The 57,671-nt window shown below is 49.6% G+C and carries 53 protein-coding genes and 1 tRNA gene (1 of these 54 running past the window's edge); 24 read left to right on the top strand and 30 right to left on the bottom strand.

Annotation, left to right across the window (positions count from 1 at the left end):
• The 16 genes from trpS to HY455_02650 form a co-directional block, all read left to right on the top strand.
• Positions 1–606: the 3' portion of a tryptophan--tRNA ligase gene (trpS, locus tag HY455_02725; protein ID MBI4118419.1), read on the top strand. The gene continues 339 nt to the left of window position 1, outside the view; the window shows 606 of its 945 coding nt (coding positions 340–945); the start codon falls outside the window, past its left edge; it ends in the stop codon at positions 604–606.
• Between the two features lie 8 nt (positions 607–614).
• Entirely contained in the window at positions 615–2,009 is a 1,395-nt protein-coding gene (gene aspS / locus HY455_02720; protein MBI4118418.1) for an aspartate--tRNA ligase, read from the top strand.
• An 8-nt stretch (positions 2,010–2,017) separates the two neighbouring features.
• Positions 2,018–2,758 (top strand): segregation/condensation protein A, encoded by a 741-nt coding sequence (locus tag HY455_02715; protein MBI4118417.1) that lies wholly within the window; start codon positions 2,018–2,020, stop codon positions 2,756–2,758.
• Positions 2,759–2,765: 7 nt separating this feature from the next.
• Entirely contained in the window at positions 2,766–3,341 is a 576-nt protein-coding gene (locus HY455_02710; protein MBI4118416.1) for an SMC-Scp complex subunit ScpB, read from the top strand.
• 5 nt (positions 3,342–3,346) lie between these two features.
• Complete coding sequence (locus tag HY455_02705) at positions 3,347–4,276, top strand: D-alanyl-D-alanine carboxypeptidase (GenBank protein MBI4118415.1); 930 nt, start codon at positions 3,347–3,349, stop codon at positions 4,274–4,276.
• A 94-nt stretch (positions 4,277–4,370) separates the two neighbouring features.
• The gene (locus HY455_02700) at positions 4,371–5,624 is read left to right on the top strand and encodes a hypothetical protein (protein MBI4118414.1); all 1,254 of its coding nucleotides are present in this window, start codon (positions 4,371–4,373) and stop codon (positions 5,622–5,624) included.
• A gap of 124 nt (positions 5,625–5,748) precedes the next feature.
• Positions 5,749–6,357, top strand: coding sequence for a hypothetical protein (locus HY455_02695; GenBank protein ID MBI4118413.1), 609 nt, complete (start codon positions 5,749–5,751; stop codon positions 6,355–6,357).
• A gap of 160 nt (positions 6,358–6,517) precedes the next feature.
• Complete coding sequence (locus HY455_02690) at positions 6,518–7,942, top strand: MBL fold metallo-hydrolase (GenBank protein MBI4118412.1); 1,425 nt, start codon at positions 6,518–6,520, stop codon at positions 7,940–7,942.
• Between the two features lie 277 nt (positions 7,943–8,219).
• Positions 8,220–9,896, top strand: a complete 1,677-nt coding sequence (locus HY455_02685; GenBank protein MBI4118411.1) for a hypothetical protein — start codon at positions 8,220–8,222, stop codon at positions 9,894–9,896.
• Positions 9,897–10,046: 150 nt separating this feature from the next.
• Entirely contained in the window at positions 10,047–11,108 is a 1,062-nt protein-coding gene (locus tag HY455_02680; GenBank protein ID MBI4118410.1) for a hypothetical protein, read from the top strand.
• A 25-nt stretch (positions 11,109–11,133) separates the two neighbouring features.
• The gene (locus HY455_02675; GenBank protein MBI4118409.1) at positions 11,134–12,225 is read left to right on the top strand and encodes a cell division protein FtsW; all 1,092 of its coding nucleotides are present in this window, start codon (positions 11,134–11,136) and stop codon (positions 12,223–12,225) included.
• A gap of 11 nt (positions 12,226–12,236) precedes the next feature.
• Positions 12,237–13,361, top strand: coding sequence for a UDP-N-acetylglucosamine--N-acetylmuramyl-(pentapeptide) pyrophosphoryl-undecaprenol N-acetylglucosamine transferase (locus HY455_02670; protein MBI4118408.1), 1,125 nt, complete (start codon positions 12,237–12,239; stop codon positions 13,359–13,361).
• Between the two features lie 35 nt (positions 13,362–13,396).
• A complete protein-coding gene (gene gltX / locus HY455_02665) occupies positions 13,397–14,728 on the top strand; it encodes a glutamate--tRNA ligase (protein ID MBI4118407.1) in 1,332 nt (443 codons plus the stop codon).
• Positions 14,728–16,041 (top strand): peptidoglycan DD-metalloendopeptidase family protein, encoded by a 1,314-nt coding sequence (locus HY455_02660; GenBank protein MBI4118406.1) that lies wholly within the window; start codon positions 14,728–14,730, stop codon positions 16,039–16,041. Before gltX ends, HY455_02660 begins: the two co-directional genes overlap by 1 nt.
• Before the next feature lie 34 nt (positions 16,042–16,075).
• Entirely contained in the window at positions 16,076–16,402 is a 327-nt protein-coding gene (locus HY455_02655; protein ID MBI4118405.1) for a hypothetical protein, read from the top strand.
• Between the two features lie 186 nt (positions 16,403–16,588).
• The gene (locus tag HY455_02650; GenBank protein ID MBI4118404.1) at positions 16,589–16,912 is read left to right on the top strand and encodes an antibiotic biosynthesis monooxygenase; all 324 of its coding nucleotides are present in this window, start codon (positions 16,589–16,591) and stop codon (positions 16,910–16,912) included.
• Positions 16,913–17,134: 222 nt separating this feature from the next.
• Here the strand turns inward: HY455_02650 and HY455_02645 are convergent, their stop codons facing one another.
• On the bottom strand, positions 17,135–17,917 hold the full coding sequence (locus tag HY455_02645) for a methyltransferase domain-containing protein (GenBank protein MBI4118403.1): 783 nt from the start codon (positions 17,915–17,917) through the stop codon (positions 17,135–17,137).
• 77 nt (positions 17,918–17,994) lie between these two features.
• Positions 17,995–18,666, bottom strand: coding sequence for an ATP:cob(I)alamin adenosyltransferase (locus HY455_02640; GenBank protein ID MBI4118402.1), 672 nt, complete (start codon positions 18,664–18,666; stop codon positions 17,995–17,997).
• 137 nt (positions 18,667–18,803) lie between these two features.
• On the opposite strand from HY455_02640, the gene HY455_02635 reads away from it, so the two are divergent.
• Positions 18,804–19,418: a cation transporter gene (locus tag HY455_02635; GenBank protein MBI4118401.1), complete on the top strand. Its 615-nt coding sequence runs from the start codon at positions 18,804–18,806 to the stop codon at positions 19,416–19,418.
• 34 nt (positions 19,419–19,452) lie between these two features.
• Here the strand turns inward: HY455_02635 and HY455_02630 are convergent, their stop codons facing one another.
• Genes HY455_02630 through HY455_02620 form a run of 3 tightly spaced genes read right to left on the bottom strand, consistent with a single transcriptional unit; the run spans position 19,453 to position 21,311 of the window.
• Positions 19,453–20,676: an MFS transporter gene (locus tag HY455_02630; protein MBI4118400.1), complete on the bottom strand. Its 1,224-nt coding sequence runs from the start codon at positions 20,674–20,676 to the stop codon at positions 19,453–19,455.
• Between the two features lie 12 nt (positions 20,677–20,688).
• Positions 20,689–20,925: a hypothetical protein gene (locus tag HY455_02625; GenBank protein ID MBI4118399.1), complete on the bottom strand. Its 237-nt coding sequence runs from the start codon at positions 20,923–20,925 to the stop codon at positions 20,689–20,691.
• An 8-nt stretch (positions 20,926–20,933) separates the two neighbouring features.
• Complete coding sequence (locus HY455_02620) at positions 20,934–21,311, bottom strand: hypothetical protein (GenBank protein ID MBI4118398.1); 378 nt, start codon at positions 21,309–21,311, stop codon at positions 20,934–20,936.
• 87 nt (positions 21,312–21,398) lie between these two features.
• Here HY455_02620 and rpmA point away from each other — a divergent pair, with 87 nt between their 5' ends.
• On the top strand, positions 21,399–21,671 hold the full coding sequence (gene rpmA / locus HY455_02615) for a 50S ribosomal protein L27 (GenBank protein MBI4118397.1): 273 nt from the start codon (positions 21,399–21,401) through the stop codon (positions 21,669–21,671).
• Between the two features lie 8 nt (positions 21,672–21,679).
• Here rpmA and rplI read toward each other — a convergent pair whose 3' ends face one another.
• Positions 21,680–22,126: a 50S ribosomal protein L9 gene (gene rplI / locus HY455_02610; protein MBI4118396.1), complete on the bottom strand. Its 447-nt coding sequence runs from the start codon at positions 22,124–22,126 to the stop codon at positions 21,680–21,682.
• A 14-nt stretch (positions 22,127–22,140) separates the two neighbouring features.
• Entirely contained in the window at positions 22,141–23,394 is a 1,254-nt protein-coding gene (locus tag HY455_02605; protein MBI4118395.1) for a S41 family peptidase, read from the bottom strand.
• Positions 23,395–23,478: 84 nt separating this feature from the next.
• Between HY455_02605 and HY455_02600 the strand changes: the two genes are divergently transcribed.
• The gene (locus HY455_02600; protein ID MBI4118394.1) at positions 23,479–24,843 is read left to right on the top strand and encodes a cysteine--tRNA ligase; all 1,365 of its coding nucleotides are present in this window, start codon (positions 23,479–23,481) and stop codon (positions 24,841–24,843) included.
• Positions 24,844–24,847: 4 nt separating this feature from the next.
• On the opposite strand, the gene HY455_02595 is transcribed toward HY455_02600, so the two are convergent.
• A complete protein-coding gene (locus HY455_02595; GenBank protein MBI4118393.1) occupies positions 24,848–29,857 on the bottom strand; it encodes a tail fiber domain-containing protein in 5,010 nt (1,669 codons plus the stop codon).
• Positions 29,858–30,483: 626 nt separating this feature from the next.
• Between HY455_02595 and dnaB the strand changes: the two genes are divergently transcribed.
• Both dnaB and recR read left to right on the top strand, forming a co-directional pair.
• Positions 30,484–31,890 carry a replicative DNA helicase gene (gene dnaB, locus HY455_02590; GenBank protein ID MBI4118392.1) on the top strand — a complete coding sequence of 469 codons (1,407 nt, stop codon included), beginning with the start codon at positions 30,484–30,486 and terminating at the stop codon, positions 31,888–31,890.
• 5 nt (positions 31,891–31,895) lie between these two features.
• Complete coding sequence (gene recR / locus HY455_02585) at positions 31,896–32,510, top strand: recombination protein RecR (GenBank protein ID MBI4118391.1); 615 nt, start codon at positions 31,896–31,898, stop codon at positions 32,508–32,510.
• A 7-nt stretch (positions 32,511–32,517) separates the two neighbouring features.
• Here the strand turns inward: recR and HY455_02580 are convergent, their stop codons facing one another.
• The 5 genes from HY455_02580 to HY455_02560 all read right to left on the bottom strand — a co-directional run bounded on the left by HY455_02580 (position 32,518) and on the right by HY455_02560 (position 37,388).
• Complete coding sequence (locus HY455_02580) at positions 32,518–34,746, bottom strand: AAA family ATPase (protein ID MBI4118390.1); 2,229 nt, start codon at positions 34,744–34,746, stop codon at positions 32,518–32,520.
• Between the two features lie 27 nt (positions 34,747–34,773).
• A complete protein-coding gene (gene rnc, locus HY455_02575; GenBank protein ID MBI4118389.1) occupies positions 34,774–35,472 on the bottom strand; it encodes a ribonuclease III in 699 nt (232 codons plus the stop codon).
• A gap of 77 nt (positions 35,473–35,549) precedes the next feature.
• The gene (gene nusB, locus HY455_02570) at positions 35,550–36,455 is read right to left on the bottom strand and encodes a transcription antitermination factor NusB (GenBank protein MBI4118388.1); all 906 of its coding nucleotides are present in this window, start codon (positions 36,453–36,455) and stop codon (positions 35,550–35,552) included.
• 64 nt (positions 36,456–36,519) lie between these two features.
• The gene (gene rpmF, locus HY455_02565; protein MBI4118387.1) at positions 36,520–36,747 is read right to left on the bottom strand and encodes a 50S ribosomal protein L32; all 228 of its coding nucleotides are present in this window, start codon (positions 36,745–36,747) and stop codon (positions 36,520–36,522) included.
• A gap of 38 nt (positions 36,748–36,785) precedes the next feature.
• Complete coding sequence (locus tag HY455_02560) at positions 36,786–37,388, bottom strand: ribonuclease HII (protein MBI4118386.1); 603 nt, start codon at positions 37,386–37,388, stop codon at positions 36,786–36,788.
• 71 nt (positions 37,389–37,459) lie between these two features.
• On the opposite strand from HY455_02560, the gene HY455_02555 reads away from it, so the two are divergent.
• The 3 genes from HY455_02555 (at position 37,460) to HY455_02545 (ending at position 42,712) form a co-directional block, all read left to right on the top strand.
• A complete protein-coding gene (locus tag HY455_02555; GenBank protein ID MBI4118385.1) occupies positions 37,460–40,645 on the top strand; it encodes a DNA polymerase III subunit alpha in 3,186 nt (1,061 codons plus the stop codon).
• 43 nt (positions 40,646–40,688) lie between these two features.
• Positions 40,689–41,939 (top strand): threonine--tRNA ligase, encoded by a 1,251-nt coding sequence (thrS, locus tag HY455_02550; protein ID MBI4118384.1) that lies wholly within the window; start codon positions 40,689–40,691, stop codon positions 41,937–41,939.
• Between the two features lie 71 nt (positions 41,940–42,010).
• The gene (locus HY455_02545) at positions 42,011–42,712 is read left to right on the top strand and encodes a hypothetical protein (GenBank protein MBI4118383.1); all 702 of its coding nucleotides are present in this window, start codon (positions 42,011–42,013) and stop codon (positions 42,710–42,712) included.
• An 86-nt stretch (positions 42,713–42,798) separates the two neighbouring features.
• Here HY455_02545 and HY455_02540 read toward each other — a convergent pair whose 3' ends face one another.
• The 17 genes from HY455_02540 to HY455_02460 all read right to left on the bottom strand — a co-directional run.
• The gene (locus HY455_02540; GenBank protein ID MBI4118382.1) at positions 42,799–44,886 is read right to left on the bottom strand and encodes a type IIA DNA topoisomerase subunit B; all 2,088 of its coding nucleotides are present in this window, start codon (positions 44,884–44,886) and stop codon (positions 42,799–42,801) included.
• Between the two features lie 107 nt (positions 44,887–44,993).
• Positions 44,994–46,790 carry a phenylalanine--tRNA ligase subunit beta gene (locus HY455_02535; GenBank protein ID MBI4118381.1) on the bottom strand — a complete coding sequence of 599 codons (1,797 nt, stop codon included), beginning with the start codon at positions 46,788–46,790 and terminating at the stop codon, positions 44,994–44,996.
• A 1-nt stretch (position 46,791) separates the two neighbouring features.
• Positions 46,792–47,214, bottom strand: a complete 423-nt coding sequence (locus HY455_02530) for a pyridoxamine 5'-phosphate oxidase family protein (GenBank protein ID MBI4118380.1) — start codon at positions 47,212–47,214, stop codon at positions 46,792–46,794.
• A gap of 2 nt (positions 47,215–47,216) precedes the next feature.
• Positions 47,217–47,513, bottom strand: coding sequence for a PQ-loop repeat-containing protein (locus HY455_02525; GenBank protein ID MBI4118379.1), 297 nt, complete (start codon positions 47,511–47,513; stop codon positions 47,217–47,219).
• Between the two features lie 3 nt (positions 47,514–47,516).
• Complete coding sequence (pheS, locus tag HY455_02520; GenBank protein MBI4118378.1) at positions 47,517–48,257, bottom strand: phenylalanine--tRNA ligase subunit alpha; 741 nt, start codon at positions 48,255–48,257, stop codon at positions 47,517–47,519.
• Positions 48,258–48,319: 62 nt separating this feature from the next.
• Positions 48,320–48,395 (bottom strand) — tRNA-Thr (locus tag HY455_02515).
• 208 nt (positions 48,396–48,603) lie between these two features.
• Positions 48,604–48,993 (bottom strand): hypothetical protein, encoded by a 390-nt coding sequence (locus tag HY455_02510; GenBank protein ID MBI4118377.1) that lies wholly within the window; start codon positions 48,991–48,993, stop codon positions 48,604–48,606.
• A 13-nt stretch (positions 48,994–49,006) separates the two neighbouring features.
• The gene (gene tsf / locus HY455_02505) at positions 49,007–49,600 is read right to left on the bottom strand and encodes an elongation factor Ts (protein ID MBI4118376.1); all 594 of its coding nucleotides are present in this window, start codon (positions 49,598–49,600) and stop codon (positions 49,007–49,009) included.
• 83 nt (positions 49,601–49,683) lie between these two features.
• Positions 49,684–50,433, bottom strand: a complete 750-nt coding sequence (rpsB, locus tag HY455_02500; protein MBI4118375.1) for a 30S ribosomal protein S2 — start codon at positions 50,431–50,433, stop codon at positions 49,684–49,686.
• Positions 50,434–50,493: 60 nt separating this feature from the next.
• Positions 50,494–52,305, bottom strand: a complete 1,812-nt coding sequence (locus tag HY455_02495) for an alanine--tRNA ligase (protein ID MBI4118374.1) — start codon at positions 52,303–52,305, stop codon at positions 50,494–50,496.
• A 252-nt stretch (positions 52,306–52,557) separates the two neighbouring features.
• Positions 52,558–52,902, bottom strand: a complete 345-nt coding sequence (locus HY455_02490) for a hypothetical protein (protein MBI4118373.1) — start codon at positions 52,900–52,902, stop codon at positions 52,558–52,560.
• 65 nt (positions 52,903–52,967) lie between these two features.
• Positions 52,968–53,963, bottom strand: a complete 996-nt coding sequence (locus HY455_02485) for a transketolase family protein (GenBank protein MBI4118372.1) — start codon at positions 53,961–53,963, stop codon at positions 52,968–52,970.
• Entirely contained in the window at positions 53,956–54,804 is an 849-nt protein-coding gene (locus tag HY455_02480; GenBank protein ID MBI4118371.1) for a transketolase, read from the bottom strand. The genes HY455_02485 and HY455_02480 overlap by 8 nt, the downstream gene beginning before the upstream one ends.
• A 9-nt stretch (positions 54,805–54,813) precedes the next feature.
• Positions 54,814–55,506: a hypothetical protein gene (locus tag HY455_02475; protein ID MBI4118370.1), complete on the bottom strand. Its 693-nt coding sequence runs from the start codon at positions 55,504–55,506 to the stop codon at positions 54,814–54,816.
• A gap of 6 nt (positions 55,507–55,512) precedes the next feature.
• On the bottom strand, positions 55,513–55,971 hold the full coding sequence (locus HY455_02470) for an RpiB/LacA/LacB family sugar-phosphate isomerase (GenBank protein MBI4118369.1): 459 nt from the start codon (positions 55,969–55,971) through the stop codon (positions 55,513–55,515).
• Between the two features lie 6 nt (positions 55,972–55,977).
• Positions 55,978–57,024, bottom strand: a complete 1,047-nt coding sequence (locus HY455_02465) for a type I glyceraldehyde-3-phosphate dehydrogenase (protein ID MBI4118368.1) — start codon at positions 57,022–57,024, stop codon at positions 55,978–55,980.
• A 30-nt stretch (positions 57,025–57,054) separates the two neighbouring features.
• The coding region (locus HY455_02460) for a DUF5011 domain-containing protein (GenBank protein MBI4118367.1) at positions 57,055–57,671 on the bottom strand (617 nt) is incomplete at its 5' end.

The raw sequence follows: 57,671 nt of genomic DNA, 5'->3' as shown, positions 1-57,671 counted from the left end.
GCAGAAGCTAAGGGTGAGGAGGTGTCTGTCGGTACTTTTGATTACCCAATGCTTATGGCGGCGGACATTTTGCTCTATGATACGGACGTTGTTCCTGTCGGGCAAGATCAAAAACAGCATGTCGAGTTTGCGCGAGATACGGCAGAGAAATTCAATCGACTTTTTGGTGAGACCTTCAAACTTCCAGAAGAGCGCATTATGAAGGAAGTTGCGACGGTGCCAGGGCTTGATGGGCGCAAGATGTCAAAGAGTTACAATAACTACATTCCACTTTTTGCATCACGCGAAGTCATCGTAGAAAAGGTCATGGCCATTGTCACGGATTCTAAAGGAGGCCGTCCAGAAAATGTATTTGCAATCCACCGACTCCTTCGAGATGCCCAAGTATTGGAGCCCTTGTACGACGCACATGTGGGGAATTACAAAGCGCTCAAGGAGGCGCTTGTCGAAGATTTGGATGCATTTATTGCGCCGATGCGAGAAAAGCGCGAGAAGCTCGAGAAAGAGTACGATGTTGACGCGCTTCTGCGAGAAGGAGGGGAGAGGGCGAGAGCGATTGCGTCTACCAAGATGCGCGATGTTCGTGCTAAAGTTGGCGTTCGATAAACAAACATATGGTATCTCGTACTTACATTAAGGATTTACACTCACACGTCGGCAAAGAGGTTACTGTTGCGGGGTGGATTTCAGGTCGCCGCGACCACGGGAAGCTCATCTTCCTCGATCTTCGTGATGAGACAGGACTGGTGCAAACCGTTGCGAAACCCACACACGAAACCGCGCACCACATAGCAGACACACTACGGCAGGAATGGGTCATCAAAGGAAAGGCGATGGTCAACAAACGCCCCGAAAAGATGGTGAACGCCGAGCAAGACAACGGCGACATAGAGCTCGAGTTCACAGCCCTCGAGGTATTGAACAGCGCCGAAACACCACTCTTTGACCTTGGAACTCCAGGGTATGAGGTGAGCGAAGAGACTCGTCTCAAATATCGTTATCTCGATTTGCGCCGAGCGCGTCTCCAGAAAAACATGCGCATGCGTGACAAGGTCATACAGTACATGCGCGCCTTTTTAGGGCAACGAGGTTTTGTGGAGATTGAGACTCCTATTTTGACGAAGTCGACCCCCGAAGGAGCGAGAGACTACATCGTGCCCTCGCGGTTGGACCAAGGTAAGTTCTACGCCTTGCCGCAATCACCCCAGCAATACAAACAACTTCTCATGGCCTCCGGCTTTGAGCGGTACTTTCAGGTTGCCCGCGTATTTCGCGATGAAGACATGCGTGGCGACAGGCAAGCCGAATTCACCCAGCTTGATATTGAGATGGCATTTCCAACACAGGAGGAGATTTTGAATCTAACAGAGGAGCTTTACACCTCAATTGTGCAGGAGCTCTACCCGAAGAAACGCATGCAGCAAACCCCGTGGCCGCGCATGAGCTATGAGGAGGCAATGAAGAAGTACGGAACCGACCGACCGGATATTCGCGAGAACAAAGAAGACCCCGATCTTCTGGCTTTTGTGTGGGTACTTGATTTTCCGCTTTTCGAGCCCACCCTTGAGAATGGTCACTTTGCGCCAAGCCATCACATGTTCACAGCCCCAAAGGAGGAAGACTTAGGAAAACTCGATACGGACCCGGGCTCTGTGCGCTCTTACCAACACGACATGGTTCTGAACGGCTACGAAGTCGGGGGTGGCAGTATCCGCATTCACAATTCCGATCTTCAGCAAAAGATCTTTAAGCTCATTGGCTTTGACGAACGACAACAAAAAGAGTTTGCGCACATGCTCGAGGCATTTCGGCGTGGAGTGCCGCCCCATGGTGGCATAGCCCCAGGTATCGATCGCTTTATTATGGTGCTCCAAAACGAACCCAACATTCGCGAAGTAATCGCATTCCCGAAGACAGGAGAGGGGAGGGATCTTATGATGAGCGCCCCTTCCGACGTTGCTCAAAAGCAGTTAGATGAGCTTGGTATCTCCATTAAAAAGAAGAAGTGATTGATTCCATGAGTAGTCAGGAAGGGCAAGGATACAAGGTAAAGACGCGTACATTTGAAGGCCCACTGGACCTTCTTTTGACACTTATCCAAGAGCGGAAACTCCACATAAGCGATGTGTCGCTTGCCGAGATTACCGACGACTATATCTCGTACATTGAATCACTTCCCGAATTTCCAACACGAGAAGCGGCCGATTTCATTCTTGTCGCCTCGACGCTGGTTCTCATCAAGTCGCGGGCACTGCTTCCGGCGCTTACTCTCACAGAAGAAGAGGAGGAGAACATCGAGAACCTTGAAGAACGCCTACGCCTTCTCAAGCGAATGCGTGACCTTGTCCCCATAGTGCGCGAACGATATGGTGCGGCAATCGTCTATTATCGTGAACCCTCGAAGGATATAATTCCGGTCTTTGCGCCAACGGGCGAACTTACGGCGCCGAACCTGTTGTCCACCGTAATGAATGTACTTAAGCGATTGCCAAAGATTAGTGATATTCCCCAAATCATGGTACGCAAGGTCATTTCGCTCGAGGAGATGATGGACGATTTGGCGGGGCGCATTCGAGGAGCGCTTGCTATCAGTTTCAAGGAGTTCGCGCGTGATAAAAAAGATACAATTGGTATCGTCGTGAGCTTTCTCGCAATGTTAGAGCTTGTGAAGCGTGGTATTATTACAGTGCGACAGGATAAGCATTTTGAAGATATAGCAATGGAAAGTGGAGATGTGGCAACTCCCAAATACCTCTGAAAGACTCATGTCATTAGACAAACAAATTGAATCCATACTTTTTCACAAAGCAGAGCCGCTTACCGGTAAAGAGCTCGGGCGACTTTTGGGTGCAAGCGAAAAGGAGGTCGAAGAGGCGCTCGTGACGCTCGGGGTAGCCCTCAAGGACCGGGGTGTTGCTCTTCTAAGGAAAGATGATGAGGTTATGCTCGGGACCGCCCCGGAGGTGAGCGCCTTAATCGAAAAAATTAACAAGGAAGAACTGTCAAAAGACCTGGGTAAGGCTTCACTCGAAACGCTCACTATTATTCTCTATCGCGGACCGCTTTCTCGGAGTAATATCGACTACATACGAGGCGTTAATTCGAGTTTTATCCTAAGAAATTTGCTAGTGAGGGGATTGATCGAGCGGGTTTCCAATCCCGAAGATACACGCAGTTTCCTGTATCGACCAACGTTTGATTTGCTTGCGCACCTCGGAGTTACCCACGTAAGCGAGCTTTCAGAGTACGCGACGGTGCGGGCAGAAATGGAGGCGTTTGAAAAAGTACAAGGAACACAGGCGGGCTCGAGAGAGGGGGAAGTAGCAGAAAAAGAATCCTAACTAGTATGGAAGCTCGATACACAATTCACAACCTAGTATGGGTAGCAGCGGCTCTGCTATTCGTCTTTCTCGTGTCTGCGTTGTTTTTGGGAGCTCCTCGAGAAGTGAGCAAAGGTACAGAGACGGACGTCCTTGGTTCTCCATACGAAGGACTTCAACTCTCTGCTCGGTCAGCTATGGTGTGGGACATTGCTCTAGAGAAACCACTTTTCGAAAAGAATCCCGAAGCACAGTTGTCGCTTGCATCGCTCACAAAGGTGATGACGGCGCTCTTGGCAGAAGAGGCTCTGCAGAAAGATGCAGAGATTGTTGTTGGCAAAGACGCCGTGGCGGAAGAAGGCGATAGCGGGCTTCTGGTAGGCGAGCGTTGGCGGGCAAAAGATTTGATCGGCCTCACGCTTGTAACTTCTTCCAATGATGGGGCGGCTGCACTCGGGGCCGCGGCGACCTTCGGGGCTCTTCCGCCAGGAGAATTAGAAGGAGAAGGGGGCAGTATGCGTACCCTTATGAATGAAAAGGCGCGAGCGCTCCGTATGACGCAAACATTTTTCATAAATCCTTCCGGACTTGATGTATCGGCGGGGTTGAGCGGCGCGTATGGCTCTGCGCGCGACTTCGCGCTCCTCCTTTCGTATGCACTTCGGGAGCACCCAAGTATTTTCGAAGCGACTCCGTACGCGAGACGGACATTCATCTCGCTCGATAACAAAGTGCATAATGTGGAAAATACCCACAAGACGATAGAAACACTCCCCGCGATCATTGCATCCAAAACAGGGTTCACCGATCTTGCGGGAGGTAATCTTGCTGTGGTGTTTGAGGCGGGGCCAACGCGTCCAATCGCCGTCGTTGTCTTAGGGGGGACCGAAGAGGGACGCTTTTCTGATGTGGAGAAACTCGTCTGGGCGACACTAGAAGAAATCAGCGCTCAATAAGGGGCATCAAATAACGAGGTTGACTAATAAGCTAAATCTGTCATAATCGCGAAAGAACCCTAGCCGAACCTAAACAAGAAAGTGAGGCCGCCCAATGTCAGCAAGGCCCGTTTTGAAGCGGGGAGCAGGCGCCGCAGAAGAGAATCTCGCGATCGTCTACCGCCATCTTTATGAGAAAGCGACGGCCGCTGGGGATGGTCGTACGCTCTTCCGGGCATATCTTCATGTGCCCAACAATTGGCGTCACTATATTGATAAGGCAGCCGCATGTCAGTGGCTAAAGCCCGTATTCGAATTCCGTGGCAGAGGGAAGTCGATTGAGTCAATACACTTCATCAAGCGGCCAGAGGAGATCGTAACTCCGCTTACCGCCGTAGCTTCTCCTCCTACCCCCACGCCACCAAGTGGTGCAGGAGTCAGAGCGGAGCGGAAGTTTCGAATCTTTCGCAGGGATGGGAAACCGCTTCCGAAAGAGGGTGGCGAGAGTGAGACTGGGGCAAGTTCGCCAGCAACACCGCTTCTGCCTCGTGCAACCAAATCGGCACCGGCAGCAGTCGTACCGGCTACCGCGCGCGCGAAGCATGCGGCAGAGTGGGGCAAGATTGTCGCTCACGGCGCGGGAGTGTCGCCAGCTGACAAAACTCCGCCAGTGAGGAAGATGCGTCCTCGCGTACTCGTCTTTGTCGACGCGGCAAATCTGACTGGTCGGAGAAGGGGCGGAGAAAGCGAGGCGCTTATCGCAAAGAATCGCAAGTTTAGCGGTGAGCGCGTCGAACCAATTACGGGCCCGGCCGCCAAAGAGCGCCTTGTTGAATTGCGTGATGTAGATTGGGCGGGGCTCATGCATCGTGTTTGTCTCGGACCTTCGGGGAATGAGCCGCTCTCTCTTGCTGGTGGTTGGGCGTATGTATATTCGAGTCCGCGCCTCGTGAAGAATTTTGCGGCGCAGAAGAATATGCGGGGTAGTGCCGCGCGGGGGAGTTTCCAGATCATTTTCCACGAAAAGTCTGACACCGACCCCTTGATGGCCGCGGACATTGTATACCACTCCGTAAGACAGATGGGTGAGATGGTGGAGGGCGAAGAGCTTATACTCGCACTCATCACCGGTGATATTGATTTTCTTCACGCAATTAACCGCGTAAAGGAACTCGCTGGGTTGATCAACATCCGAGTACGTCCATGGATTCTCTCCTGGGAAACTGCACTTAGTGCCCAATGGAAGAAACACTCGGAAGTGACATTCCTCGACGGCCTCCCCGTCGTGACGTACGAGGCGAAGAAACGCATGCAGATATTTGGGAGTTCCCCGACAGATTCTTCGGGACAGCTCGCACAGACACTGTAGAAAACTGATTATATTTTCATAATTATGCCCCCGGCCGCTTCGTGCGACCGGGGGCTTGACTTTTGTCTATAATATGATAAAATTCACTTGTATCTGAACCTTGTTTTACGGAAGGAGAAACCCGATGGCCACAAAGACCATTGGTGGAGTCGAGCTTAGTGGGGGGTCCGTTTCGCGGGTCATCCTGTTCAAGTTCAACAGCCCGAACGCGTCGGTCATACCCGTTGGGGCGCCGTTGGTCGAGCGTCCTCTGAACGGTGCCATGCAAGCGCGCCAAGCGCAGCAGGGTGTTCGTCCGGGGGTGAAGGTCATCGACAACCTGCCGTCTGTCGCCGTGTCGCCGGAGATCCTCGGCCAACTGGCGTCCCTCGACTTCGTGCTGGCAGGTGTCCATGGTCTGTCGCTCGACCGTGCGTCGGGCACGCAGTACGTCGCCAACTTCGCATTCGAGCGGCAAGCCGCGCTCGACCACAGGTTGGCTCAGGCGACACCGAAGGAGCATGCGGAGATGCTCGCCAACATTGAGCTCGCAAAGCGAAGCTTCGCTGAGCGGGCGGCAAGCACCTGGCAGTTCTGCCACGTGTATGACAACCCGCCGCCGCGCGCTGACACCGTCGAGCTCATCGACACGCGCGGCTACAGCGATGCGGCAAAGAAGAAGCCGCCGCGTCACACGATCGTCCTTACGGATGGCCCTTTCCTCACGGCCTGTCAGGCCCCAACTTCTGTCTAGGCACTTTGTGCCACACCCTCTGCTGTGCGTTCCACGCGCAGCGGAGGGTTTTTGCATATACAGCCCAAAACGTAGTCGATTTGACTTTTTCTTTATTTTATAGTAGTATACTTGAGTAAGACTCTTGGTCTTTCACACGAAGCGACGAAAGGCATTACGGATGTCTCGAAGTATTAGTGTTGCTTTCCTTGGTGGCGCGCAGAAAATTGGCGCAAGCTGCCACGTGATTTTGCTCCAAAGTGGACGGCAAAAGATAGCCGTCATGATTGATGCGGGGCGCGACCCTCGAACGTCGCGTGACCCCGAGCACTATGACAAGAGTTTGCCCGACATGCAGGGGCTCTATGAGCTCTTGCGTTCAGGTGTGACTGAACTTGTCATTGTGCTCACACACGAACACTTTGACCACAGCGGTGCACTGATCCTCATTGTGCTCGGAGTGGAGCAGGAATTTCCGGGATTGCCCATTCGCATCTTGATGACACGAGAAACAGCCGCATTTGCGGCGATGCTATGGGAAGAAGATGCGCGAGATATGCAGGGGAGGGGGTGGGCAGACCATACGCCACGCTTCACCCGTGCGCACATCGCCCGCATCAAAAGCGGTATCAATTTCATTAAGCCGCGTCGGGAAATCCAACTCGCGGAAGGCATCAAGTTGCTGCCGGCAGACGCCGGGCACACATTGGGATCTGTTTCGCCGGGCATCGAAGCCTGGGGTGAGACGATCTTCCACACCGGGGACATTTCATTTACCCCGAACCCGCACTTGTCTCCAGCACTCTTCTTGCAGATGCGTCGGACAACGATGCTCATCTCTGAGGCGACAAATCTTAATGCCAAATCGCGGAAAAGCCGCGAGGAGGCAAAAGAGGAGTTTTTCTCCGGAGTAGAAAACATCGTCGACCATGGTGGCATAGCGCTCATCCTTTCATTCCGCGATCGCGTTCAGTGGTTTGTGGAAGATTTGGTGAGAAACGGAATGCCACCCGAGAAGATCCTCCTGGACGGAGTCGGCATCAAGGTCGCCGAGATGACGAGGGGGTTCCTCCCCAGCGCGCATCTGCACACCGTGCAAGGTGTACAAGGTCAAGCGGACCGCGAAAAGCTGCTCAAGTCCGGTTGGTCGGGTGTTGTCATCGCAACTGGCGGCATGGGGCAAGGGGCCGCGGTTGAGTGGATGAAGCTACTCTTGCCCATAAGGGGACATGGTGTTTTCTTGTCAGGCTACGCCTGTGAGGACACACCAGCAGGTTTGCTCCGCGAAGCCATGGCGGACAGATTCCTCGAGAGTAAGGCGATCCAGCTACCCGATGGCAGAAAAAGCCGTCGGAAGCAGTGGTATCCGATCAACGCCACTGTTATCGATGAACGCATGTCTGGTCACGCTGAGACGGACCAACTGGAGCAGTTTGCGCGGGGCATGAACCCGCAACATTTGGTCTTTGTCCATGGTGACAAGCGTGGTGTGCAACGCTATATTTCGGGTGCCGATGCCTCGTCATTTGCGGCGGATGGGAAGACAAAAATACATTTCCCACCCACGCGGGATCGAAACGGTTCTTTATTTATCCTTGGGGTGTAAAAGCACTTCGTCTTATATTTCGTCTTCGCTCGGAGCAAGTGGAGCCGCCTAAAGCGTCTCCACTTGCCGTCCTCGCTTGACGAAATAAGGCCATATCGGCACCCCCCGAGCCCTGTCAAGGTAGCACTTGACAGGGCTCTTTTAATTTGCTATACTATACTACAGATACCTTGCCCCTAAGAAGGCAGGGTCTCGTGTAACCTTGAGTATGTTTATCGCTCCACGAGACATCCCATTGTGGGATGTTCCGAAGGAGCACTGAAGAAGGAAACCCAAGATGGGTAAGAGCACTCCTCGCCGTCAATCGACGACCTCCTTTGCGGAGGCGTTGGAGCATGCCAAGACCAACCCCACCAAGGAGCAGTCCGTGAAGCAGACCAAGAAGGCCGGCGCCCCCGCGGCGACCGACAAGCTCGTGTTCGATCTCGACGCCGACCTCGGCGGCACGCATACCGACGCACCGGACACCGGTGCGGAGGAAGCGCGCCGTCAGCAGATGGACGAGCGGAGCAGCACGTTCAACTCCGTCCTCTATGCCCTTCCGGGCAGCGTTGCCCAGATCGTCTGGAGCCAGCGTTCGGACCGTCTCGCGATCGCGAGCCAGCTCGCGACTCGTGGCACGGCGACGGAGAAGGACATGCTGCGCGCTCGTCGCGACAAGCTCGACGCCGACTCGGCGCTCCAGCGGCGCTTCAACGCCTCCTTCGGGCAGTTCACTCCCGATGAGGCGCCGGTCATCTCGCGGCACGCGAAGTTCGCGTACGTGACGGCGATCGCCCTCCTGTGCCCCAGCAACTGGTTCGACCTCGGCCACGTCGCCGATCGTGCCATTGCGCTCGGCGTCGCGCGTCCGGTCACCGACGGCAACACCCGCAAGGTTGGTGTCGTCAAGGTCGGGCGCGACCGCTGGATCGAGATGTCGCCGGAGTTCAAGGCGACGGCAGCCGACATGCGGACGACGTGGCCCAAGGACCTCGTCGTCAAGGGTGTCGCGGTGCCGGCGTACAAGAACCCGTTCGAGGTCTTGGGCGATCTCGCCTCGGCGCTTGCTCGCGAAGCGAGCCAGCGTTGGCGCGATAGCCTGGATGCCCTGAACGAGGGTCTCACCCCGAACCTCAACGCCATCGGCGTCGCGGACAAGGGTGGGGAAGGTGACCTCGTCGTCACCGACCCTGGTGACGATCAATACGACGGCGGCAAGGTGCGTGTCACCGCAGCCGACGGCAAGGTCACCTTCGTCGCCGGCCACGGCAACTCCTACTTCCGCAACAAGATCACGCAGATCGCGGAAGCGGGCATCACCGTCGCGATCGCCGACCTCGGCTTGACGCCGAAGCAGGCGAGCACCACGTACAAGGGCACGGCGTTCGCCGCGTTCATGATCGCGTCTCGGGCCTTCAAGCACGAGCGCGTCCTGATCGAGCGCGCCAATGCGGAGCGGGAAGCCGCCGAGCATGCCCTGACCGAGGTGACCACCATCGCGAAGAAGGCCGCAGGGAAGGGCAAGAAGCTCATCTCCGCAGCCGACTTCCACGGTGGTGCCACTGGCGTCGCGGTCCTCGTCGTCTCGGAGTTCGAGCCGACGCTTCCCGTCTACAAGGACGGTGAGATCGTTCGCGACGGTACGCGGACGAAGACCACGGTCGCCAAGCTGGGTACGGTCCCGATGGCGGTGGAACGTGTGGTGGGCGAGGACAACAAGCCTCGCATCATCATCCACGGTGTGGCAGCGTGTCACGCCGTGCTCCTCGCGGAGATCCCCGCCGGGTCGTCCTTCTACGAGCTTGATCCGGACGACAAGACCGGCAAGCGGTACTCGGGGGTGAACAACCCCGCGCGCTTCTTCCTCCGCTGCAACCTCGGAGCGACCGAGAAGCAGCAGCAGGCGGCGGCCGCGGCGACCGAGACCGAAGGTGACGACGTCGGCGAGCAGACTCGCTCCGCCAGCGCCTAACCGCACCCTAGTAGCACTTTAGTAACCGCGTAGATTGGCACCTTAACCTGGTGCGCAGGGCTTCCCAAAGCCTCCGTGTCGAGCGAAAGCTTCGACACGGAGGCTGCGGGGGCTCTTTTTTGTTTATACGGTCAATGCTATAGTTTGTGAATGATAGAGGCTCTCGACGTTGTCAAAGTCATGGTCCCCGGAGCGGTGGCTTTTTTTATAGGTATTGCCGCAACACCACTCCTTACACATTATCTCTACAAATATAAGCTGTGGCGGAAAGATCAAAAGACCAAGACTATAAGCGGGGAAGATGCGCGCATTATACCCACACTCCCGAGTCAGCAACAGGAAACAAAAGTGCCACGCATGGGGGGTATCGTGATTTGGGCATCTGTCGCTATAACCACACTTCTCTTCTGGTCTCTCAAAGAAGTGTTTCCTAGTGAAGAGGCGGAGAAGTTAAACTTCCTTTCTCGTAATCAGACATGGCTGCCCTTTTTTACTTTGATTGCGGCTTCACTCGTTGGTTTAGTTGATGACATTCTCGTCGTGACAGGTAAGGGGAAGCACATGGGTGGGGGATTGCCACTTCGCACACGTATTGCCGTTGTCCTGACTCTCGGTGCCTTGGGCGGTTGGTGGTTTTTCGCAAAACTCGGAGTTGCAAGTCTCGCGGTGCCTTTTCTGGGCGAGGTGTATTTAGGACTTCTTTTCATACCGCTCTTTATGATAGTAATGCTCGCACTTTTCTCGGGGAGCATCATTGACGGCATTGATGGCCTTGCTGGGGGAGTGCTTGCAATCATGTTTGCAGCTTTTGCAGGGATCGCCTTTTTCCAAAACCAAATCGATATTGCTGCGTTCTCAACTGTTGTTGCGGGAGGCCTCCTCGCATTTCTCTGGTTCAATATTCCGCCAGCGCGCTTCTATATGTCAGAAACGGGAATGCTCGGACTGACGACCACGCTCACCGTCATCGCGTTTTTAACAGATGCAGTGTTGCCGCTCTTTCTCATTGCGTTTCCGCTCTTTCTCGCCTCCGGCTCAAATATTCTCCAGCTCATTTCGAAAAAATATTTCGGCAAGAAAATCTTTCGCGTGGCCCCCATCCATCATCATTTTGAAGCGCTTGGATGGCCCCCGTATAAGGTGGTAATGCGTTTTTGGGTCTTGGGAGCGATCTTCGCCCTTTTGGGTGTGATACTCGCACTCGTTGGTTAGTTGCAGGTTGTGAGTTGTTGGTTCTATGCGCAAACCCGTTGATAAATGGTTTCTAGGGATTGTTCTCACGCTTCTCTTTGGGGGCTTTTTTATATTTTTCTCTGCGGCCTTGAGTCTTCTCGCTCGAGATGGCGCCCTGTTCAAGAGCGTGGTCACAAATCAGGCGGTTGGGGTTTGTATCGGCCTCTTTTTGATGTTTGTGTTTTCGAGGATTCACTACCGTTTTATAAAACGGTACGCGCTCCCGTTTTTCATCCTGTCACTCATTACGACAGCGCTCGTCTTTGTTCCTGAAATCGGTTTTTCACACGGCGGTGCTTCTCGATGGCTCTCCCTCGGACCTTTTTCGTTCCAGCCATCAGAAATCCTAAAGCTTGGATTCATTTTGTATTTCGCGACGTGGCTTGCGGCTATGCGCGAAAGGGTATATTCCTTTACGTTTAGTATCCTACCCTTTTTAGTTCTTATTTCTCTCGTGGGAGTGCTGTTGCTCCTCCAGCCGGATACGGGAACTTTTGGACTAATCTTTGGTTCTGGGATCGCCCTCCTTGTCGCCAGTGGGGCCCGTTGGCGAGACATCTTTGCGCTCGGGGGGGTGGCGCTAGGTGGCCTCCTCGCTCTCGCGTATTTTAAGCCGTACGTTAAAGAGCGGCTTATCACTTTTTTTAATCCAGCGCACGACCCTCTCGGTATTGGGTATCAAATTCAGCAATCGCTCATAGCCATCGGCTCCGGTGGTGTATTGGGACGGGGTTTTGGCGAGAGCGTCCAGAAGTTTGGTTTCTTGCCGGAGCCGATCGCAGACTCCATTTTTGCCGTCTTTGCCGAAGAGTTTGGTTTTATCGGGGGAGTTGTTTTGGTAGCGTTGTTTATGCTCTTTGTATTTCGGGGCCTTTCTATTGCAAAACACGCCCCCGATTATTTTTCTCGACTAACGGTTGTCGGAATTGTTATACTCATAGGGTGGCAGGCCTTTGCAAATATCGGCGCAATGCTCGCAATACTGCCACTCTCTGGCTTGCCACTCCCGTTTGTTTCTCATGGGGGGTCGGCATTGATTGTCGTGCTTGCCGGTGTGGGTATCGTCCTCAATATCTCACGGTACAGTAAGACATAATACATACACACATGAAGATCGTTTTTACAGGTGGTGGCACCGCAGGGCATTTTTATCCGCTTATTGCGGTCGCAGAATCGCTCAACACTATTGCAAAAGAAGAGAAGCTGGTCCCACCCCGGCTGTATTACATGTCAAACAACCCCTTTGACGAGGCGCTCTTGTTTGATAACAGTATTGCATTTAAGCGTATCTCCGCAGGTAAATTGAGGACTTATTTTTCGCTTTTGAATATCACTGACCTTTTTAAAACAGCATTGGGTATTCTTGTTGCGATTTGGAAGATGTTCCTTATCTACCCAGATGTTGTTATTTCAAAGGGTGGGTATGTAAGCTTTCCCCCGGTCTTGGCCGCACGCATTTTGCGCATCCCCGTCATTGTCCATGAGTCGGATTCTGTGCCGGGCAGAACCAATCTTTGGACAGGCACATTTGCAGATCGCATTGCTATTTCCTGGCCAGAGGCGGCCCAGTACTTCAAGGGAGATAATGTTGCTCTCACAGGCCAACCCGTGCGCCGTGCAATTCAAACCCCAGCAAAAGAGGGAGCTCACGAGTATTTGCATTTGGAAGAGGGGAGACCGGTTGTTCTCATTTGGGGGGGCTCACAGGGGGCGCAAATCATCAATAAAACCATTCTAGATACACTCCCTGAAATTTTGGCAGAGTATCAGATCATTCACCAAGTGGGAGATGCCAATTTTGAGGAAGTTAAAAATCTTGCAAATGTAATTGTAAAAGACGACACACTTCGAGTGCGGTACAAACCATTTGGGTATTTAAATACTCTGGCGCTTCGCATGAGTGCTGGGGCGGCATCCCTCGTCATTTCGCGAGCGGGTTCAGGTCTCTTTGAGATTGCAGCCTGGGGATTGCCCAGCATCATTATTCCCATAACGGAGTCAAACGGCGACCACCAACGACGGAATGCCTTTAACTATGCACGTTCTGGCGCTTGCGTTGTTATTGAGGAGAAAAACCTTACGCCGCACGTCCTCGTATCAGAGATTAAGCGACTCATGCAAAACGAAGTCGAACGGAAGAGGATGGGGGATGCGGCAAAGGCCTTTTTCCTGGCGGGGGCAGAGGAGAAGATAGCGCGCGAAGCGATCCGGATCGCCCTTTCGCATGAGTAATGGTAGTGTAAAGCATGGCATCAGATGCTCCAAAAATGATTACCCGATTTGCTCCGTCACCGACGGGCTCTTTACATGTCGGCAGTGCCCGGACGGCCCTCTTTAATTATCTTGCTGCGCGGAAGTATGGTGGGAAGATGATTTTGCGCATTGAAGATACTGATCGGGAGCGTTCGACCAAAGCGTTTGAAGAGGATATTTTGGACGGTCTCAAGTGGCTCAATCTTTCGCATGATGAGATGTACCGGCAGAGTGAGCGTGGGGATATATATAAAAAGCACGTGGAGAAGCTATTGGTAAGCGGAGCGGCGTATGAGTCAGAAGAAGAAAAAGAAAAGGGGAGCGGGAAAGTCATTCGATTTCGAAATCCGGGCACACAGGTAACGTTCACCGACCTTGTTCGTGGCGAGATATCATTTGATACCACAGAGCTTGGCGACTTTGTCATTGCTCGGAGTAGCACAGAACCGCTTTACCATCTCGCCGTGGTCATCGATGACTTTGAGTCAGGTGTAACGCACGTGATACGCGGAGAGGACCACATCTCAAATACTCCGCGACAAATCTTGATCCAAGAAGCACTCGGCGCCCCGCGACCTATCTATGTTCACATACCTCTCGTCCTTGCGCCCGATCGAAGTAAGCTCTCTAAACGTCATGGTGCTATGCCCGTTAGTGAATACGGGAAACTTGGGTATTTACCAGAAGCGCTCCTCAACTTTCTAGCACTCCTCGGCTGGTCTCCAGAGAAGGAAGGGCAAGAAGTGTTTACTCTCGAACAACTCGTAGAGCAATTTTCGCTCGAACGAATTCATAAAAGTGGAGCTGTTTTTGATGTTCAGAAACTCGATTGGATAAACGCCGAGCACATACGAAAACTTTCTGACGTGGCATTTTGGGATTATGCACAAGCGTTTTTCCCAAAAGAAATTACCTCACTTCCTCAATATAGCGATGATCGTCTGCAAAAAATGGCGCCAGTGTTACGGGAGCGCATCTTCAAGTTTGGGGACATCGAAACACTTGTAAGCGGGGGAGAGCTCCGGTATTTCTTTGAGGCTCCAGAATACCCAAATAAAGAAGTTTTGTTTTGGAAAGGAGAGACACAAGAAAACACAACACAATATCTAAAAGATATTGTCAACATCCTTACAGAAATACCGCCAGCAAGCTGGAATGCAGAGTATGTGAAGGGGAATGTGTGGGATTATGCAACAGAAAAGGGTAGAGGTTCTGTTTTGTGGCCCATGCGCTATGCTCTCTCTGGGCTCGCCAAATCACCAGACCCATTTGTGCTCGCGCATGTATTTGGAAAAGACGAAACGCTCAAACGACTTAATACCGCACTTGTAATGCTCAGGTCGTGATGAGGGCAATCAATATGAAGATATCCGTGTTTTTACAACGAGCCGCATTTCTCTTGCTTCTCGTCGGCGGGGTAATTTCTTTGAGTGGCACTGTCTTTGGCCAAACGACAGAGACGTTACGTTCCGAAATAGAAAAACGGAACTCTCTTATTCTCGAACTCGAAAAGGAAATCAAGGGATACGAGTCGCGTTTGAATGCACTTGATAAAGAGGCCAAGACACTTCAGAATACGGTGGGCCAAATAGAGTTGACGGAAAAAAAATTACAAACGGATATCCGTTTGACGGAGCAGCGTATAGCGGCGGCATCTCGAAACATTACGACCCTAACGGGGGAGATCGAGGACAAGAATGCCGGCATCGAGAAGAACAGCGCCGCCATCAGCGAGATTGTCCGCCGTGTTCATGAACTTGAGTCCGAGACCTTGGTCGAAATATTGCTTAGGGAAGATAGTTTTTCTGTGTTTTGGGATACCGTTGAGAGTCTCGGCCAACTCCAGGCCAACGTGCACAAAACTGTAAAAGAGCTACAAACACTCAAGGTTTCGCTCGAAGAGAAACGAACATTGCGGACAAAAGAAAAAGAGGAGCATGTTTCTTTGGCTGAGCGTCTTGTCGATCAAAAAGAATTGGAAACAGCAAACCGCAAATCGAAACTCGCGTTGCTGAAAGAGACCAAGAACCAAGAGTCCAACTACAAGAAGATACTCTCAGAAAAGCAGGCGCTTAAAGAGGCGCTCGAAAGAGAAATTCGAGATTTTGAATCTCAGATTCAGCTCGAGATTGACCCTAACTCCTTGCCGCAGATAGGCGCGCTTCTCCGCTGGCCGGTGGACAACGTTTCTATAACGCAATACTTCGGAAACACCCCGTTCGCAAGTCAGAACCCGCAAGTGTACAACGGTGGTGGGCATAACGGCATTGATCTCAGGGCTCCTAACGGCACTATTATACGCGCGGCGGCCAACGGAGTGGTCACTGACACCGGAGACACAGACAGGGCTTGCGACGGGGCTTCATACGGCAAATGGGTGCTTATACGGCACTACAACAATCTCTCAACGCTGTACGCGCACCTCTCACTCATTCGGGCCGAACCTGGGCAAGAAGTTAAGATTGGGGATGTCATTGGCTACAGTGGTAATACGGGGTATTCAACGGGGCCGCACCTGCACTTTACAGTCTATGCCGCCTCCGCGGTGCGGGTCACCGACGAATACCGAAGTAAGGTATGCGGGACCTACCTCAAGCTCCCACTTTCGCCAAGAAATGGGTATTTAAACCCGCTGTCGTACTTACCGGGAATACGTTAGACAATGGGTTTTCTGCTGTGGTATAGTACAAGCAATGTATAGATACTCCTCAAACAACCAAAGGGGCCTAATAAAGTTTGTTATTTTGATCATTATCGGTATTTTGGTGTTGAGTTATTTCAGTATTGATATCAGGAGCATAGTCGAGTCGGAGCAGTCACAGAGCAATTTCCAATATGTGTGGGGTTGGGTTGTCTTTGTCTGGGCTGAATATTTGGGCGAGCCCGTGAGGTATTTTTGGGATGAAATCTTTTTAAAGCTCATTTGGTCATCCTTTGTCGAGAATATGGAGAAAATTAAGCGTGGTGAACCAAATGATCTTGAGAGTGGGGCGCCGCAGGGTGCGCAGCCGCAGTATTAAGTATATAGTCCCTTAAGTATTCTATGAAATGCCCAAAATGTAGCGAAGAAATGGTTGCAAAGGTGGAAGACACCAGCTCAAACTCGCGTAATGGCAAACAATACGACCGCACCGTTTTTTGGTGTGAGAAAGATGATGTGTGGGGTAGCCTAGAGATTCCAAAGGTATAGGAAAAGTTCTGGACCCATGAAATTCATCTTTAGAGTGCAAATTAGGACAGAACACACCGAACAAGAGTATGTTGATGCCTGGAGGAAGGGAAGCGCGGCTATTCAAAAATCAGCAGGTGCAAAAGGCACTGTGTTATATAGAAATCTTGATGAACCAGGGACACTTATTGCAATTGCAGAATGGGAATCAAAAGAAGCACGAGATATTGCAATGAAAAAATTGCATTCGGAGAGCGCAGAGATTCAGAACACCTTAGACCGACACAAAGAATTTGGAGACATAGAAGTAATTGGGAATTTTGAAGAGGTGGCAAGAATTGAGCCGCCAGCAGCTCGTTAATTGATAGTAACGTCCTAAAAGATATTGCGGGACATTGCCCGTAATGTCCCGCAATATCGCCACATTTTAAGACACTAACCGCCCTTGGAGGGCTTTAGTGTCTCAAAATGTATATTGTAGGACGCTACATCAAGCTTGAACCAGCCTACCCCTTCTTTGTCTGGCGACCCCACTATTCAGCAGAAATCAAAAAGCGGCTTCTCAAGCCGCCCGTACATCAAGTTAAGGTCTTCCAGCCAGCATCACAACTCTCTTGGCATCAAAGTTGAACCCCGAACCATCAAAACCACCATACAACTCTTGTGGAACGAAACCAGCACTCTTCAGGATTCTAGCCAAATCAGCAGGACAATATAGCTTAAGTTCAACATTTGCCGTTTCCTCTGTTCCTTTGTCGAGATCCTGGTGTGTATTTATCGCTCGTTCCGTGTTAGTTCCAAAATCGAAGGTCCTTTTATGCAGGAACCGTCCCCTACCATCAGCCGTCTCCTCCCAGTTATGGCCCCTGAAGTTTTTTACGATCCAGAACAAACTTATTGTATCTATTAACACTTTGGCGTCCGGCTTAAGCGCGGCAAATAAACGTTTTAGTGCCACGATATCGTCCTCTTCACCAAAGTAACCAAGTCCGGCCGTAAACAGGTTCACGGCGTAATCCGCTTGAATGTGAGGCGGTGTGTCTCGAAAATCAGCGCACACAGTGGTTATTTCTACTCCTTCACGCTCTGCGTGTTCGCGTGCTCGTTCGAGATATTTGGCTGAGAAATCAAGAATAGTGACCCGAAAGCCCCTCTTGGCAAGCGGGATTGCGTGCCTACCCCAGCCACCACACCAGTCGAGAATATGACTACCGGGTTCTGGTTTGAGCAACGCAAGAACGCCATCAATTTCTTTTTCGGGATCTTTCGGCAGTCTGCCAAAGCGAGTGTACGTCGTGCCATAGAAATCACGCGGACCACCAAAAAAAGACCCTGCCCAGTTCGCGTCTCGTGTCTTCTCTGTCATCACCTCTCCTATCAAGGCAACCCTCTAAAATGAAAATACAATACTATTACACTTTTGTCAAACTCACCTAAAAGATGTTAGCGATATGTAGGAGTTCTCTCTTTTACACCCGCTTGGTGCGAGGCAAGGCGCGCCAATGCAAATAGGAGCGATGAAAGACGGTTCATGTACGCCAAAGTATCTTTGGTGAGTTTCCGCTCTTTTGTATCGTGCAGTAAGACCACTCTCCTCTCAGTCCTCCGAGCTATGGTACGGACTACATCGAGAAGCGCCGAGAGCTCGGTTGCCCCCGCAATAGTAAATCCTTTGATAGGCGGAATAATGTTCTCTATAGTGTTTATATATCGTTCTGCTTGCGTTACTTTTTTCTTAACGATTTTCTTATCAGACCCCGCCACTTGAGCTTGCACGATAAATAGGTTTTCTTGTACCTCGTGGAGTATATAGGACACACTCACCTCTTTTCCATTTACACGAACAGATTCAGAGTCAATGTCTTCTGATTTTATTTCGTCGAGCGAAGATGCGAAATGAGAGCGTGTTCTCATTTCGTCCGAGCGAAGACGAAACATAGGCGAATGCCGCGCGGCTTGCCCCGAGGACGCCTTTATTTTGCAAAGCCCAATAAACGAGTTGAGCTCGTCTAATGACCCCAGCGCCTCAGCGAGTCTTGAGGCCTTTGAAAAACGCTCCTTTGAGTCGATCACTTTTGTTGTCCCCGCATCCCCTTTTCCGGTGTAGAGTGCCATAAAATAACGAGTGTTTTAACGAGTGTATTTTATGAGCACCGAGCATATAACGCGTTATGTGCTTTGGTGCCATACAATGACAATGTGCTAGCAGTATGCTATAAAAATCTTAGAATTTCAAGTGGCGGAAGTTTCCCATGGCAGGACACTACCCTGACTGCCCTGGCCCCGCCACGTGTTGGTGTGAGGTCAGACGGCTCTCGTTGGTACTTGGGCTCACCATAGCGATCTTAATTCTCGAGATTTTCGGCGGATGGTATTCAGGAAGCTTGGCTCTTTGGGCCGATGCTGGGCATGTGTTTACCGACAGTGCAGGAATTGTAGTGACGATCGGTGCTCTCGTGCTTATGCGCTTGTGGAAACAGAACAAGGCGCGAGAGGTAGCTTCGAGGATTAATATCGGGCTACTGTTTCTCTTGGCTGGTACCGTTGCTTTTGAGACGTTCGAGCGTCTCACAAATCCAGTTCCGGTCGTAAGCCCTGTCGTCATCGTCGTCATTGCCTCCATCGGTGGCATCGGAAATTTTTTCCAGCACAAGATGCTGAAGGCCTCGACAGAGAACCACGAGGCGTTATTGCAGCACATCTTCTCTGATTTGGTGTTGAGTATGGCCGTGGTTGTCGGTGGCGTTACCATGTGGGCATTTGGATGGTTCCTCGTCGACCCCCTTCTCTCACTTGTGATTGCACTTTGGATTTTTTATCAAGCGTTAAAGCTCGCGTTTGGCTCCGAGCACGGGCATTCTCACTAAATCAAAGCTGGCTACCTTGGGTAGCCAGCTTTTTCTACCTATGCAATGCCATGTGTGGCACAGTGTGGCGCCCTACGAGCATGTGCATGTCTCGCTTTCTGTAGTAGAGAATATTGAAGAGCAAAGTTGCTCCGGCGGCAATGAGGAATGTCCATTCAATAGAGAAGAAGAAAAGGGCAAGCATGGTTCCTGCGATACCGACAACGTGGCCAATTTGGAGGGCCATCTCTTTTAATACAGTGAACTCGTCAACGTAGTGCCCTTGGTCTGCGGCAATTTCATATACAAGCGTGTCAAAGGGCGTCTCGGTGAAAATTTTCGTAATTCCATGATAAAAACCGGCAATGAAGATGTGAAATGCGGTCACGACAAACATTTTTCCAATCCAGCCGACGGCGGAGAGGATACTTCCAATGTGGAGCGTTTGGTAGCGTTTTCCCTCCGAAGTGTCCAGAAACTTACCCATCCCAAGCTGGAGGATGACGACAGCTCCGAAGATGACGGTCGAGACAACCCCGACATTAAAGAGGTCCCCCTTGAGAAGGAGGTAAACAAAGAGGGGCCACACCGCGATTGCGATGATGTTCTCGACACCCAACGCGGTAATAGCGATGAGCGGGTGTCGGTATTCACGCGAAAGAAGCTTATTCCACGTCTCGCCATATCCCCAGCTATACGACTCGTTTACTTGTGGCAAGTTGAAGAGCGGGATGAGCGAGAGAGCATATAATGCAATGACAACCGAGAAGAGCACACCAAAACCTGTTTGATCCAAAATATACCCGGCGACGATGGGTCCCACAACACCTGTAATAGAGACCATGGCATACATAGCAGAAACTCCCTTCCCGCGATCTTTCGGATCCGCAAACTTAGCAAAGTCTACATGGTATGGAATCCAGAAAAAAAGTTTGAAGAGCGTTGTCACGACGAGTGCGAGTGGAATAAGGAGAAGCACATTCTCCGCGTCGGTAAACGCCAGGATTGCAAAATAGAGCATCCCAAAAATAGATCCAAGGATTAAGGCGCGCTTGAATCCAAACCGATTCATGAATTGCATGCCAAGTGGTAGCAAAAAAGCGTACATAAAAGATGCTACACCAAAGAAGGCCAGGACCAGGAAAATATTTTCGTCAAAAAGCTCGAATAGGAAAATAGGCAAGAAAACAGTGAGGAGGGACAAGGCCATCTTCCGTATGGCTTGTGAGGAAAAAAGCGAAACGAATCCCCTATTCAGTTTGTGGGTAAAATACACCATGCCAAATTATGGTTATATCTTATCAAAAAAAGCACGAAACCGCTTAGCGTATCGATCTAGCGTTGGGTTTTTTGCCTCAAGGTGGCTCAGTTTTGTCTTAAGCCACTGATACTCCATTGAGAGTAAATAGATGCCGAGGAAGATAAAAAGGATACCTTGGACAAAAGGCAAGACCAGCCCCCCTAAGCCAATAACAATAAATGCTCCGCCCAGGACAGTTATCGCACTTTTTTTAAGATTTTTTTCCATACTGTGTTTTATTTAAGTCCAGGGCAATTACTTGCTGGAGTATATCCCGCTTTTTGCGCATCTTCCTCGTTCTGAAACCAAACCTTATTTGTTTCAGTAATACGCGCTGCCCCAGAACACCATGGGAAATGATATTTTCCGCCGTTTCGAGAGGCAACAACCTGCCCCAGGATTGCCCCACCAAGGTCGTTGACGGATCCTAGAGCGCCCAGGGACGTGTTCTGCTCGATCTGTATAGACTCCCTAGCTTCTTTGTCAGTCGAAAGCCGTCCTAGCCCGAATCCCCCGAAACCAACCAATATAATTAGGGCAATAATAAACCAGTCCTCTTGCCTATCGAGTGTGCGGAACGCTACTTTGACTTTTTCTAGGATATCAGGTAGCATAGTAGATTACGACTTTGGCACCGGAGCACATAAAGCATTATGTGCTCGGTGCTCATAAAATATACTCGCTAAAATACTCGTTATTTTATGGCACATAAGAAAGCAGGTGGCTCGGCAAAAAACCTAACGGATTCAAACCCGAAATATCTCGGAACCAAGGTGCACGATGGTCAAAAAACCAAAGTGGGTTTTGTCGTGGTACGACAGCGAGGTACCAAAATCCTTCCGGGGAAAAACATTGGCGTTGGTAAGGACCACACCCTCTTTGCGCTCAAAGATGGTATTGTCAAGTTCGAAGAGATTCGGAAGACTCATTACACAGGAAAGACGTGGAGGCGAAAGCGAGTCTCTGTTGTCTAACACTCTCCCTACTGACTCGCTTCTATCTTGAGCGTAAAGCGGGCTTCCTTTTTACCTCCCTCCACTTTAATCTCATACTCCCCTACTTTCTTAATGGGGGCATCAAAGATTAGAGATTCAACCGGAACACTTGTTCCGGTTTTCTCTTGCAAGGCGAGGCGAACACGTTCTCCGTCAATCCCTTCAAATAAACTTCCCTTACTATTGGCTTTGAGTACGAGCGTCACAATCTGTCCGTCAATTTTGGTAAGGGCCTTGGCCAGAGTTGCTTCCCACTCCTTTCCTTTGCGTGCGCGCTCTTCTCCATGTTTCTTTACACGAAGTAGGGCCCCTTGAGTTGCCACCTCTGCCTTCCCTTGAGGTATGAGCAAATTGCGTGCGAAGCCATCCGCAATGTCTTTGACCTCGTATTTCCGACCGACCTTTGGCACGTCCTGCAGTAATATTATTTTCATCGTAGTAAACTTCGTTATCTTGAAAGGAGTAAATCCACTGCTTTATTAAGTTGCGGGTCCTTTTTCTTTTCTCTGTCCTCGTCTGTCATTTCTACCACATACATAGGCACGATACCATCCTTTGAAATAAGCGTTCCTTTGGGTGTTCGCCAGTGCGCAACCGTCAACTTGAGCGAGGTGTCAGCCGTAATCTTTATAAGTTCTTGGACAGAACCCTTACCAAAAGTTTGGCTCCCTACCAAATCAGCGATTTCATGTTCTGCCAAAGCCCCAGCAACAATTTCTGAAGCGGATGCGGAGCCCTTGTCTACAAGAATAATCATCTTGAGGTTGTCGTTGAAGACATCGTATCCCCTGCTTCGGTAAATGATGTCTAAGTCTTCCTTGCCCGGACCAAAATCTTCCGTGACAATGACTTTGCCCGCGGGCAAAAACCAGCTTGATATATCAACGGCCGCCTCCAAGAAGCCCCCCGGATTTCCTCGCAGATCAAGAATTAGCTTATTACTCCCCGACAATACGAACTCGCGGAGCGATTCGCGAAAGACCCTCGGCGATTGCCCCGAGAAGTTATACAGCTGGATTACAAAAATGCCGTCTTTGCGCAGTTCCGTATCTATGGTGGGAATGGTAATGACTGCCCGTTTTACAGCAACCTCAAATGATCCCTTGCGGCCTTCACGAAGGATGGTGAGGGTTACCTCGGTGCCAATCTCTCCGCGAATGAGCCGCACGGCTTCTTCGAGAGAAATATCCGCAGTGACCTCGTCGCCTATTTTTAAGATTTGATCCCCCGCCTCAATGCCTGCCCGTGCCGCAGGCGTGTCTTTGATCGGGGCGATGACGGTCAGGGTGTTGTCGCGCATTCCGATTTCCATCCCCACACCACCAAAATTACCTTGAATATTCTCCTCAAAGACCTCTGAATCGGCCGGGGGCAGAAAGACTGAATATGGGTCATTGAGTGACCCTACAAGCCCCTGTATAGCCCCCCATACCTTATCTTGTGCCGTCACCTCTCCCGGGGATGTCGTGCTATTTGTTGCCGGGACATACTTTTCGTTTACTGCGTTCCACGTTTCCCAAAACGGAGAAAAGTCAACAACCATCTCGTCGCTTGTGACCGGCGTCTCTTTGTTAATAAGCCCGCTTACTTTTAGAATTGCGGCCCTGTTCTCGTAGCCGACATATGTCCCAGCAAGAAACGAAGCTCCTATAATGAGGAGTGAGAAAAAGGCAAATGAAAGCGTCTTATTGGGGAGTTGCATGTAGTTACATTATCGCAAACACATCTGTTGTGGTCAATTCCACGCCGCGTTATACTAATTTAGTATACAGTATCTGACTTTTGCATGATTCATCTCCATAATACTCTCACTCGAGAAACAGAAGAGTTTAAGCCACTTAGACAGGGGGAGGTTTCAATGTACCACTGTGGGCCGACAGTATACGACAAGGCGCATATTGGGAACCTGCGCTCCTTTCTCTTTGCAGATATCACTCGTCGTGTTTTTGAATACAACGATTTCAAGGTAGTGCAGGTTATGAACATCACCGATGTTGGACATCTGACTTCCGACGCCGATGAAGGAGAAGACAAGATGACAGCTGGTCTTAAACGCGAGGGCATGGCTCCAACGCTTGAGAATATGCACTCCTTGGCAGATCGCTACATCCGTATTTTTGAAGCAGATACCGCTTCCCTCAATATCAAGAAGCCAGATGCCTTGCCGAGAGCGAGTGAGTTTGTCCCACAACAGATCGAACTCATCCAACGTTTAGAAGCCAAGGGTCTCGCCTATATCACCTCCGACGGAGTCTACTTTGATACAGGGAAATACCCTGACTACGGCAAGCTTGGCGGGGTGGCGGACCAGGACCACTCGCGCATCGGAATGAATGCCGAAAAGAAGAACCCGCGAGACTTTGCTCTGTGGAAATTTAACAAAAACCTCGGTTGGGAAAGCCCGTGGGGCAAGGGTTTCCCAGGATGGCATATAGAGTGCTCAGCGATGTCGATGAAGTATTTGGGAGAAGAGTTCGACATTCACACCGGAGGCGTCGACCACATAACAGTTCACCACAACAACGAAATCGCGCAGTCAGAAGCCGCAACAGGCAGGCCCTTGGCGCACTACTGGCTCCACAACGAGCATGTCCTGGTTAATAGCGAGAAGATGTCAAAGTCAAAAGGCAACTTTTTTACTCTTGAGGACGTCGTGAAGCGTGGCTTCTCCCCTCTTGCGTATCGCTACTTCCTTCTCCAGGCGCATTACCGTACGCAGATCAACTTCACCTGGGAAGCACTTGAGGCGTCGCAAAACGCACTCAACAAACTGCACGATCAGTTTCTTGCTCTCGCCAACGATGGGCCAGAAGCAGGAGAAGAGCCAAAAGAACATTTTCTCAAGGCGCTCAATGATGATTTGAATACTCCCCTCGCCCTCGCTGAGCTCTGGGATGTTGTACGTGATCGTGCTCTAAGTGGCGGAGAAAAGCGGGCGATACTGCTCGATTTTGACCGGGTTCTTGGACTAGGTTTTGACACACTCAAAAAAGAAGACATTCCATCAGAAGTGAAGAATCTTGCAGAAGAGCGCGAAGAAGCACGTGCCCAGAACGATTTTGCCAAAGCAGACATGCTCCGTAAGGAAGTTGAGGAGATGGGCTATAGGATAGACGATACTCCAAACGGACCAAAAATTCTCAAGTCCTAACGCCCTAATTTTGCGGCGCGACAATATTCACTGTTCGTGTTGATGTGGCAGTGTTTCCCGCGCTGTCAGTAGCCACGTAATCGATAAGATGTGTGGTTGTTGTTGCTGTATCAAGTTGGACTGGCGTCATTAGGATGCCATTAACGTATGTTGTATATCCGAGATTGCCGTTTACGTTGTCTGCGACTGTCGCACCATTGTCGGAATATGCGGCATTAAGCTCAATTTCCGCGGGGTTCGCTCCGGTAATAGTTATCGTCGGCGCTTCAGTATCGGGCGCTTCTTCATCGTCTGGGGTTTCAACTACTGGAGTTGTTGATGTCGCGATTAACCCCGCATTAGTGAGGAGTGACTGCAGTTCCGATTCGCCGATACAGGTGTCTCCCAAGCACAAGAGGTTGGTTATGGTCAACTTGCTCGCGAATAATTCGCTAAAGGAATTAGTTACTGCCGCAACACCGGTGACGGCCGCATCTTCAAGCTTCTCCACCTTCTCTGCAAGCGTCTGGAATGCCGCTAGAAGAGCGGTAACAAGTTTATAGAGGTCTACACCCTTGCCCCCTTTTGCGAGTACCTCTTCAGGCGCTTCTTCAGCAATCAACCCAAGACGTTCGGGGTCATCGCTTGCATCTTCGTGTTCGTAGTAGTATGTTGCAACCCCCAAGTCTTTGAGTTTTTCATAGAGCGATTCTTTCTGGAGATGCCCCAGGTACGAAATGTCCTTTTTCGCCTCTTTGGTTGAAATGTTTACAAAACTTTCTGCCGCCACATCTCCTATGACATGGAGGGTATAGGCGGGGGTTGTGGTGCCCACCCCGAGGCGACCTTCCGAGTCGATGTAGAGGGAGGGGGTTGTGGTGGGGGCGGAGGTGAGACTAATACGGGCGGCAATTTCCTGAACTGATTTGGTGAGCAGAAGTGGAAGATCCCCCGCACCGTCAATCTTTTTGTACCCACCGTCTTCTATGTTAGTGCTAATCCAGGATGGCAAGACCGTCTCCACTTCCTGAGCGATAAAACCGTTGACGCGCACACCGCCCTTATATCCCTTGCTTTGTGCTAACGCATTCCAACTAAACTCAACGGGACGTAGCTCAAGGAGTTCTTCCAATCCGTATTCGTACCCGACGATATCTTCCTTGAAAGCACTATCAGAGGCGCAGTCAGTAAAGTCGGCATCAACTCCTCCAACGTCACAAACGTCGCCTGCGCTTGTGATACGAAGCCGCTCTTGAAGTGTGTCGCCACTTGGTCTTGTCCAAAATGAGAGATAACCCCCTCGATTCCCAGTAACGGAGTCCTCTGCAAGGCCGCCTATTGCTGAAGAGTCCTCAAAGGAAGGTGCCGTTGTCGGCGTATTAAAGGAAATAGAGACCCCTTGGCCAGCGGTTCTCGCTTCAGTAGTTGTGAGGAGAATTGTCCCCGTTTGAGGCGTAGTACCGTCGGTAACGTTAAATTGCGCAGCGACAGTGGCAGACGAGCTTGCGTGAAGAGGATACGACGGGTTGTTTGTTCCAATTCCGACTTTTCCATCCGTATTAATCACAAATGAACTCGTATCATTCGCCTGGTCAGAAACAACGAACGAGGGTCCGGATCCGGTGTTTTCGATTGAGACAAGTCCCCACGCAGTTGAGGTGGCAAACCCGGCTCCCCCGCTCTGCCAAGTATCGCCTTCAGCATCAACGAGCCATTCGGTACTACCAACATCCTGAATTACCAGCAGGTTTCCATCAGTACCTACGGAAGCAACAGAGGTGCCGCTTCTTTTTCCAGAATACACGACAGTGGGTGCTACAGCAGACGTAGATTTTGCAGTGTTCGCTGTACCTGCATACCCCGTAAGGTAGATAGCATAGGCGGCTGTATCCTCTGAATAACCGGTGATTTCGATACCCCCGTCGTCTCCACTTGCCTTATCAAGAGCGCCATAGGTATCTAGCTCGACAAGAGACGTTATGCCGTGAGAGACGTCAGAAGATTTAAAGGCAAGTGCCTGGTTATCGGCTCCAGCTTGGTTAATCGTAAGCCCCTGCGTCATGTTGGCATTTGAAGAATCGCCGAAGAAAACATTACCACTGTTGGCAAACCGTACATTCATCGTACTTCCGTGATAAAAGTCCATATTGCCCGTGCCCCCGGTCAGCGCGAAAAGTACTCCTTCGGTCACTTGTCCTGCCCTAATATCAAACAGGGCACCGCTGCTTCTTCCTAGTTGGATGTTCGCGTCTTGACCATCTCCGTGGATGACAAGCTCCATATTAGATGTCATTGTCGTCGTTCCTACTCCGACTTGTCCATTACTTGCAATCACAAACGGTGTCGTATCATCCGCAACATCTTCAACATAGAAGGAGTGGCTTGAGCTGGTGTTGGTGATGAGGGCTCCCCCACCGTCGACAGAGAAGAGAGAACCAGGTGATGTGGTCCCAACCCCCACATTCCCTACATTGTTCACAATGAACTGATCGGTCGTTGAACCAATGCGGAAGGCATTCTGTCCTGAGGCGGTGTTAAGGTGGAGTTGTGCTCCGGGAGCAGCAGTACCGATACCTACGTTGTTTGACGAAAAATCATAGACGAAGCCGGTGGTCTCTAGAGCGAGACCTCCTGCGAGTGTGGTGGTTGCCGTCGTCGACGTGAGCGAGAGTGAAGAGCCAAGACGAAGAGCGCCAAGGACGTCGAGTCCTCCCGATATGGTAGACGTCGAGTTCGTCCCTGTAATGTCGAGGAAGCCTGCGATGGTAGAGGTTGCAGTCGTTGAGGTAGCACTAAAGTAGGAAGCGTCAATGACCGAGGTGGCGCGGATTGAACCGGCCACATCCAAGGCATACGTAGGAGTATTAGTGCGGATTCCCACATCTCCCTGTATCCCAGACACGTAGATAAAAGGTGTTGAGGTGCCCTTATCAGCCACGACAAAGATGGGAGTAATGTTGTTTGCAGTAGAGGGTGCGTCTACAGAGAGTACTCCCCACGGTGAGGTCGTTCCTATACCGAGCGATGTAGCAAAGATACCCGTCCTCCACGCAAGCCCATTTGTGGTGTCTCCGATATCAAGAAGGTTGTTCACGGTGGGGATAAGTGAAGATCCAATACGTGAGTTGAAGTAGGTGCTGTCGGTCGTCGTAGCATCACCAAGGGTTGCACTGTTTTCCACACTAAAGGTTGACGCTGTTGTTGTGGAGAGCGTGGTGCCTCCCGTAGAGAAGATACCGTTCGCATAGATATCTCCTTCGGCGTCAATCAAGAACCGTACAGCACCGTTTACAGAAGCGGAAATAAGGTTGGTATCAGAACCCGCAGAGGCAGGGTTCACAACAAGTGGAGCAACAAGCGGTTGTGCACCAGCAACTCCTGTCGCCCACGAAGCAAATGTATGGGGAGCTCCAGGAGTATTGTTAAAGACTGCTTGGCCAGAGAAAGTAGAGGTTGCTGTAGTTGAGGTTGCGGTAAAGTAGGTGGAAACTGTTTCTCCCACTACAGCAAGTGCGGCATACGGAGAAGATGTCCCAATACCTAGACGATAGTTGATGGTTGAAGCATTCGTTGTTGATGTGGCAGAGAACGACGGAATGGTTGCCGCTTCAAAAGCAGTGAGGGTCCCTGTCGTTTGTAAGTTTCCACTTATCGTACCTCCAGTGAGGAGTAGGTAGTTCGATACAGTGATGTCATCGGGGATGTCTGCATTGGTGAGTCCTGACACTCCCGAGACAGTAATAGAAGTTAGGGTGACATCGTTCAGTTGGTCGATTTTCTGAGAAAGAGCCACTGTACGGTATATTGTGTTTGTTTGTTGTGTGGTGGAGTTTCGTAGAGATGCAATATCCCCTCGCAAGATATTCAGTTGATCATCGAGGTTGGTTTGTGTGACACCGGGTATGACGCGCTCGACAATACGTTCCACGAGTTTGGGTGCCACAGGTGACTCAATCGTTATCCCGGAACGCTTAAGTTGGTTCACCTCATTTTGTAGCCGTGTAATTTCAGATTGGACTTGCCTCAACGGCGTGTTTGTAGTTGGTTCCGCAATAGCGGGGTTAGCCCGTGTCGAGCCCGATTCTTCTCCAAGAAGTTTCCGGCGCGCCTCTTCGATATCTTTCTCGGTGATTGTAACAGGCGTACCTTTTTTGTCTTGCGTCGTCGGCGTGGCATCATTGCCATCAAAAAGTGACGTTATCGTGTCATACAGGTTACGAGCCACACCTCCCGGGATATCAAGCAGAGCGGCGGTTAGTTGTTTCGTATCAGATATGCGAGTGTGTATTTGGTGGTATTGTCGCAGGATACTATCAGATGCATATGTAGCACTTGCCCCGACAACATCGATGATTTGGGCTAGAACTTCCTGTGTACGTGAAAAGAAGTGGTTGGGGTGGGTGGCGATTTCCATACTTCCCTTGCCCACTGTCGTAATGCGATGTGTCGCGTTTTCCATCCCAGAAGCAAGTACCGAAGCTATTCTTTCTCCCCCACCTTGAGTTGCCACTAGGACGTTCGAGAACAGGGTCGTGTACGTCGTGTAAGGAGTATCTCTAAGCAGATATACCCCACCCCCCAAGGCGGAAACCATGAGGAACCCTGTCACAACCCCTTTCGCCAGTTTTCCTAGCTCAATAAATGGCATGCTCGCCTGCCAGGCCTGAACAGGTAGGTTGCTGGCATGTCGCAGTATCTGCATTCCCGTTCCCCGAAACTTTTCGAATGCTGATGGAGTTTCGGTTTCTTTCGAGACTTCAACATCAGCTACCCGCTTTGTAAGAGGTTGTTCTACCGAAGCTGGCGTCGGTAGTGGTGATGCTGTTGTGACGACATCTTTTTTGTTTTCTTCCTCTTTTAATGACCCGAGGAGGAGATTGTCCCATGAATCTGTTTCAATGCTAGGCGGTGTCAGTTCTATAGCGCTTTCCGTCCTTAATGGTTCAGGAATTTCTGATAGTAACTCAACACCAGTTGTAATTGGGATTGTAACTGCGGCGTTCTCTCCAATAACTGGATTTTGCAGAGTGTCCACTTGTACATGCTCGGACGGGTTTGGAGTAGGCTCTATTGTGCTAGGGCTATTGGTTTGAGTAGTGTCGGCTTCCCGGCTTTGCTCATTTTCAAAACTTTTTTCACCGCCCTTGAAAAGATGATCCCCGTTTAATTGTTGCTGGTAGACTTCTATTGAATCTGGGTTGATAAACCAATTGCGGCCGATAAGCCTACCGTCAATTTTTTTAGCACGAGCAAGTCGACTCAAGTGATCGCTTGAATATTTGCTTCCCTCAGCAAGTCGTCTTGCCGACACATATTTTTTACCCTCAAAAAGAAGCTCGTCTCCCATAGGCACCAATTGCTTTTATTCTAGCAAGAACTATATTTTTCTTATATCGTTTTGACGACACAACTGTGGATAACAGGAAATTAAGAGAATACTCAAGTGCCCGGTAAAACACCTCTTGTTGGCTAAGCTCCTGTTTTGCGGAAGCAAAATTTACCCATCAACCTGCTGAAACTTAACAGGCTAGTATCGTCTTGTTGCTAGGTAGATGGATACCGCAGATGATGCTAGTCATGGAGCGGTTATGCACACCTTTCCCACAAAAATCTAGCATTTGTCGATATGTCGTCTTTCCGACACTGTGCTAGAATCTAACAATGGCCGAACAAACTACCTCCTCAAAAAACCCATCCGTTAGGGTTCCTCCGCAAAACATTGAAAGCGAGCGGGCGCTCTTGGGTTCGATTATGCTTCGTCCAGAGGCACTCTTTGATGTGATTGACGTTGTCTCCCCCGACTCCTTCTATTCGACAAAACATAGGATTGTCTTTCAGGCGATGCTAGATCTCCATGCGAAGCGGGAACCCGTTGATCTGCTGTCACTCTCCTCTCGTCTCTTAGAGAAAAAACAACTTGAGCATGTGGGCGGTCGCACGTATCTAGCAGAACTCGTTGAAGTGGTTCCCACTGCAACCAACGTCAAACATTATGCAGATATTGTTCAGCGCAAATTTATTCTGCGAGAACTTATCGGCGCTTCGGACTTCATAGGTGACCTCGGATACGATGAGGCGACTGAACCCGAAGAATTACTTGATCGTGCAGAAAAAAAGATTTTTGGTATAACAGGACTCTCTGGTTCCCGGAAATTTACCATGCTCAAAGACAGCTTGAGCGAAGCATGGGAACGACTTGATAAACTTCACAAATCGGAAAACAAGCTCCGTGGAGTCCCGACTGGTTATCGAGAACTAGACACTCTACTCGCGGGGCTTCAAAAGTCGGATCTCATCCTCCTTGCGGCGCGGCCAAGTATGGGTAAGACATCGCTCGCCCTTGATATTGCTCGACAGAGCGCGTGTCGGCACGGGACCCCCGTCGGTATCTTCTCCCTTGAAATGTCTTCACAGCAACTTGTGGACCGCATGCTTGCAGCAGAATCGCGTGTTGATGCGTGGAAGTTGCGTACGGGGAAAATTACAAGTGATGACGATTTTGTGAAGATCCAAGAAGCACTTGGACGTCTCTCTGCCGCCCCCATCTTCATTGATGACACTCCGGGCAACACCGTGCTTCAAATGCGCTCTGTCGCGAGGCGCCTTGTCCGTGAGCATGGGTTGGGTCTCCTTGTTATCGACTACCTACAGCTTATCCATACCTCGCGGCCATACGAGTCAATGGTTCAGCAGGTGACGGAGATCTCGCGCTCGCTCAAGGGACTCGCGCGTGAGCTTGATGTCCCAATACTTGCGCTATCGCAGCTTTCTCGCGCAGTCGAACAACGTCGTGACAAACCGAGGCTTTCTGACCTACGTGACTCAGGCTCATTGGAGCAAGACTCGGACGTGGTGATGTTTATTCACAGAGCTGACAAGTATAAAGAAGATACTGAAAAAACAAACATAGCCGAGATTTTAATAGAAAAACACCGAAATGGACCAACTGGCAAAATCGAGCTTTTCTTCGATGAGAAGAGGGCAACCTTTGTATCCCTTGAGAAAGAAGGTGGTATGTCAGTAAGAACCCAACCTCCGCCAGGCGACGCTGGTGATGATGCCTTCTAACTACCATGTCTTTGATCGATAGGTTATCTCAGCAGTTCAGCAGGTTTCCCGGTATAGGGGCGCGGCAAGCGCGGCGGTTTGTGTATTTCCTGCTCTCAGCAGATCAGGCGTTTGCAGATGATCTGGTGCGAAATATAAAGAGAGCACGCGAGGAGGTTGCCCAGTGCTCGGTATGCTTTCGGTACTTTGAAATGCAGAATGCCAAACATCAGCTTTGCGTTCTATGTGGAGATGAGAGTCGAGACTGCTCGATTTTACTTGTTGTCGAAAAAGACGCTGACCTTGAGGTGGTGCACAAAAGCGGGGTATATAATGGCGGATATTTTGTACTCAACGGACGGCTACCCTTGAGTGGTGAAGGAAAGACATTAGTACGACTTCCCGAATTGCGTCTTCGCCTCGAAAAAGAGGCCTCGCGAGGCCTTAAGGAGATTGTATTTGCACTTTCAGCCAATCCCGAGGGAGATTACACAGTGCTTGAGCTCAAAAAAGCCCTCGCCCCCCTTGTCCAAAAAAATAACATATTCTTCTCAACTCTCGGACGTGGCCTCTCGACGGGGACAGAGCTCGAATATTCCGACGAGGATACAATAAAAAGCGCCCTAGAAAATCGCCACTAGAGCTTGTTTATTGGGCAATCCCCACAGCCTCTTCAAGCTTGACGGACAGCACTCGCGATACTCCTTCGGAGCCCGAGGTAATACCGTATAAAACCCCCGCTCGCGTCATTGTTTCTCGGTTGTGAGTAATGATAATGAACTGTGTCTTCTCAGAGAGTTCATGGATCATATTGCCAAACTTTCGTGAGTTTGATTCATCAAGAGCGGCGTCTGTCTCATCAAGCAAGAGAAATGGGGGCGGATTGACGTTGGTTATGGCAAAAATAAGCGCAATTGAGGTCAGCGAACGCTCCCCCCCTGAAAGGGCCTGGAGCCCGCGAATCTTTTTGGACGGTAGGTTTATTGTAATCTCAACCCCCTCTTCCTCCTCTACTTCGTCACCTGGAATTTCCTCAGATTGAACATCGGCACTTTCTAACTCGTCAAGAAGTCGCTTTTTCTTTTTTGGAGGGGGGGCAACGATTTTGAGTGCCGCGGTACCACCCCCGAACATCAAAACAAAAAGTCTCTGGAACTCCTTGTTGATTTTTTGTATACCATCTTTAAACTCGGCATCGATCTTCTTGCTCAGCTCTTCAATAAGACCAGCGAGGGCGTCAGCACTTTTTTCAAGGTCAAGGAGTTCGCGACTCAAATACTCTTCTCGAGAGGCAACCTCCTCGTACTCCTTTTTGATATCATCCCCTCCCCCAATATCTTCAATTTTGATCTTTATCCGCTCTATCTTCCATTTGCGTTCTTCTTGTTTCGCGCGCGGCTCGTCAGGGGTAAACGCATACGCTGTCTTATCAAAAGAGATTGCATCACGGCCCAACCAAAGCCCAACCTCACGAAGTGTCTCCTTGAGTGAGGCGGCTTCTCCTCTGAGTTTTTCCTCGTCAACGCGTAGTAGTTCAAGACGAGTGAGTAGTTCACTCCTGCGGCTTCGCAATGCAAACAGCTCGTGTTCAAATTTCCTCTCGTCCCCACGCTCCTCCTCAAGCGTTCGAGCTTTACGAGCACGCTCTTCTTGAATCTTAGCCTCCTCCGAAGAGAGTTCCTTAAAGGCTTCTTCTGTTGTTTTCAACTCCTTCTCGAGTGTCTTGTAATCTTGGAGTTCCTCCTTGCCTTTTACTTCTTTTTGCCAGAAGTGCGAGATGGATGTACGCAATGAACGGAGCGCCTCCTTTAACCCGTCCACTTCGTTGAGTGCAAGCGCCGTTTCCACGGCACTTTCGAGCTTTTGGATAAAAGCGTCGACAGCATTCCTGTTGAAGGATACAGTGTCACCAATCTTTTTCCCACCTTGCTCCTTCTTGGCGTACGAAAGCATACCCTCAAGACGCCCTATGCGTCGCGAGTGCGTGTCTTTTTCTTCCCGAAGTTTGCGAAGTGTTGTGTCGAGAACCTCAAGATCCGCATGTGCGCCCCTTCCCTTCGTCAGCTCCTGTAGCTTTATCTCGTTATTTTTAATTCTTTTCTCAAGGTCGTGCAGTTCTTGCTGGGGCTCCCCTCTTTTTTCTTGGAGTCTTTTGTTGTGATGTTCCAGGTACATCTCTTCGCGGGCAAGATACTCGCGGTAGAGCATCTTTAGTTCTTCGCGAAGTTTTTCTGCCTGCTCAACCTTCTCCATCTGTTTTTGAAGGAATTTGAGATGAGGGGCGATTTCTTTCCGCAACGCCTCGACTTGCCCTATATTTTCGCGCGTCTTCGCGAGTTTACGCTCACTTTCTAGGCGCTTGTATTGGTAGACCTTGAGCCCCAAGGCATCCTCCACCATCCCGCGTCGCTCCTTTATAGACGCCGAAAGGATATGATCAGCCTGACCTTGTGAAATAATGTGGTGCGAAGATGCTCCAATGTGGATCCCCGAAAGAAGTTCGAAAACGTCTTTGAGTCGCACTGGGGATCCGTTGATTAGATACTGACTTGCGGAGTCACGATAAATAGTACGTCTAATCTCAACCTCATCATAGTCGACATTGAGCAGGCGCTTTGTATTGTCAAACGTAATTGCGACATCCGCACGGTTAAGTTTGGGAGTTCCCGGAGTGCCATTCCAAATCAAATCCTCCCCCCTTTTTGAACGGAGGGACTTCATCGATTGTTCACCAAGGACAAACCGGATGGATTCAGCGATGTTTGATTTGCCGGACCCATTGGGTCCCACAATCGCAGTTGTGCGAGTTGCAAACTCGAATTCCGTCTTCCGAGCGAAAGATTTAAAACCAGATAGTTCGAGTTTCTTTAAAAGCATGATTTTCTAAAACACACGGTGCTGCCATTATTGTTGCCCCCACCCCTTTCTTTTCAGAGCTTCTGCGGCAGCGCCTTGCTCTGCTTCCTGTTTTGACTGCCCCTGTCCTACCGCAACTTCCTCGTCGCCCAAATAAACACCAACAGTGAATATTTTAGCATGGTCAGGCCCCTCCTCTTTGAGAACTGAATACGAAGGAGTGACCCCTGTCTTTTCCTGTGCTTCTTCTTGGAAATGGCTTTTTGCGTCTTGCCAAGAACGCTCCTCAAGTATTGTCTTGAGCCGATAGAGAAGCGTTGTTGTGATAAAAGTCCTTGCGGCCTCATATCCTTGATCAAGATATAACGCCCCGATAAAGGCTTCGTAGGTGTTTGCGAGTATAAATTGGCGTGCCTTGCCTACATCGCGCGCCTCACCCTTGGACAGCAAAAGATAGTTGTCCATTTCCAAGGTCTTGGCGACTGAAGAAATACTCACGGTGTTAACGAGTGCCGCTCGGTAAGCAGTTAACTCTCCTTCCGGCTTATTGGGGAAGGTGGCATAAAGATACTCGGTTGAGACGAGCTCTAAAACAGCGTCTCCTAAAAATTCGAGACGTTCATTGTGTTGAATATCTTCCCCGGGGTGCTCATTAAGGAATGAGCGGTGCGTAAAGGCTTGTTTAAGAAGATTTTTGTCAGCAAACGAAACCCCTATCTTCCCTTCAAACTCCGAAAAATGCTTCATGAGTAATTAAGGGACTAGGCTTTAGACCCTAGAGCGTTTCAAACGCGACGTCTACTGTCTAAAGCCCAGTGCCTATATTATTGCTGATATTTTTTTAGTAATGTTATACCTTTTGTAACAATGGGAATAATATCTTCGTACATTGTTAGCTGGGGTATTTCTTTTAATTCAAACCACTTGGCGTCGTCGAGGCCACCCGACGGACCAAGTGTTAATTCTTTATACGGTGCTTCTCCGAGAAAATAGGTAACCCGCTTTCTAATCTTACCGCGCTCAGGATCGTTGGCTATGTATTCATTGTCCCCTATTTTCTCTTTGATAACGATATCAACGCCGATTTCTTCTTTAATTTCTCGCGTAGTTCCATCCTCGACTTTTTCATCTTTTTCGAGCTTACCCTTGGAGAGCGTCCATCGGCCAAATATGTCGTGTACGAAAGCAAGGTACACCGTCTTGCCGTTCTGCGCATAGACGACAGAACCACCGAGCTGTTCCAGGGGGAGCTTTGATGGGTCGATGGGGGTCTTTCCTTTCTTTTTCTTCGCCACATCGTCTTTCCCCGGTTCTCCGAGCTCTCGGTAGACAGCTCCCAAAACACCGTTTACAAAACGTCCGCTTGTCTCCCCGCTGAAAGATTTTGCGAGTTCGATGGCCTCGTTGATGGCTACCTTTGTGGGGACCTCTTGGTGGTCTGCGAAAAGAAGTTCGTAAAGCCCAATGCGGAGTACGTTACGGTCAATAATCGCTATTTTTGCTATTGGCCATTCAGGGGCAGCCTTCTCGATAATATCGTCGAGTGTTTTTCGCTTCTTAAAGATACCCTTCAAGAGATTTTCCATAAAAGAAAAATCTCCGGCTCCGGGAGCGAATTCTGCGACATTTCGTTTGAGTATCTCTATTGCTTCCGTTTCTGTCTTGCTACCAAAATCCCACTCAAAGAGCGTCTGCATGACAATACTTCTTGCAAGGTGCCTATTTGCCATAAACGCTTTTAGCTTTCAGCTTATAGCTTACTAGGGAAAATCCTACTAAGTTAAAAGCTACTAGCTAGCGACCGGCGTTTGCGAGTTCTTTTTGTTTGCGCTCTTTTTTGGCCAATTTCTTGGCAACATCGATAACTTTTCTCCCGCGGTACATTCCGCAATTGAGACATGCGTGGTGTTGCAGGCGCTTGGCGTTACAGTTTGAACACACCGCAAGAGGCGGCCTCTTTAAGGCATGGTGAGAGCGTCGGTTTCCCGTATGGCTCCGCGTGTGTCGCATGTGTACAACCATTTTTGGAGCATACCCTAGTTTCCTCTAAAAAGCAATACCTATTGGAGTCCCCCAAGGAAAGATCGCCGATGTACCGGGGATGGGCCGTATTTTTGTAGGGCCGTGTAGTGAAGCGCGGTGCCGTACCCTTTGTGTTGGTCGAAGGCGTATTGCGGGTATTCCACATGGAGACGACGCATGTATCTATCGCGAGTTACCTTAGCGGCAAGGGCAGCCAACATAATGAGTGGCTCTTTTGAGTCGCCCCTCACAATGGTTGTTTGGTTCAAAAAGGTACGTTGTGCCCTCAACCCACCGTCAAGAAGGACTCGTGTTGTGTCCCGCGGGGCTTTGATGCGTCGTGACGCACGGTGAAGCGCAAAACGAATCGCAGGAACAATGCCGTGCGCGTCTATGGTCGCATGACTTGAGAATGTGACGGAAACCTGGAATATCCTCCGCTCCTCTGCTTCTTTTAACACAACAAACCATTCTTCACGTTGCTTTGCGGTCATTCGTTTTGGATCTTTCAATCCAACAAAGTGATGTTCCAAATAGTGAAGGTTGGCACGTCTCATGCATACGGCCCCCAGAAAAACTGGGCCCGCAAGAGGTCCCCTCCCTGATTCATCAATACCAATGATGTGGGTAAACTTGCTCATAAAATCCTCATCTTCAATCTCGCAACGTATTAGAAATTCTCTGTTTTTTGGTATGTTATACTCATACTACCATGAAGCCTTTTGTGCATCTCCATACACACTCGCATTACTCTCTTCTTGATGGCCTTTCCAATGTGCAAGAGATGGTGAAATTGGCAAAAAAGTATGGGATGCCTGCACTCGCTATCACAGACCACGGTGCGATGTATGGCGCAATCGAGTTTTACAAAGCGTGCCAAAAAGAAGGCATTAAGCCCATCATTGGACTAGAGGCCTATGTTGCAAACGGGAGCCGTCATGACAAGCGTTCGGGTGTTGATAATCGTCGCTTTCACCTGACACTTCTTGCCCAAAACGTAACTGGCTATAGGAATTTGATTCAGCTTGTATCAAAAGCGCACTTAGAGGGTTTCTACTACAAACCGCGCGTTGATAAAGAGCTCCTCCGCGAACACAAAGAAGGGCTCATCGCCCTCTCGGGGTGTATGGCCGGCGAACTCTCGCGCACTATCGCGGGCAAAAATACGGCCGCAACCCGCGCTATTATTGCCGAGTATCAAGACATTTTTGGTAAAGACAATTACTTTTTGGAGATTATGTACCACCCAGGAGTCGAGGGGTATGCAGAGATTCGTGCCGCCACAATTGAGCTTTCGAGACAAACTGGCGTTCCGCTTGTCGCCACACAAGACTCCCATTATCTACACAAAGATGACGCACGCGCGCATGAGACGCTTTTGGCGGTACAGCAAGGGACGGATGTTGAGAATACAAACCGTCTTTCGTTCGCGAATGATGACTTTTCTTTCATCGACACGGAAACGGCTTACAAATATTTTGCGGATGTGCCAGAGGCGGTAGAGAGGACTTCTGAAATAGCGGAGCGTTGCACTATCGATCTCAAACTTGGTAGCTGGGTCTTTCCTGATTACAAAGTTCCACAGGGGGTTACGCACGATATGGAATTGCGGCGATTGGCGTATGAAGGCCTCTCCTTTCGTGGTATTGCAGAGACTCCCGAAATCAAGGAGAGGATTGACTATGAGCTCTCCGTCATTCAAGGGAAGGGGTATTCCCCTTATTTTCTCGTCGTGGGTGACCTCCTCCGCTTCGCTCGAGAGAACGGCATTTTGACCAATACCAGAGGATCCGCCGCGGGTTCGCTTGTCTCGTACCTTCTCGGTATCACAAGTGTTGACCCCCTGCGTTTTGACCTACCATTCGAGCGTTTTTTGAACCCAGATCGACCGTCGGCCCCGGATATTGATATGGACTTCGCGGACAACCGTCGTGATGAGGTGATTGCCTACGCGCGAAAGAAGTATGGAGAGAATCACGTAGCGCAAATCGGCACCTTCGGCACCATGATGGCTCGTGGCGCTGTTCGTGATGTTGCGCGCGCGCTCGGGCATCCATACGACCTCGGAGATAGAATTGCAAAACAAATCCCTTTTGGTTCGCAAGGATTTCCAATGACGATTGAACATGCTTTCGAGATTTCTCCCGATCTGAAGATGATGCACGACAAAGAAGAGGCCGCGCGTGAAATACTCGACCTTGCAAAACGCCTCGAAGGCACCGTGCGGCACGTTTCGGTGCATGCGGCGGGTGTTGTGATTGCTCCTGGGCCGGTCACGGATTACACACCGGTCCAGCTCGACCCCGGTGGTTCGAACATGATTACCCAGTACGATATGTACGCAGTCGAAGACGTGGGTCTCCTCAAACTCGACTTCTTGGGTATTCGGAACCTTGCTATTTTGGCGGACGCGATTAACCTTGTGGAGAAGTATCGTGGGCAGAGATGGGACGTCCACACAATTCCCCTTGATGACAAAAAAACATTTGAGATGCTTTCGCGCGGTGAGACGGCGGGTGTATTTCAGCTGAACGGTGATGGAATGACTCGCTCTCTTGTCGATCTGAAACCAACCACAGTCCACGACATTAACCTTATGGTGGCCCTGTATCGTCCAGGTCCGATGGATAACATCAACGAATACATTGCCCGCAAACACGGGAGGACGACAATAACATACCCGCACCCGAAGATGAAGAGTTTCCTCGAACGCACCTATGGGGTGCTTGTGTATCAAGATGACCTTTTGATGACCGCAATCGAGGTCGCAGGATATTCGTGGGGTGAAGTCGATAAATTTCGTAAGGCGGTTGGTAAAAAGATCCCGGAGGAAATGGCAAAACAGCACAAGATATTCGTTCTAGGGTGCGAAAAGCATAGCGGAATGAAAAAAGAGGAAGCAGAAGCTCTCTGGAGGCTCTTTGAACCCTTCCAGGGATACGGGTTCAACAAGGCGCACGCCGCTAGTTACGGTGTGGTTGCCTATCAAACTGCTTTTATGAAGGCAAACTACCCGGCGGAATATATGACTGCGGTTTTGACTGCAGAAGCGGGAGACATTGAGAAAGTTGCCGGAATCATCGCAGATTGTACGCGCATGGGAATCTCTGTTCTGCCGCCAAACGTTAACGAAAGCTTTACCGACTTCACTGTTATTAAGGGAGTAGGAGAAGAAGGAGACAAAATTCGTTTCGGCCTGCTTTCGATAAAGAACTTCGGTCAGGATATCGCAGAAGCAGTCATTCTCGAGCGCGAATCAAAGGGGTCATTCCAATCGTATGCTGATTTTCTGGAGCGGATGAACCATAAAAACATGAATAAGAAATCCCTGGAATCCCTCATTAAAGCCGGGGCTCTTGATGAATTGGTCGAACGCGGCACGGCACTTGGTAGTTTGGAAACCGCTCTTGCGTACAACCGCGAACACGCAAGAAACGAAAAGGCTCAAAGCTCTCTCTTTGGTCTTATGGAAAACAAAACATCGGTTCCGCAACTGCGGTTGCCCGAGACTGAACCACTCAGTGAAGAACAGAAGCTCGCGTGGGAGAAAGAACTACTCGGTCTCTATATCTCTGGGAATCCGCTCAAGAAACACGAGAAACGACTAAAAGAGCTGCAAATAAACATTACTAAAGTCAAAAATTACCGTGATGGTGTCACGACACTTATCGGCGGCATCATTCTCGAGGCAAAGCCCATAATGACAAAGAAGGGTGAACAGATGGCCTTTCTCAAGGTAGCTGATTTTAATGATTCGATAGAGGTGGTCGTGTTTCCCTCTGCGTTTAGTAAATATAAGTCGCTTCTTGAGGCTGACAAACAAGTGCTGATGAAGGGGCGCGTATCGCGTCGAAATGGCGAGCCGAGCTTGGTCGTCGAAAGCATAAAAGAGCTTTAATTTAAGATTGCAGATTTCAGATTTGAGTATACAATTGATGATTATGGCGCAAGAAAAACAACCCAAGGAGGAGCCGCAAGAGAAAGACCACAAACAGCTCGGCAAAGAGCTCGACTTGTTCACGTTTTCGGACCTTGTAGGTTCAGGGCTTCCTTTATGGACCCCAAAAGGCACCATTTTGCGCAATCTCCTTGATGACTACGTCTTTCAGCTGCGCTCCGTACACGGATTCCAAAAAGTGGAAATCCCCCACATTACTAAGCGGGCACTCTACGAGACGAGCGGGCACTGGGAGAAGTTCAAGGAAGATCTTTTCAAAATCAAAACACGCGAAGAGGACGAGTTTGCCTTAAAGCCCATGAACTGTCCTCACCACACACAGATCTATGCGCGGCGTCCATGGAGTTATCGGGAGCTTCCTCAGCGGTATGCAAACACGACGATGGTATATCGCGACGAACAGTCAGGGGAGCTTAATGGCCTCTCTCGCACTCGTTCGATTACCCAAGATGACGCACACACCTTCTGTCGTGAATCACAGGTAAAGGAGGAATTCATAAAAATTTGGGACATTATTGAAAAGTTCTATAGAACTTTTGGGTTTACTCCGAAGAAGATTCGTTTGTCCTTCCGCGACCCTCTCCATCCTGAAAAATTCCTTGGCGAACAGAGTCGTTGGGAAACCGCAGAAAGCATCTTACGCGAGATTGCTGAAAGCAAGAATGCAGAAACAATTGAAGGCCCTGGCGAAGCGGCATTCTACGGACCAAAACTTGATTTTATGGCCGAAGATGCTCGCGGACGTCTCTGGCAGGTGGCCACAATTCAGTTGGACATGAACATGCCCGAACGATTTGACCTCACATGCATAAATGAAGCGGGTGAAAAAGAACGAATCGTAATGATCCACGCCGCCATCATGGGATCAATTGAACGCTTTCTGTCGGTTCTCATCGAACATCTCCAGGGAGCCTTCCCCCTCTGGCTCTCCCCTGTCCAGATTGCAGTTTTGCCTGTGGGCGCGACACATAGAGAGTATGGAGAGAAAGTAACTCAAACACTTAGAGAGGCGGGTATTAGAGCCGAACTTTCTGGAGAAGACGAGACACTTGGAAAGCGCATTAGAAAGGTGCGCGTGGAAAAAGTCCCTTATTTCCTTGTTTTGGGTGATGAAGAAGTTGGCGCGAATAACGTGACGCTAGAGAGTCGGACCGATGGAACTCCAAAACAAAAAATTTCTCTTGAGGAATTAACTCAAAAGCTTGTGCTTGAAATTGAGGAGCGCCGTGCCTAAGTCCTTCCAGAAGTTGCGGAGTTGGTTTTTTTGTGTTTAAATAGCAGAAGATACCTAAGGAGGACGGGGCCGTGTCAAAGCAAAGTATTTTGTTTATTGCCCTTGTTCTCTTGGGGCCCATTGTTTTTTCAAAAGACGTCTACGGAGCTGTCGCGATTGAAGAGGCGACGAGAGTCGAGACCAGGGATGATGCTCGTAAAGAATTTGCGGCACGAAACTTTAATCTCTATATCCCCTCCTTCACGGGGAAAGACGGTGGATTTTCGGCATTTCTAGACCGAGTCGCAGAAGATCCCCAGCTTGAACTCGTCTTCACTGTCTTTAAGCTCCTCACGACGGGGTCTATTTTGCCACGTGGCACGATTGTGTATGTTAGCGACAACTTCCTCATCGGCACAGGATGGGTAAATATCGATGCTGAAGCTTCTCTAAACGAGATCCGGAAGTTCTTGGACCCGGCCACAGCAGGAGAATCCATACAGAAAGCCCTCCTTGTGAAAGAAGCGGCTCCGTTGGGGATTATCTACTCATATTTACACATCTCTTTTCCTGATTTCGAGCGATTCTTCGCTCGTGCTAAGCGCTCCCCGCTCATCATGCAAGCCATTGAGTATGCTCGGCTAACGGGAGTGTACGTGTTCCCAGCTTCAACAGCGTCGAGCGTTATCACGGGCAGTAGATTCGTCGTTATTGACGCCCGCGCCTCGGAGAAAGATATTACCGAGTTCATGTGCGGAAAAGACATGGCAGGTTGCAAACTCCCCCGATTTTAATTGGGGGAGTTTTAAAGTTGTAATATACACGTAATTTTGACTATAGGTTTTTTTACGTGTAAAGAAAATTTTGGTTTACCTATAAATTAAATGTCTAACTCTGCCTCTTTGGCGTGTGTTTGAATAAACGATTTACGTGATGGTACATCAGTACCCATGAGCACATCGAAGACACGATCTGCTTCGCGAGCATCCTCAACAGTAACTTGCTTCAGCGTACGAGTTTTTGGGTTCATTGTGGTTTCCCAAAGCTCTTCGGGGTTCATTTCTCCAAGACCCTTGTAGCGTTGTATAGAAATGCGAGCCGCCTTTTTTGTCTTCCCCTTTCCTGAAACTTCATCTTCTGGAATGGCCTCTTCTGCTTCTTCATCTACCACCTCTAGTGGTTCCTCAGATAAACCACCTTCTCGGGCGACGATCTTATCTTTTTCAGCATCATTGTACGCATAAAACGCCTCCTTACCCTTAGTGAGTTTGTAGAGCGGTGGCATGGCGATATAAATATGTCCCGTTTCTACCAAAGGATTGAAGTATCTATAGAAAAGAGTCAGGAGGAGAGTCCGGATGTGCGCACCATCGACGTCGGCATCGGTTGCGATAATAATCTTGCCGTAACGAAGCTTCTCTGCATCAAAGGTGTCGCCAATGGCCGTACCAAGCGCAATGACAAGGGCTTTGATCTCATTTGAGGCAAGCATTTTGTCTAAGCGGGCACGCTCGACGTTTAATATCTTTCCACGAAGTGGCAGAATAGCCTGCGTCCTTCTGTCGCGGCCTGTTTTTGCAGAACCACCTGCGCTGTCACCCTCCACAATAAAAAGCTCTGTTTCGTCTCTGTCGTGGGACTGGCAGTCGGCGAGTTTGCCCGGAAGGGTGAATCCCTCAAGTGCTCCCTTGCGAAGCACGCTATCTTTGGCCGCTTTTGCCGCCTTGCGAGCCTTAAGCGCGATAATAACCTTGCCGACAATAGCTCGAGCATCATCGGGGCGTTCTTCAAAAAACGTCGCAAGCGCATCTCCAAAGACCTTTTCTACTGCGCCACGCGCCTCCACACTTCCTAGTTTTGCTTTAGTTTGTCCCTCAAACTGTATCTCTCGTAGTTTGACGGAGACCACCGCTGTAATACCCTCACGAACATCATCTCCAGAGAGAGTATCATCACCTGCTTTCAGTAGATTATTTTTCTTAGCATAGTCATTAAGAGTCCTTGTGAGAGCTGTTCGGAAACCAGTTAGGTGCGTACCACCTTCGGAGTTATAGGTGTTGTTTGCAAACGCCATCTCGCGTGACGAAATATCGTCAATATATTGGAATGCTACCTCAACAAAAACGTTGTCGGCTTCCTTCTCAACATAGAATATATCTTTGTGGACTGGTTTTGCTTCTTCGTTGTAGAACTTTACCATCGACAACAACCCCCCCTCGAAGTAGAAGGACATTGAAGGGACGTTTAGCCCCGCGTCACTCAAGTAAAAGACGTCTTTATCAGGAATCGCATCGGGGCTCGTGCGCGCATCAAGAACAGAGATATGCAGTTTCTTGACGAGATACGCCTGTTGGCGGAGATGATCAACGACAGTGTTCCAGTTGAATTCGATTTTTTCGAAAATCTCCGGGTCAGCCTCAAAGGTGACAATGGTACCGTGGAGGTCTGAAGAGCCGATTTTTTTCACCTTCTGCTTAGGTTTACCGCGCAGATACTCCTGCATGAATACACCGCCCTCACGATGCACCTCTACCTTTGTATTAACCGAGAGCGCGTTGACGACAGAGACACCGACACCATGGAGACCTCCAGAGATCTTGTATCCCTCACCGCCAAACTTACCTCCCGCGTGCAGGGTTGTCATGATGACCTCGAGCGCAGAGGTCTTTGCTTCTTTGTGCATATCAACAGGAATGCCGCGACCGTTATCGGTCACCCTGATTCGATTTCCAGACAGAAGTACGACTTCAATCCGGTTGGCATGCCCCGCCATTGCCTCGTCTCGCGAGTTGTCGAAAACCTCCCAGATGAGGTGGTGGAGCCCCTCAAGACCAGTTGTGCCTATATACATTCCCGGTCGTTTCCTGACCGGTTCTAGGCCCTTTAAAACAGTAATAGCAGAGGCCCGATACTCACCTTGCCCAGAGCCTTGTTTTGCAGGCTTTTTTGCCTCATTCTTCTTAGCCATAATTACCCTCTATTTTATCAAAAAGAGCCCGTAATTACAAATCTTTTTCTTAACCAATAACTGTGGAAAAGGCCGCGAGAGTGCGGGTTGCTACTGTCGAAAATCCCCTACCGAACCTTCCAACCTTCGCGTCCCTCAAGGGCGCGGGTAACGTTCTCCATGATTGTGCTTACCTCACTGTCAGTAAGTGTCCTGTCATCTGCCTGAAACACCAAGTGTAGTGCGTACGATGTTTGGTTGCCCTTCTCGAATACATCAAAATTCTCCACCTTCACGAGCAGGTCTGTCCCCACCCCTCTAATTACCTGTTCTACGTCGGTGGCAGAAACTCCAGACGGAACAAAGAGGGAAACATCACGGAGTACAGCTGGGTATTGTGAAAATGGTTGGTATGCGACGGTTGTTGATAGGGGATAGTTTTTGTACACAGAAACATCGAGGAGTTTTCCCGCTTCCTCCAAAGATTGTTCGGTTGCACTCTTCTCATCGGCTGTGCCAACAAGTGTTTCTTCTTTACCATTCCTCCAAACGGTTCCAATCTCAAAAAGTTTGATACTTGTGAGGCCAAGAAGTCCTTTGTTGGGGACATTTTTTTCTAGAGCATACGTGAGGCCAGGCAGAAGACTCTCCCGCAGGTATGGTTTAACGCTATCAACCTTGTTTAAGACAGCGCGCTCGCCCTTTTCTGTAAAGACTGAGGTAAGTACTTCGGTGTAACCTCTTCCGAGGAAGTTTTCGCGGATAGCATCTTCTAGCGCAAACACTCTAGAGACCTCAGGTTGTCGTGAGGCCGCGGGGAGATTAGAGGCTGGGACGTTCTCGTAGCCCTTAATGCGCCCCACTTCTTCGACAAGGTCTTCGGGTATTGTGAGGTCCAGACGCTCGTGCGGTGGGTGTACTGTAAATGTTTCGCCCTTTGCGATGTAGGGCAAGTCGAGACGCGTGAACACACCCTCGACGTCTTTTGGAGAAAAGTGTGTGCCCAACAGGCCATTGATCTGGCTCACGCTCACAGTAACGGGTGCTACTGTCTGTGGTTCCGGATACGCATCTACAAAACCGACTACCTCACCCCCCGCTACTTCTAGCACTAATTTTGCAAAAGCATTCATCGCATAGAGCGGCAATTCCTTGGAAAGAACTTGTTCAAATCTGCTACTTGCCTCTGTTCGTAGTTTAAGGGCCGCGGCTCCTCTGCGTACCGAAACACCATCGAAGGCAGCCGCCTCAAGAATGAGCTCTGTCGTTCCAGGGGTAACCTCGAGAAGTTTACCACCCTTAACTCCGGCAATTGCGATGGGCGTGTCAGAGCCGTCATCGGTGATCACGAGGTGTGCGGTGGTGAGTTCATACTCCTTACCCTCGAGTGTTGTGATTCGTTCAGATTGTTTCGCGTTCCGAACGCCCACTGTAATCTGGTTCCCCTTCTTAGTGAACTTCCCCGCGTCAAAGGCGTGGAGTGGCTCCCCAAGGTCAAACATGACGAAGTTTGCGGCATCAACCACATTATTGATACTCCTCTGGCCAATAGATTCAATGCGTTCTTTCAGCCATTGCGGAGAGGGCCCCACCTTAACTCCGCGGAGATATCCGGCAATATAGCGGCCACATAACCCTGTTTCTGGTAGAGAAACAGCAACCGCGTCTGTTTGTGGAAGCAAAGAGACAGACTCCCTCAGTGGGTCGTGCTTGAGCGGAATATTGAGAATTGCCGACAACTCCTTGGCTATGCCACGGTGAGAAAGCGCGTCGTGTCCGCGGTTTGGGGTCACCTTCACATCGAGGACATCGCCGTCAACACTCTCTATCTCAAATGCATGAAAAGTAAGGGCTTCTGCAAGCTCTGTGGGTGGAGGAAGTTTCTCCTCAAAGTATGTTTGAAGCCACGGGTAGTTGATCTTCATATTAAAAAGTTAGTTCAAAAAGCGGGTCTGGACTGATTGCATAGTCTTTATATCGTATCCATGTAGGAGAAACCTTGAAAAAACGAGTTGCCTCTAGCGCCTCAAACTTTTTTGCCTCAGGTACTTGAGAGAAGAATAACCCTTTTAGCTCCTGGAGAGTCTCTTTGTCCGAAACCATCGCGGCGGTTCCTTCGTATTGCACTGTTTTGTCTCCGTCCCACACCACAAAAGCTATCCGCGGATTGGCTTGAAGATTTGTATATTTTCGGTACATAACAAATGTATCAAAAACAAGCTCTAGAGTATCTGTAGAACCATATTCTACCGCAGCGGCCTCAGGATGGCCCTCAGGCGACACCGTTGCAAGCACACCCGCTTTGTGACGACGTAAAAAGTCTAAAACTTGTTTCTTTTGTTCATTCATGGTTATTGGATCTTCTTTCTATACAGGAAGAATTGATAGAGAATAATTCCAGTAACCAAACACCCCAAGGCACCGTGGGCAAGAAAAACAACCAAATCCCCTCTTAGAAACCCGTAAAGTGTCCACAGGGCGTATGTAGAAAAAGAAAGGACGTACACAACCAAAGAAACCCCCTCGGTTGATTTACGGTCAAAGTTCTTTTTGATCTGGTGAGGAAGCCCAATGACCTTACTTACAATAGTCATGACCGTGACAGCCACGCCAACTACCACTATGAGACTAAAATCAATAGGGAGCATGGATTAAAATTGATTAATGAAACGTAAATCAGCAGAGTGCACGAGCCGAACATCAGGAATACCCCATCGAAGAACCGCGAGACGGTCAATGCCTCCCCCAAATGCGAACCCTCGGTATTTTTCTGGATCAAGACCGTAATTCTTTATTACGTTTGGATGGAACATTCCCGCACCCATAATCTCAATCCAGCGCCCCTTGAGTTTTTCGGGAACATTTGTCCCTGTAGCCCGCATATCAATTTCAACACTTGGTTCGGTAAATGGGAAAAAGCTCGGACGGAAGCGAACCTCCGCTGTTCCATGCATGAGCCTGCTAAAAAATTCTGTAAGCGTGCTTCGTAGGTGCGCAAGCGTAATATCTTCTCCAATGGCAAAGCCGTCTATCTGAAAAAACTCTGCCTCATGAGTCATATCCGTCGCTTCGTTTCGAAACACTTTTCCCATTGCGATAGCGCGGTAAGGTGGCTGAATGCCTTTCTCAAGTTGTCGTTTTATATAGTGGGCGTGGACTGATGTGGTGTGAGTGCGCAAGACATTCTCTGGTTCATCTTTTATAAAAAAGGTGTCCTGCATGTCGCGTGCCGGGTGGTTCCTTGGTACATTCAACGCATCGAAGTTGTGCCACTGTGTTTCGAGGAGTGGGCCTTCTGCAAGGGTGAATCCTAACGAATTAAAAATACCGTTTGCCTCACGCATTAGCGATGAAATGGGGTGTATGTGGCCCCTAGTTTCTTCTCTTGCCATACCGCCAATTGTAGCAAAAGAAACAAAAAAAGAAACGGCGTAGAGGCCGTTCCCGGGAAGGGTGGAGCCAGCAGTCGGATTCGAACCGACGACCTACGGTTTACAAAACCGTTGCTCTACCAACTGAGCTATGCTGGCGAAAAGACTATTGATACCTACCAAGACAGCTGTGTCTGGCGGAGAGAACTGTTGATACCTACCAAGACAGCTATACTAAGCGAAGAGTCAATCGATACTTACCAAAACAGCTATGTTTGGCACATGGTAGTACTTCCGCATTAATACTACAAACAATACACTATTTTGTCGAGCACAGACAGGAAATTGGGGAGGGAGAGTATAGCTTCTATTTTTCCTCGTCTTTTGACTGTTCTTTTCGACTATTGAGTGCGCTCCAAATTGCCGAGGGGTTGGCGTTTTCTATCATTTGGCGCCTTCCCTTGAGAAGCTCGCGGGGGCGAGAAAGCTTCTCAATAATCTGATAGTGATTGAGAACTTTGTTGAGGTGTTTCCATCCGTGGTTCATGGAGGCCTCACCATACACATGTGTGGCTTCTTTTGCCCAATGTTCCAAGGCGAGGAGGGTGCGAATCCCCTTTCGTAGATCAAAGATTACCCCCTCTTCACTTGGGTAGGCGACCCGACCAGTTCTGAACTCCCACGTACGAAAAAGAGCAATCGCCAAAAGTTCAACCAATGCAAGTACTCCAAGTCCAAGAAAAACGTATAGGGTCATGTGGTTTGTATAACTATCGCCCAAGGAGACCCATGCGCACAAAGCGGACAACCTCGATTTTCTCCCCGGTTTTTTGTGTCGCCTGCTGAATGCGCTCTTCTACTGTTATATCTCCGTTTTTAACAAAAGGTTGGCGAAGAAGCACTTTCTCTTTAAAGTAAGCGTCTGTCTTACCTTCGATTATTTTTTCTCGGATGTTTTCTGGTTTTTGTTTTACCTCATCTTGTTCTGCAAATTCCGCGCGTACTCGGGCGCGTTCTTCCGGGTTCACATCTGCGTCCTTCACATACTCAGGAGAGAGGGCTGCGATATGCATAGCAATATCGTTTGCAAGTTCGCGAAAATCGTCGTTCCGCGCCACAAAGTCTGTTTCAGAAAGCACCTCAACCAAGACGCCGAGTTTGTTGTCGGAGTGTATGTAGGAAGCGACAACGCCAGATCCGAGCTTGCGCTCCGCCTTTTTAGCTGCAATCTTAGCACCCTGTTTTCGAAGAAGTGCGCGTGCTTTATCAAAATCACCACCAGCCTCTTCAAGTGCCTTTTTGCATTCCATGATGGAGATGCCGGTCTCTTCGCGTAATACTTTTACATCATCGAGTGTCACCATAAGTTTGTACTGCGTGCCGAGTGATGGATTCTTTACGAAAAACCAAAACAAGACACAAAATAAGTGTTTTTATTGTATTTGAATTATTTTGTCTCCTTAGGAGCTGCTTGCACCTCTGTCTTTCCTTTTAGTTGAAACTCTTCCCTTCCGCGCTTAAACGCCGAGAGAATCTCTTCCACAAAGAAGGTGATACTTTGGAGCACCGAGTCGTTGGCGGGAATTGGGTATGCAATCTTACTTACATCACAGTCACTACCCGAAAGCGCTACAACCGGAATGCCGAGCTTTCGCGCTTCCAAAAGCGCTGTTTCTTCGTGCCTAGAATCAACGATGAAAACGAGGTCAGGAAGCTGTTTCAGAGTACGGATGCCGTTGAACATGTGTTCAAGGGCGCGAATTTCCTCATCAATACCCAAGCGTTCTTTCTTAGTGTAGACATCGAGAGCACCTTTTGCCTTTTCGTCCTCGAGTTTCTCTAGGCGCTCTACTCGTTTTCGCATCTGATGAAAGTTTGTGAGCAATCCCCCAACCCAGCGTTCGGTCACATACGCAATGCCGGCTTTTTTTGCTTGCTCTTCTACAAAACTGCGCACCTCGGGTTTGGTGCCAGCGATAAGAATGTTTTTGCCATCGCGACCCATCTTCTCTACGAATGTCTTGGCGGCTGAGAGAGCTACCGCTGTTTTCTCGAGATCAATGATGTCGTTGCTGTTTTTTGAACCAAAAATATGTCGTACGAACGATGGGTGGCGACGTGATTTTGAAAATCCAAAATGCGCCCCGGCCTTAAAGAGTCGTTCGACAAGTGTTGCGTTATCAGATTGGGATTCCATGAGAAGACAATATACCAGTAAGGGCTTATTTTTGCAACCCCCACACCTTGCGCTGTGCGGCTATTCAATAACTGCTTTTATGCGCCTCACCCCCGCGGAAACAGCTTCCTCCTTCATGATTTTAAAGGTCCCTTGAATGTCAGCTGTATTTTTAACATGGGGGCCCCCACAAAACTCTTTACTGAAGACATTTCCCTCTTCATCCTCACAAAAGTACACAGAGACGATATCAGCATAGTTCGCACCGAACTCCATCTCTGCTCCGATCTTTTCCGCCTCTTCCTTAGGCATGTCGCGACGTACCATCTTGAGTCCCTTCTTTATCTGTTCATTCACAAGGGTTTCAACCTGAGCGATTTCCTCTTTAGTCATTTTTTGAGGATGTGAGAAGTCGATTCGAAGACGCTCGGAGGTGATGTTGCTCCCCCGTTGCTTCACGTGCGGGCCAAGTACCCTTTGCAACGCTGCGAGAAGGAGATGGTGTGTGGTGTGAAGCTTAACTGTTTCGGGCTTTGTGTCTGCCAGGCCTCCTTTAAACTTCTGTTCTGCCCCAGCGCGGGAAAGTTCCTGATGTTGTCGCAATAACTCTTGCAGTCCGTTCAGGTCAAGTTGTTTAATACCTCGCGCACGGGCTTCCTCAACAATAAGTTCCACCGGAAAGCCGTATGTGGTGAACAACTGAAAAGCATCTTGCGCTGTTATTGCCCCATCCTTGGCAAGACGCTCAAACTCCTTCATGCCACGACCGAGTGTCGTCGTGAACCGTGCTTCTTCAAGCGCGATAGCCTCCTCTATTGCTGTTTGTTTTTCTGCGAGCACTGGGTACTGCGTTTTGTATGCCTCTACAATCCCTTGGATAAAAGACGTAAGCGGGATATTGGGTGACAATTTGCTTAAATGCACCATTGCTCTCCGCAACAATCTTCTTACAAAGTACCCCTGGTCCTTGTTTGAGGGCAGAATACCATCTCCAATGAGAAAGACTGCGGCTTTAATGTGGTCTGCAATGATGCGGAAGGCGATACGGTTCTCCGCATAGGCGGCTCCCGTCACTTGTTCAATTCTCCCAATAATGTAGTCACTGTTGGCGACAAAAATGTCGCTCTCCCCCTGTGACGCGGCGGTAATCCGCTCTAATCCCCCACCAAAGTCCACGTTTCGAGTCGGCAAAAGCCCAAATGAACCATCTTCCTTCTTTATATATTGCATGAAGACCGAATTCCCGATTTCCATGAATCGTCCGCAGTCACAGTTTGGGTGACACTGTTCATTTTTCCAGGGCGATTGTTCATGGAGCTTTGCGTGTTCTCCAAAATCAAAAAATACCTCCGAGTCGGGCCCACCCGGCTCGCCGACTGGCATATTCTCTGGTATCCCTGAACGACTCCACCAGTTTTTCTTTGAGCTGTAGAATCTTATCTGACCGTCTGGAATACCTAATCTCTTCCAAATCTCTGCAGATTCGTCATCGCGCGAGAGGCCTAATGATGCATCGCCCTCAAAGCAGGTTACCCATAGCCGATTTTTATCTATGCCTGCTTCTTTAGTCAGGAATTCAAAAAATAAAGACAACTGCTCTTCTTTCCAGTAGTCGCCCAAGGACCAATTCCCAAGCATCTCAAAAAAGGTGGTGTGGCGATTATCCCCCACCTCCTCAATATCCTGTGAACGAAAACATTTCTGTGAGTTCGCCAAGCGCTTCCCTTGGGGGTGTTTTTCACCAAGAAGATACGGGATGAGCGGCTGCATCCCAGACCCAGTAAAAAGCGTTGTTGGGTCATTCTCTGGCACGAGGGAAGCGGACGGGAGTATGGTGTGTCCCCTTTTCTCAAAAAAAGTGAGGTAGCGCTTGCGTATTTCTTCTGATCGCATGTCCTTCATTATACACGAAGGAATATACGAAAAAAGCCCCTTCAAAATGATGGGGCACGCCTGGTTTGGCTTAATAAAAGGGAGTAAAAGTCCAGAAGGAGATGCCGACCCAAAGAACAAGGACTACAAAGAGAACAACGGGTGGGATATTCGAGCTTTCCGGAACTTCCATGGTAAAGGCGAACGAGTCTTCATCGTTATTCATTTTTCTACCTCAGGAGTAACTTGTTTGAGGGTACCCTCTCTCGGAGGTCATTGCAACACCCTTTCACCGGTATCTGTAGTAGGAACATCGAAATCAGTGGTAAGCACATCGAGTACTTCGTGCCATTGCCGCGCTTCCTCTTCTGTCGCTTTGTGAGCAGCAAGAATATTGGTCCCTCCATCTTCGGTCTCTGGCTTAAGGCACCAAATGCAACTCAAACCAGACGCATTATCGATATACATCGCATACACGTTCCGATTCTCCGGATGTACGAAGTGGACGATACCACACGACTCATCGACGACTAATTTTTCGCAACCGATAGCAAATGGGGAAACATCTCTTACGTCGGGGACTTTGTCGCTGTTGTGGGGATGGGCGTCTACCGCCATTGGTTATTCCCTTCCCAAATATTTCTTTCCGAAGCGTAACATACGACCCCTCTAGAGTCGATAGATTACTGCTTACGGCTCACCACCCTATTTACAGCTTCCTTAATGTGCGAGACCCCCATACCATAGTGTTCAATTAATTCCGCCGGCTCTCCTGACTGTCCAAATTGGTCGCGGACACCAATAAACTCTATCGGCACGGGGCACTCTTCCGCAAGGACTTCAGCAACAGCAGAGCCAAATCCCGTCGCAATTTGGTGTTCTTCGACAGTGACCACAGCTCCGGTCTTTTTTGCCGCTTCGATAATCGCTGCTCGGTCAATAGGCTTAATGGTGTGGTGGTTTAGTACGTCAACGGAAATCCCCTCATCTTCCAGTTCTTTTGCAGCAAGAAGCGCATTGTGCGTAAGTGCGCCCGTTGTCATGATTGTGGCGTATGGCCTCTCGGTCGTCCAAAAATACTCCGCCCGTCCTATTTCAAAAGGTGTGTCCTTGGTAGTGAAAACGGGAGTCTTTTCTCGAGCAAAACGGAGATAGGTGGGCTTGTCATTAAATGCCGCGGCGTACGTTGCTTTTCTCGCCTCTTCCGCATCGCACGGATACACCACCACCATGTTCGGCTGTGAGCGCATCAGAGCCATATCCTCAAGCGCCTGGTGCGTTGCCCCGTCAGGGCCCACAGAGACACCCGCGTGCATGCCGCAAATCTTTACAGGTACCTCATTTATGCTTATCGTCGTTCGAATTTGTTCGTTATTTCTACCTGGAGAAAAGGCCGCGTACGAAGCAATGAACGGTATCTTGCCGTAGTTCGCCATACCGGAACCGACAGTTGCCAGGTTCTGCTCGGCAACACCAAGCTCGATGTAGCGCTCGGGGAACTTCTCTCTGAACCAGTGAGCACGCGTTGACTCGACAAGGTCAGCGCACAAAACCACTACTCGTTCATCCTTGGTTCCCGCCTCGACGACTCCTTTGCCAAAGCCGTCGCGCGTTGGCGCTTTCTCAAGTGACTTTGAGTCGAATATGGCAGTAACCAGTTTTGCTTTTGGATTAATCATGTTTTTCACCGAGCGCCCTAAGTTCCGCAATAAAACGCTCACCCTCCTCTTTGGTCGGCGGTTTTCCGTGCCAGAGATAGTCACCCTCGATCTCTTTGACACCCCTTCCTGGGATATTGTGAGCGATGATTACTGTCGGCTTTTCGTCAATCGCTTTGGCCTCTTCAATGGCGTCAACAAATTCTTCAATATTGTGGCCATCCACTTCTAAAACGTGCCAATTAAATGCCTCGTACTTCTCGCGCAAAGGTTCTAGGGGCATTACTTGTTCCGTTTTGCCATTTATTTGGATGTTGTTGCGATCGACAACGGCTGTCAGATTGGTGAGTTTATTGTTTGCCGCAAACATCACTGATTCCCACGTGTTACCACAGTCCTGTTCACCATCCGACATCAGGCAGTACACACGGAATTTCTTCCCATCCATGCGGGCAGCATATGCGTACCCAGCCGCCTGGCCAAGACCCGACCCCAAAGGGCCAGACGTTGTTTCTACGGCCAACAGACGTTTCCGTTCCGGATGTCCCTGGAGCAGGGAACCGAATTTACGGAGCGTCTTTAATTCTTCAAGCGGAAAATAGCCGGCATGCGCCATGGCGGCGTAACGAACCGGTGTAATGTGGCCATTGGAGAGGAAGAGTCGGTCCCGTTCATCCCAGGAGGGATTCTTTGGGTCATGGTTTAAAATATGAAAATAAAAGGCAGTAAAAATATCTGCCATACCAAGAGGACCAGCTGTGTGGCCAGAGCCCGCAGCAACAAGCGACTCGATGGTCGAAATGCGGACTTGGTTCGCCTTCTCCTCTAACTCCTTTAATTTGTCATCGTATAGATGCGGCACGGAAAAAATTTAACTACTCAAACTTTTAAACTTTTTGATAGATTCCTCGGGGTTTCCACTTTTCCAAATAGCAGACCCGGAGACAAGGCGGTTTGCGCCTGCCGCAATGATGCCTGGCGCATTTTTTAATGAGACCCCTCCGTCAACACTTATTGTAACGTCGGGGTGTGCTGCGCGCAAATCACGCATCTTCCCCAATACCCGTTCGTCAAACGGCTGTCCCTGGAACCCGATCTGAGAAATGCCCATGAACTGAACGACGCTTACACGGTCAATGTAGGGTTCCAGTATATCGTTGGGTGTCCCAATACTGAGCGCGAGGCCAAGTTCGAGAGATTCCGCGAATCCAGACAGAGCCCCATATGTTCCAACAATCTCCTCCAAGTTTTTGGTGCTTTCGACGTGAACGATAATCCGTGAGGCGCCAGTTTTAATCCACTCAGAGATATCCTCTTCGGGGTCTTGTATCATCAAGTCGATTTCGTATTGAAATGCCTCCCAAAACGGAAGGGGCACATCGCCCTCGAGAAGCCGCTCGAAACCCGCCTGCTTACCGTCTTCGTATGGCCAACTCACATCTGGCGCAAAGACACCGTCCATCACATCGATCTGTAGTGTTGGCACAAGGCCACGCACAAGCGATGCTTTGTGCTCTATTTCTGTGTATTCTTTCTCCAAAAGTGCGGGGATAATTTCAACCACAGTAATTTACTGGTCTATCTTGTTAATCCGACGTATGTGGCGTTCATCTCCGGAGAAGGGGGTCTCGAGCCATAGATGTACGGCATCTTCTGCCTCTTCTCTCGTCAAAAAACGTGCACCAAGAGAGAGAATATTGGAATCGTTATGGCCTCGGGAATCTTTTATGATCGAGACTTCCCCACGGCTCGGTGCGTAGTACTCCACGGCGCGCACGTGCTTGAACCGGTTGGCGCATATAGCCTCTCCCTGCCCCGATCCCCCGAGCACAATTCCGCGTACTTTTGTCGAGTCAGGATTTTCTGAGATCTCGCGCGCTACTTGTACAACAAAGTCCGGGTAATCGTCATTTGGGTCATAAGAAAAGGCTCCTTTGTCTTCTACTTCATGGCCAAGTACTTTCACCAACTCAATAAGATAATTTTTGAGTTCAAAGCCGGCGTGATCCGAAGCAATATATATTTTCATGGTTTTCTACTTGCGGATATGACTTCCGCTAACAATGACGTGTTCAACAAGAGAAGACACATACCCCATTTCGTTGTCGTACCAAGCAAGGACTTTTACCAGGTCTCCGCCAACGACACGGGTAAAAGCTAAGTCTACTATTGAGGCGTGGGTGGTGCCAATAATATCAGAGGAAACAAGGGGTTCGTCCGTAACAGCAAATACCTTCTTCCACCGCTCTTCACGCGCTGCGCGACGCAAGATCTCGTTTACTTCTTCGACAGAGGTTTTTCTCCGAGCGACGAAGGTGATATCAACAATAGACCCCGAAATTACGGGAACTCTCATCGCTATGCCGTCAAAGTTGGTGGTGAGATTTTTAAGGGCTTTGTTGGTAGCACTTGCGGCTCCTGTCGTTGAGGGAACAATGTTTTGCGCGGCGGCACGACCACGGCGATAGTCTTTTGCATCTGCGTTATCTACAAGCGCTTGAGACGCAGTATACCCGTGCACAGTGTTCAACATTGCTTTTTCTATCCCAATCGTCTGATCAAGAATAGCCATTACTGGACCGTTTGCATTCGTAGTACACGAAGCATTTGATGAAATGTCGCACACTTTCAGCTCTTCTTCATTAATGCCCAGTAAAATAGTTGCCCCGTTTAACCCCACGGGGTCATCTTTTATTGGGGCGGTTACCACAACGCGCCTTGCTCCTGCATGCAGATGTGACTGTGCTTTCTTATAGCTTTCGAATACGCCCGTCGCCTCTACTGCAATATCGACGTCAAGCTCTCGCCAGGGTAAAAGTGAGGGATCTTTTTGTTTGAGGATTGGAATAACTTTTTCAGTTCCGTCATGTACGATAAAAAGCGTTCTTTCACCATCAGTTTTGACTGACACATCAAATGGTGCCTTGCCGTATACCGTGTCGTACTTGAGGAGGTATGCGAGATTGTCGGGCTCTGCGAGATCATTTATTGCTACGATTTCTAATTCGGGTCTATCCCATGCGGCACGGAAAAAGACTCGACCAATACGACCAAAGCCATTTATCGCAATTCTCGTTTTCATTGTAATAGTATAGCTAAAAGTTTTAGATTTTTAAATCTCAGGTGTAGTTGTTGCAATTTCTTCTTCCTGTGCTGACTCACCTATTATAACCTCTCTCGTGCTTGTCGCGGTATTACCAGCATTATCCGTTGCAACATAGTCAATTATGTACGTTCTTGGGCTTGTGGTATCAAGCTGGATTTGGGTGACGAGGAGACCGTCGACGTACGTGGTGTAACCGAGGTTCGAGTCGACGTTGTCAGAGACCGCTGCTCCGTTGTCTGAGTAGGTGGCATTCACTTCAATTTCAGCAGGATTGGCACCGATGATTGTGACTGTCGGGGGTGTTGTGTCGGGGGCCTCTTCTTTCTCTGTTTCAGGTGTGTCTGTAATAGCCACGGGCTCAACATTAGTCTGTCCTGCAAGCAGTGCATCTAGTTGAGCTTTTGTGACGCATGTCTTCTGACCACTTTGGTCTGCTACACAAAGCTCTTCTGTCGTAAACGACTCAGCAAACCCGGAAACCTTCGCCACCACCCCCTCCACCTTCTCTGCTAAGGTCTGGAATGCAGAGAGGACAGAAGTGACGAGTTTGTAGAGGTCGACGCCTTTACCTCCTTTAGCAAGGATTTCTGTAGGAGCTTCTTCTGCGATGAGTCCTATGCGTT

This window comes from Parcubacteria group bacterium, from assembly GCA_016204045.1.
GTDB lineage: Bacteria > Patescibacteriota > Minisyncoccia > Phycocordibacterales > UBA2135 > JACQLQ01.
This window is presented reverse-complemented; position numbering and strand designations above follow the sequence as displayed.

What these genes read in the sequence shown, in the direction of transcription:
- HY455_02625 (MBI4118399.1), bottom strand. Translation starts at nt 20,925, where the DNA reads ATGGAAAAAAATCTTAAAAAAAGTGCGATAACTGTCCTGGGCGGAGCA.
- rpmA (MBI4118397.1), top strand. Translation starts at nt 21,399, where the DNA reads ATGGCACATAAGAAAGCAGGTGGCTCGGCAAAAAACCTAACGGATTCA.
- rplI (MBI4118396.1), bottom strand. Translation starts at nt 22,126, where the DNA reads ATGAAAATAATATTACTGCAGGACGTGCCAAAGGTCGGTCGGAAATAC.
- HY455_02715 (MBI4118417.1), top strand. Translation starts at nt 2,018, where the DNA reads ATGAGTAGTCAGGAAGGGCAAGGATACAAGGTAAAGACGCGTACATTT.
- HY455_02495 (MBI4118374.1), bottom strand. Translation starts at nt 52,305, where the DNA reads ATGCGATCAGAAGAAATACGCAAGCGCTACCTCACTTTTTTTGAGAAA.
- HY455_02600 (MBI4118394.1), top strand. Translation starts at nt 23,479, where the DNA reads ATGATTCATCTCCATAATACTCTCACTCGAGAAACAGAAGAGTTTAAG.
- aspS (MBI4118418.1), top strand. Translation starts at nt 615, where the DNA reads ATGGTATCTCGTACTTACATTAAGGATTTACACTCACACGTCGGCAAA.
- HY455_02690 (MBI4118412.1), top strand. Translation starts at nt 6,518, where the DNA reads ATGTCTCGAAGTATTAGTGTTGCTTTCCTTGGTGGCGCGCAGAAAATT.
- gltX (MBI4118407.1), top strand. Translation starts at nt 13,397, where the DNA reads ATGATTACCCGATTTGCTCCGTCACCGACGGGCTCTTTACATGTCGGC.
- HY455_02490 (MBI4118373.1), bottom strand. Translation starts at nt 52,902, where the DNA reads ATGGCGGTAGACGCCCATCCCCACAACAGCGACAAAGTCCCCGACGTA.
- thrS (MBI4118384.1), top strand. Translation starts at nt 40,689, where the DNA reads ATGGCGCAAGAAAAACAACCCAAGGAGGAGCCGCAAGAGAAAGACCAC.
- HY455_02700 (MBI4118414.1), top strand. Translation starts at nt 4,371, where the DNA reads ATGTCAGCAAGGCCCGTTTTGAAGCGGGGAGCAGGCGCCGCAGAAGAG.
- HY455_02670 (MBI4118408.1), top strand. Translation starts at nt 12,237, where the DNA reads ATGAAGATCGTTTTTACAGGTGGTGGCACCGCAGGGCATTTTTATCCG.
- HY455_02675 (MBI4118409.1), top strand. Translation starts at nt 11,134, where the DNA reads ATGCGCAAACCCGTTGATAAATGGTTTCTAGGGATTGTTCTCACGCTT.
- dnaB (MBI4118392.1), top strand. Translation starts at nt 30,484, where the DNA reads ATGGCCGAACAAACTACCTCCTCAAAAAACCCATCCGTTAGGGTTCCT.
- HY455_02695 (MBI4118413.1), top strand. Translation starts at nt 5,749, where the DNA reads ATGGCCACAAAGACCATTGGTGGAGTCGAGCTTAGTGGGGGGTCCGTT.
- HY455_02685 (MBI4118411.1), top strand. Translation starts at nt 8,220, where the DNA reads ATGGGTAAGAGCACTCCTCGCCGTCAATCGACGACCTCCTTTGCGGAG.
- HY455_02680 (MBI4118410.1), top strand. Translation starts at nt 10,047, where the DNA reads ATGATAGAGGCTCTCGACGTTGTCAAAGTCATGGTCCCCGGAGCGGTG.
- HY455_02630 (MBI4118400.1), bottom strand. Translation starts at nt 20,676, where the DNA reads ATGGTGTATTTTACCCACAAACTGAATAGGGGATTCGTTTCGCTTTTT.
- HY455_02640 (MBI4118402.1), bottom strand. Translation starts at nt 18,666, where the DNA reads ATGGCACTCTACACCGGAAAAGGGGATGCGGGGACAACAAAAGTGATC.
- rnc (MBI4118389.1), bottom strand. Translation starts at nt 35,472, where the DNA reads ATGAAGCATTTTTCGGAGTTTGAAGGGAAGATAGGGGTTTCGTTTGCT.
- HY455_02470 (MBI4118369.1), bottom strand. Translation starts at nt 55,971, where the DNA reads ATGAAAATATATATTGCTTCGGATCACGCCGGCTTTGAACTCAAAAAT.
- HY455_02635 (MBI4118401.1), top strand. Translation starts at nt 18,804, where the DNA reads ATGGCAGGACACTACCCTGACTGCCCTGGCCCCGCCACGTGTTGGTGT.
- HY455_02530 (MBI4118380.1), bottom strand. Translation starts at nt 47,214, where the DNA reads ATGAATGAACAAAAGAAACAAGTTTTAGACTTTTTACGTCGTCACAAA.
- HY455_02560 (MBI4118386.1), bottom strand. Translation starts at nt 37,388, where the DNA reads ATGAGCAAGTTTACCCACATCATTGGTATTGATGAATCAGGGAGGGGA.
- HY455_02645 (MBI4118403.1), bottom strand. Translation starts at nt 17,917, where the DNA reads ATGACAGAGAAGACACGAGACGCGAACTGGGCAGGGTCTTTTTTTGGT.
- HY455_02705 (MBI4118415.1), top strand. Translation starts at nt 3,347, where the DNA reads ATGGAAGCTCGATACACAATTCACAACCTAGTATGGGTAGCAGCGGCT.
- HY455_02580 (MBI4118390.1), bottom strand. Translation starts at nt 34,746, where the DNA reads ATGCTTTTAAAGAAACTCGAACTATCTGGTTTTAAATCTTTCGCTCGG.
- HY455_02650 (MBI4118404.1), top strand. Translation starts at nt 16,589, where the DNA reads ATGAAATTCATCTTTAGAGTGCAAATTAGGACAGAACACACCGAACAA.
- HY455_02485 (MBI4118372.1), bottom strand. Translation starts at nt 53,963, where the DNA reads ATGATTAATCCAAAAGCAAAACTGGTTACTGCCATATTCGACTCAAAG.
- HY455_02620 (MBI4118398.1), bottom strand. Translation starts at nt 21,311, where the DNA reads ATGCTACCTGATATCCTAGAAAAAGTCAAAGTAGCGTTCCGCACACTC.
- HY455_02710 (MBI4118416.1), top strand. Translation starts at nt 2,766, where the DNA reads ATGTCATTAGACAAACAAATTGAATCCATACTTTTTCACAAAGCAGAG.
- pheS (MBI4118378.1), bottom strand. Translation starts at nt 48,257, where the DNA reads ATGGCAAGAGAAGAAACTAGGGGCCACATACACCCCATTTCATCGCTA.
- HY455_02555 (MBI4118385.1), top strand. Translation starts at nt 37,460, where the DNA reads ATGAAGCCTTTTGTGCATCTCCATACACACTCGCATTACTCTCTTCTT.
- HY455_02525 (MBI4118379.1), bottom strand. Translation starts at nt 47,513, where the DNA reads ATGCTCCCTATTGATTTTAGTCTCATAGTGGTAGTTGGCGTGGCTGTC.
- tsf (MBI4118376.1), bottom strand. Translation starts at nt 49,600, where the DNA reads ATGGTGACACTCGATGATGTAAAAGTATTACGCGAAGAGACCGGCATC.
- nusB (MBI4118388.1), bottom strand. Translation starts at nt 36,455, where the DNA reads ATGGCAAATAGGCACCTTGCAAGAAGTATTGTCATGCAGACGCTCTTT.
- rpmF (MBI4118387.1), bottom strand. Translation starts at nt 36,747, where the DNA reads ATGGTTGTACACATGCGACACACGCGGAGCCATACGGGAAACCGACGC.
- HY455_02535 (MBI4118381.1), bottom strand. Translation starts at nt 46,790, where the DNA reads ATGAAGATCAACTACCCGTGGCTTCAAACATACTTTGAGGAGAAACTT.
- recR (MBI4118391.1), top strand. Translation starts at nt 31,896, where the DNA reads ATGTCTTTGATCGATAGGTTATCTCAGCAGTTCAGCAGGTTTCCCGGT.
- HY455_02465 (MBI4118368.1), bottom strand. Translation starts at nt 57,024, where the DNA reads ATGAAAACGAGAATTGCGATAAATGGCTTTGGTCGTATTGGTCGAGTC.
- rpsB (MBI4118375.1), bottom strand. Translation starts at nt 50,433, where the DNA reads ATGGAATCCCAATCTGATAACGCAACACTTGTCGAACGACTCTTTAAG.
- HY455_02540 (MBI4118382.1), bottom strand. Translation starts at nt 44,886, where the DNA reads ATGGCTAAGAAGAATGAGGCAAAAAAGCCTGCAAAACAAGGCTCTGGG.
- HY455_02655 (MBI4118405.1), top strand. Translation starts at nt 16,076, where the DNA reads ATGTATAGATACTCCTCAAACAACCAAAGGGGCCTAATAAAGTTTGTT.
- HY455_02605 (MBI4118395.1), bottom strand. Translation starts at nt 23,394, where the DNA reads ATGCAACTCCCCAATAAGACGCTTTCATTTGCCTTTTTCTCACTCCTC.
- HY455_02660 (MBI4118406.1), top strand. Translation starts at nt 14,728, where the DNA reads ATGAGGGCAATCAATATGAAGATATCCGTGTTTTTACAACGAGCCGCA.
- HY455_02510 (MBI4118377.1), bottom strand. Translation starts at nt 48,993, where the DNA reads ATGACCCTATACGTTTTTCTTGGACTTGGAGTACTTGCATTGGTTGAA.